This window comes from Streptomyces sp. NPDC048211, assembly GCF_043202315.1.
Taxonomy (GTDB): Bacteria; Actinomycetota; Actinomycetes; order Streptomycetales; family Streptomycetaceae; genus Streptomyces.
Genome location: NZ_JBIDAD010000002.1, coordinates 674416 through 730881, shown reverse-complemented (window position 1 = coordinate 730881; position 56466 = coordinate 674416). Strand labels below are relative to the sequence as shown.

General features: G+C 67.9%; 61 protein-coding genes (2 of these 61 cut by a window edge). 32 read left to right on the top strand and 29 right to left on the bottom strand.

Going from position 1 to position 56466, the window contains the following annotated elements; all coding sequences use genetic code 11:
* The 12 genes from ACGFZA_RS10150 to ACGFZA_RS10095 all read left to right on the top strand — a co-directional run.
* Positions 1-172 carry the final stretch of a hypothetical protein gene (locus ACGFZA_RS10150; RefSeq protein WP_329539189.1) on the top strand. It extends 842 nt beyond the left edge of the window, so 172 of the gene's 1014 nt are visible here — the last part of the coding sequence; its start codon lies off the left edge, out of view; the stop codon is at positions 170-172.
* Between the two features lie 239 nt (positions 173-411).
* The gene (locus ACGFZA_RS10145) at positions 412-2046 is read left to right on the top strand and encodes an ATP-binding protein (RefSeq protein ID WP_393678608.1); all 1635 of its coding nucleotides are present in this window, start codon (positions 412-414) and stop codon (positions 2044-2046) included.
* A 30-nt stretch (positions 2047-2076) separates the two neighbouring features.
* On the top strand, positions 2077-2508 hold the full coding sequence (locus ACGFZA_RS10140; protein WP_329539191.1) for a roadblock/LC7 domain-containing protein: 432 nt from the start codon (positions 2077-2079) through the stop codon (positions 2506-2508).
* 46 nt (positions 2509-2554) lie between these two features.
* Positions 2555-2878 carry a DUF742 domain-containing protein gene (locus ACGFZA_RS10135; RefSeq protein ID WP_330830051.1) on the top strand — a complete coding sequence of 108 codons (324 nt, stop codon included), beginning with the start codon at positions 2555-2557 and terminating at the stop codon, positions 2876-2878.
* Complete coding sequence (locus tag ACGFZA_RS10130) at positions 2856-3449, top strand: ATP/GTP-binding protein (RefSeq protein WP_329539193.1); 594 nt, start codon at positions 2856-2858, stop codon at positions 3447-3449. The genes ACGFZA_RS10135 and ACGFZA_RS10130 overlap by 23 nt, the downstream gene beginning before the upstream one ends.
* Before the next feature lie 33 nt (positions 3450-3482).
* Complete coding sequence (locus tag ACGFZA_RS10125) at positions 3483-4088, top strand: GAF domain-containing protein (protein WP_329539194.1); 606 nt, start codon at positions 3483-3485, stop codon at positions 4086-4088.
* Between the two features lie 51 nt (positions 4089-4139).
* Positions 4140-5405, top strand: coding sequence for an acyl-CoA dehydrogenase family protein (locus ACGFZA_RS10120; protein WP_330830050.1), 1266 nt, complete (start codon positions 4140-4142; stop codon positions 5403-5405).
* Positions 5406-5586: 181 nt separating this feature from the next.
* Positions 5587-6243 carry a response regulator transcription factor gene (locus tag ACGFZA_RS10115; protein WP_330830049.1) on the top strand — a complete coding sequence of 219 codons (657 nt, stop codon included), beginning with the start codon at positions 5587-5589 and terminating at the stop codon, positions 6241-6243.
* Positions 6244-6858: 615 nt separating this feature from the next.
* Positions 6859-7995: a hypothetical protein gene (locus ACGFZA_RS10110; protein WP_393678607.1), complete on the top strand. Its 1137-nt coding sequence runs from the start codon at positions 6859-6861 to the stop codon at positions 7993-7995.
* A 119-nt stretch (positions 7996-8114) separates the two neighbouring features.
* The gene (locus ACGFZA_RS10105) at positions 8115-8252 is read left to right on the top strand and encodes a hypothetical protein (protein WP_329539199.1); all 138 of its coding nucleotides are present in this window, start codon (positions 8115-8117) and stop codon (positions 8250-8252) included.
* Between the two features lie 9 nt (positions 8253-8261).
* The gene (locus ACGFZA_RS10100; RefSeq protein ID WP_393678606.1) at positions 8262-8711 is read left to right on the top strand and encodes a hypothetical protein; all 450 of its coding nucleotides are present in this window, start codon (positions 8262-8264) and stop codon (positions 8709-8711) included.
* Between the two features lie 109 nt (positions 8712-8820).
* The gene (locus ACGFZA_RS10095; protein WP_393678605.1) at positions 8821-9561 is read left to right on the top strand and encodes a coenzyme F420-0:L-glutamate ligase; all 741 of its coding nucleotides are present in this window, start codon (positions 8821-8823) and stop codon (positions 9559-9561) included.
* A 183-nt stretch (positions 9562-9744) separates the two neighbouring features.
* Here ACGFZA_RS10095 and ACGFZA_RS10090 read toward each other — a convergent pair whose 3' ends face one another.
* From ACGFZA_RS10090 to ACGFZA_RS10070, 5 genes are all read right to left on the bottom strand, one after another.
* Positions 9745-11763, bottom strand: coding sequence for a Shedu anti-phage system protein SduA domain-containing protein (locus tag ACGFZA_RS10090; RefSeq protein ID WP_393678604.1), 2019 nt, complete (start codon positions 11761-11763; stop codon positions 9745-9747).
* A 396-nt stretch (positions 11764-12159) separates the two neighbouring features.
* Positions 12160-13176: a carbon-nitrogen hydrolase family protein gene (locus ACGFZA_RS10085; protein ID WP_393678603.1), complete on the bottom strand. Its 1017-nt coding sequence runs from the start codon at positions 13174-13176 to the stop codon at positions 12160-12162.
* Positions 13177-13915: 739 nt separating this feature from the next.
* Positions 13916-14572, bottom strand: a complete 657-nt coding sequence (locus tag ACGFZA_RS10080; protein WP_393678602.1) for a dTMP kinase — start codon at positions 14570-14572, stop codon at positions 13916-13918.
* Positions 14573-14576: 4 nt separating this feature from the next.
* Positions 14577-15320 carry a hypothetical protein gene (locus ACGFZA_RS10075; protein ID WP_393678601.1) on the bottom strand — a complete coding sequence of 248 codons (744 nt, stop codon included), beginning with the start codon at positions 15318-15320 and terminating at the stop codon, positions 14577-14579.
* A gap of 213 nt (positions 15321-15533) precedes the next feature.
* On the bottom strand, positions 15534-16844 hold the full coding sequence (locus ACGFZA_RS10070) for an XRE family transcriptional regulator (protein ID WP_393678600.1): 1311 nt from the start codon (positions 16842-16844) through the stop codon (positions 15534-15536).
* A 162-nt stretch (positions 16845-17006) separates the two neighbouring features.
* On the opposite strand from ACGFZA_RS10070, the gene ACGFZA_RS10065 reads away from it, so the two are divergent.
* The 9 genes from ACGFZA_RS10065 to ACGFZA_RS10025 all read left to right on the top strand — a co-directional run bounded on the left by ACGFZA_RS10065 (position 17007) and on the right by ACGFZA_RS10025 (position 26163).
* Positions 17007-17135: a hypothetical protein gene (locus tag ACGFZA_RS10065; RefSeq protein WP_329539207.1), complete on the top strand. Its 129-nt coding sequence runs from the start codon at positions 17007-17009 to the stop codon at positions 17133-17135.
* 99 nt (positions 17136-17234) lie between these two features.
* Positions 17235-18731, top strand: coding sequence for an MBL fold metallo-hydrolase (locus ACGFZA_RS10060; RefSeq protein WP_393678599.1), 1497 nt, complete (start codon positions 17235-17237; stop codon positions 18729-18731).
* Positions 18728-19600: a hypothetical protein gene (locus tag ACGFZA_RS10055; protein WP_393678598.1), complete on the top strand. Its 873-nt coding sequence runs from the start codon at positions 18728-18730 to the stop codon at positions 19598-19600. Before ACGFZA_RS10060 ends, ACGFZA_RS10055 begins: the two co-directional genes overlap by 4 nt.
* A 15-nt stretch (positions 19601-19615) precedes the next feature.
* Complete coding sequence (locus ACGFZA_RS10050) at positions 19616-19978, top strand: VOC family protein (protein WP_393678597.1); 363 nt, start codon at positions 19616-19618, stop codon at positions 19976-19978.
* An 18-nt stretch (positions 19979-19996) separates the two neighbouring features.
* Entirely contained in the window at positions 19997-20671 is a 675-nt protein-coding gene (locus tag ACGFZA_RS10045) for a GNAT family N-acetyltransferase (RefSeq protein WP_393678596.1), read from the top strand.
* A gap of 263 nt (positions 20672-20934) precedes the next feature.
* Positions 20935-21540, top strand: a complete 606-nt coding sequence (locus tag ACGFZA_RS10040) for a hypothetical protein (RefSeq protein ID WP_393678595.1) — start codon at positions 20935-20937, stop codon at positions 21538-21540.
* Between the two features lie 1935 nt (positions 21541-23475).
* Positions 23476-23937, top strand: a complete 462-nt coding sequence (locus ACGFZA_RS10035; protein WP_393678594.1) for a hypothetical protein — start codon at positions 23476-23478, stop codon at positions 23935-23937.
* 531 nt (positions 23938-24468) lie between these two features.
* On the top strand, positions 24469-24885 hold the full coding sequence (locus ACGFZA_RS10030; protein WP_393678593.1) for a hypothetical protein: 417 nt from the start codon (positions 24469-24471) through the stop codon (positions 24883-24885).
* A gap of 9 nt (positions 24886-24894) precedes the next feature.
* On the top strand, positions 24895-26163 hold the full coding sequence (locus ACGFZA_RS10025; RefSeq protein ID WP_393678592.1) for an MAB_1171c family putative transporter: 1269 nt from the start codon (positions 24895-24897) through the stop codon (positions 26161-26163).
* A gap of 1 nt (position 26164) precedes the next feature.
* Here the strand turns inward: ACGFZA_RS10025 and ACGFZA_RS10020 are convergent, their stop codons facing one another.
* Positions 26165-26923, bottom strand: coding sequence for a helix-turn-helix domain-containing protein (locus ACGFZA_RS10020; RefSeq protein ID WP_393678591.1), 759 nt, complete (start codon positions 26921-26923; stop codon positions 26165-26167).
* 898 nt (positions 26924-27821) lie between these two features.
* On the opposite strand from ACGFZA_RS10020, the gene ACGFZA_RS10015 reads away from it, so the two are divergent.
* The 8 genes from ACGFZA_RS10015 to ACGFZA_RS09980 all read left to right on the top strand — a co-directional run bounded on the left by ACGFZA_RS10015 (position 27822) and on the right by ACGFZA_RS09980 (position 34897).
* The gene (locus tag ACGFZA_RS10015; RefSeq protein ID WP_393678590.1) at positions 27822-28727 is read left to right on the top strand and encodes a helix-turn-helix domain-containing protein; all 906 of its coding nucleotides are present in this window, start codon (positions 27822-27824) and stop codon (positions 28725-28727) included.
* A gap of 5 nt (positions 28728-28732) precedes the next feature.
* The gene (locus tag ACGFZA_RS10010; protein WP_393678589.1) at positions 28733-29422 is read left to right on the top strand and encodes a hypothetical protein; all 690 of its coding nucleotides are present in this window, start codon (positions 28733-28735) and stop codon (positions 29420-29422) included.
* A gap of 229 nt (positions 29423-29651) precedes the next feature.
* On the top strand, positions 29652-30278 hold the full coding sequence (locus ACGFZA_RS10005) for a WhiB family transcriptional regulator (RefSeq protein WP_393678588.1): 627 nt from the start codon (positions 29652-29654) through the stop codon (positions 30276-30278).
* The gene (locus ACGFZA_RS10000; protein WP_393678587.1) at positions 30275-31957 is read left to right on the top strand and encodes a hypothetical protein; all 1683 of its coding nucleotides are present in this window, start codon (positions 30275-30277) and stop codon (positions 31955-31957) included. Before ACGFZA_RS10005 ends, ACGFZA_RS10000 begins: the two co-directional genes overlap by 4 nt.
* Positions 31954-32145 carry a hypothetical protein gene (locus ACGFZA_RS09995; RefSeq protein WP_330830036.1) on the top strand — a complete coding sequence of 64 codons (192 nt, stop codon included), beginning with the start codon at positions 31954-31956 and terminating at the stop codon, positions 32143-32145. The genes ACGFZA_RS10000 and ACGFZA_RS09995 overlap by 4 nt, the downstream gene beginning before the upstream one ends.
* Before the next feature lie 159 nt (positions 32146-32304).
* Complete coding sequence (locus tag ACGFZA_RS09990) at positions 32305-32478, top strand: hypothetical protein (RefSeq protein ID WP_321188649.1); 174 nt, start codon at positions 32305-32307, stop codon at positions 32476-32478.
* Positions 32475-33152 (top strand): plasmid mobilization protein, encoded by a 678-nt coding sequence (locus tag ACGFZA_RS09985; RefSeq protein ID WP_393678586.1) that lies wholly within the window; start codon positions 32475-32477, stop codon positions 33150-33152. Before ACGFZA_RS09990 ends, ACGFZA_RS09985 begins: the two co-directional genes overlap by 4 nt.
* Positions 33149-34897, top strand: coding sequence for a relaxase/mobilization nuclease domain-containing protein (locus tag ACGFZA_RS09980; RefSeq protein ID WP_393678585.1), 1749 nt, complete (start codon positions 33149-33151; stop codon positions 34895-34897). The genes ACGFZA_RS09985 and ACGFZA_RS09980 overlap by 4 nt, the downstream gene beginning before the upstream one ends.
* A 9-nt stretch (positions 34898-34906) precedes the next feature.
* Here the strand turns inward: ACGFZA_RS09980 and ACGFZA_RS09975 are convergent, their stop codons facing one another.
* A complete protein-coding gene (locus ACGFZA_RS09975; protein WP_393678584.1) occupies positions 34907-35122 on the bottom strand; it encodes a hypothetical protein in 216 nt (71 codons plus the stop codon).
* A gap of 200 nt (positions 35123-35322) precedes the next feature.
* Between ACGFZA_RS09975 and ACGFZA_RS09970 the strand changes: the two genes are divergently transcribed.
* Entirely contained in the window at positions 35323-35766 is a 444-nt protein-coding gene (locus tag ACGFZA_RS09970) for a hypothetical protein (RefSeq protein WP_393678583.1), read from the top strand.
* A gap of 94 nt (positions 35767-35860) precedes the next feature.
* Positions 35861-36547, top strand: a complete 687-nt coding sequence (locus ACGFZA_RS09965; protein WP_393678582.1) for a hypothetical protein — start codon at positions 35861-35863, stop codon at positions 36545-36547.
* 82 nt (positions 36548-36629) lie between these two features.
* Here the strand turns inward: ACGFZA_RS09965 and ACGFZA_RS09960 are convergent, their stop codons facing one another.
* The 6 genes from ACGFZA_RS09960 to ACGFZA_RS09935 form a co-directional block, all read right to left on the bottom strand.
* Positions 36630-37703 carry a hypothetical protein gene (locus tag ACGFZA_RS09960; RefSeq protein ID WP_393678581.1) on the bottom strand — a complete coding sequence of 358 codons (1074 nt, stop codon included), beginning with the start codon at positions 37701-37703 and terminating at the stop codon, positions 36630-36632.
* A 170-nt stretch (positions 37704-37873) separates the two neighbouring features.
* Positions 37874-38560 (bottom strand): DUF317 domain-containing protein, encoded by a 687-nt coding sequence (locus ACGFZA_RS09955; RefSeq protein WP_393678890.1) that lies wholly within the window; start codon positions 38558-38560, stop codon positions 37874-37876.
* A 78-nt stretch (positions 38561-38638) separates the two neighbouring features.
* Positions 38639-38920 (bottom strand): hypothetical protein, encoded by a 282-nt coding sequence (locus ACGFZA_RS09950; RefSeq protein WP_097921556.1) that lies wholly within the window; start codon positions 38918-38920, stop codon positions 38639-38641.
* A 100-nt stretch (positions 38921-39020) separates the two neighbouring features.
* The gene (locus ACGFZA_RS09945) at positions 39021-39392 is read right to left on the bottom strand and encodes a DUF317 domain-containing protein (RefSeq protein WP_393678580.1); all 372 of its coding nucleotides are present in this window, start codon (positions 39390-39392) and stop codon (positions 39021-39023) included.
* Positions 39393-39730: 338 nt separating this feature from the next.
* Positions 39731-41650 carry an ATP-dependent helicase gene (locus ACGFZA_RS09940; RefSeq protein ID WP_393678889.1) on the bottom strand — a complete coding sequence of 640 codons (1920 nt, stop codon included), beginning with the start codon at positions 41648-41650 and terminating at the stop codon, positions 39731-39733.
* A 71-nt stretch (positions 41651-41721) separates the two neighbouring features.
* Positions 41722-43725, bottom strand: coding sequence for an ATP-dependent endonuclease (locus ACGFZA_RS09935; protein ID WP_393678579.1), 2004 nt, complete (start codon positions 43723-43725; stop codon positions 41722-41724).
* Positions 43726-44463: 738 nt separating this feature from the next.
* Between ACGFZA_RS09935 and ACGFZA_RS09930 the strand changes: the two genes are divergently transcribed.
* Positions 44464-45291, top strand: coding sequence for an SDR family oxidoreductase (locus tag ACGFZA_RS09930; protein WP_393678578.1), 828 nt, complete (start codon positions 44464-44466; stop codon positions 45289-45291).
* A gap of 46 nt (positions 45292-45337) precedes the next feature.
* Here the strand turns inward: ACGFZA_RS09930 and ACGFZA_RS09925 are convergent, their stop codons facing one another.
* The 16 genes from ACGFZA_RS09925 to ACGFZA_RS09850 form a co-directional block, all read right to left on the bottom strand.
* Positions 45338-45778 carry a GFA family protein gene (locus ACGFZA_RS09925; RefSeq protein ID WP_393678577.1) on the bottom strand — a complete coding sequence of 147 codons (441 nt, stop codon included), beginning with the start codon at positions 45776-45778 and terminating at the stop codon, positions 45338-45340.
* Between the two features lie 400 nt (positions 45779-46178).
* Complete coding sequence (locus ACGFZA_RS09920) at positions 46179-47099, bottom strand: hypothetical protein (RefSeq protein WP_393678576.1); 921 nt, start codon at positions 47097-47099, stop codon at positions 46179-46181.
* Between the two features lie 484 nt (positions 47100-47583).
* The gene (locus tag ACGFZA_RS09915; RefSeq protein WP_393678575.1) at positions 47584-48612 is read right to left on the bottom strand and encodes a SpaA isopeptide-forming pilin-related protein; all 1029 of its coding nucleotides are present in this window, start codon (positions 48610-48612) and stop codon (positions 47584-47586) included.
* Positions 48613-48662: 50 nt separating this feature from the next.
* Positions 48663-49160, bottom strand: a complete 498-nt coding sequence (locus tag ACGFZA_RS09910) for a hypothetical protein (protein WP_393678574.1) — start codon at positions 49158-49160, stop codon at positions 48663-48665.
* A gap of 26 nt (positions 49161-49186) precedes the next feature.
* Positions 49187-49663: a hypothetical protein gene (locus tag ACGFZA_RS09905; RefSeq protein ID WP_393678573.1), complete on the bottom strand. Its 477-nt coding sequence runs from the start codon at positions 49661-49663 to the stop codon at positions 49187-49189.
* A gap of 33 nt (positions 49664-49696) precedes the next feature.
* Positions 49697-50053 carry a hypothetical protein gene (locus ACGFZA_RS09900; protein ID WP_393678572.1) on the bottom strand — a complete coding sequence of 119 codons (357 nt, stop codon included), beginning with the start codon at positions 50051-50053 and terminating at the stop codon, positions 49697-49699.
* A 40-nt stretch (positions 50054-50093) separates the two neighbouring features.
* Positions 50094-51317 (bottom strand): ATP-grasp domain-containing protein, encoded by a 1224-nt coding sequence (locus ACGFZA_RS09895; protein ID WP_393678571.1) that lies wholly within the window; start codon positions 51315-51317, stop codon positions 50094-50096.
* A 54-nt stretch (positions 51318-51371) separates the two neighbouring features.
* The gene (locus ACGFZA_RS09890; protein WP_329539243.1) at positions 51372-51710 is read right to left on the bottom strand and encodes a hypothetical protein; all 339 of its coding nucleotides are present in this window, start codon (positions 51708-51710) and stop codon (positions 51372-51374) included.
* Positions 51711-51750: 40 nt separating this feature from the next.
* Positions 51751-52992 (bottom strand): MFS transporter, encoded by a 1242-nt coding sequence (locus tag ACGFZA_RS09885; RefSeq protein WP_393678570.1) that lies wholly within the window; start codon positions 52990-52992, stop codon positions 51751-51753.
* On the bottom strand, positions 52989-53504 hold the full coding sequence (locus tag ACGFZA_RS09880; protein WP_393678569.1) for a hypothetical protein: 516 nt from the start codon (positions 53502-53504) through the stop codon (positions 52989-52991). The genes ACGFZA_RS09885 and ACGFZA_RS09880 overlap by 4 nt, the downstream gene beginning before the upstream one ends.
* A complete protein-coding gene (locus ACGFZA_RS09875) occupies positions 53501-54394 on the bottom strand; it encodes a winged helix-turn-helix transcriptional regulator (RefSeq protein ID WP_393678568.1) in 894 nt (297 codons plus the stop codon). Before ACGFZA_RS09875 ends, ACGFZA_RS09880 begins: the two co-directional genes overlap by 4 nt.
* Positions 54395-54424: 30 nt before the next feature.
* Complete coding sequence (locus ACGFZA_RS09870; RefSeq protein WP_330830012.1) at positions 54425-54844, bottom strand: hypothetical protein; 420 nt, start codon at positions 54842-54844, stop codon at positions 54425-54427.
* 12 nt (positions 54845-54856) lie between these two features.
* On the bottom strand, positions 54857-55285 hold the full coding sequence (locus tag ACGFZA_RS09865) for a hypothetical protein (protein ID WP_393678567.1): 429 nt from the start codon (positions 55283-55285) through the stop codon (positions 54857-54859).
* The gene (locus tag ACGFZA_RS09860; protein ID WP_393678566.1) at positions 55282-55740 is read right to left on the bottom strand and encodes a hypothetical protein; all 459 of its coding nucleotides are present in this window, start codon (positions 55738-55740) and stop codon (positions 55282-55284) included. The genes ACGFZA_RS09865 and ACGFZA_RS09860 overlap by 4 nt, the downstream gene beginning before the upstream one ends.
* Before the next feature lie 61 nt (positions 55741-55801).
* Positions 55802-56149 carry an SH3 domain-containing protein gene (locus tag ACGFZA_RS09855; protein WP_393678565.1) on the bottom strand — a complete coding sequence of 116 codons (348 nt, stop codon included), beginning with the start codon at positions 56147-56149 and terminating at the stop codon, positions 55802-55804.
* A gap of 198 nt (positions 56150-56347) precedes the next feature.
* Positions 56348-56466: the end of a hypothetical protein gene (locus tag ACGFZA_RS09850; protein ID WP_330830008.1), read on the bottom strand. It continues 601 nt past the right edge of the window; the window shows 119 of its 720 coding nt (coding positions 602-720); its start codon lies beyond the right edge, outside the window — the gene reads right to left on this strand; the stop codon is at positions 56348-56350.

Genomic DNA, 56466 nt, shown 5'->3' with positions numbered 1-56466 from the left:
ATCCGCGTGCCCCCGCATCGCGCTGCTGGAGCTGTTGTGCGCGCCGCTGCCTACCGCCGTACTGGAGGCGTGGGAGCTGCGCTCCGCAGCGGTGCGGCAGCTGCTGGAAGCACTGCCGGTGTTGGACGAGGCTCTTGCCCGACTCGGCGCGCAGCCCCGGAGGCAAGTGTGAACCGGCGGGTTCCTGGGCTCCCCGACGCCCGGTTCGCGGTGCGGCCCGGGCGCTCGGAGCGCTGTGCGCCTCGCCGCCGGCCTCCCAGCGCCTTCCCCTGAGCCGGTCACCGGGGCTGGTCTGTACGTCTCTCCCCCGTGGCGAGCAGCCCGCCCCGGTGACCCTTTTCTGTCCTCCTTGTCCCTGTGCCCGCACTCGGCGTCGTTCTTCGTCGGCAGTGCCCTCTTCGAGGAATCTCCATGTCTGTCACTCAGCCTGTTCCGCGTGCTGCACGCCGCCGACAGATCAAGTCGCGGGCACACCGACTGGGTACTGCCCGCGGGCTGCGCACCCATCTGCGGCTGATCGCCCTCGCGCCCTCGGTCGTCGTACTCCCCACCCTGCTCGGCTGCGCGTACCTGCTGCGTGACCAGCCCAACTGGTCCGCGTGGCTAAGTCTGCTCTGGATGGTCGTTATTTCGGGAGCTGCTGGTGCTGTCGCCTGGGTGCTGGGAGGTTGGACGGCCCGCGTGGTGCACCAGCAGCGGGAGGCTGAGCGGGGCGCAGCTGAGCAGCAGCAGTCTGACGAGCGAACGGCCGTCAAAGCGTGGATTGAGCGCCTTCAGACACTGCTCACCGAAGGCGCCGGTGGTGTCATGAGCGCGGTCGAACAGGCGCAACGGGGCGAACGTGTGCGCGAGCCGTCGCCTCCGTACGTGGATCCCGGTGCCCACCACCCGCTCGCTGCCCTGGAGCGGTCGCTGCATGAGTTTGTGTGCTTCGTACAGTCGACGGTCGCTGCAGGCTCGGCCCAGCAGGAGAGGACCGCGCTGCTGACTATCGGCCGCCGCATGCTGAGCCTGCTCAATCAGTCCCTTCGGGAGTTCGACGCTCTGGAACGCGACACAGAGGACCCCGATGTGCTGGAGCCCGTGTTCCGCCTGGACCATCTTGTGACGCGCGCCCGTCGACTCGCAGAGTCCTTCGCACTGGTGGGCGGGGCTGCCCCACGGCGCGCGACGCCGCCGACGCCGCTCGTGGAAGTGCTTACTCATGCCGTCGCGGAAGTCGAGCAGTACAGGCGGGTGCAGCGGACGTCGGCCGTGTCCGGTGTCCTCCGGGGAGAGTCAGTCGCGGGCTTGGCCCATCTGCTCGCCGAGCTCATCGAGAATGCGGCGAACTATTCGTCTCCCACCACGCAGGTCGAGGTGCGGGTCACTCCCGTGAACGCCGGCGTGTCCATCGAGATCGACGACCGCGGCAGCCTCATGCCGCCGGAATTGATGGACCGGCTGAACCGACTGCTCGCCGAGCCCGACGAGCACCGCCTCGGCGAGTACCTGAGGGACGGCCGCCTGGGCATGTGGGTGGTCGCTGAATACGCTCGACGCCTTGGCCTGACCGTGCGGCTCAAGAGCAACATCTACGGGTCAAACCAGGCCGTCGTCATCGTGCCCGCGACCCTGTTCCACCAAGAGGAGCCGCCCGCACCACAGCGGACAGGTCCCGGCGACCGCCCGGTACCCAGGGGACCGCATCCGCTTGCTCATGGCGCCGTCAGTACCCCGGCTCCCGCATCCGAGCCAACTCCTTCAGAGCTGACTCCGGCCCGGCATGGCAAAGAACGACTGCCACAACGCGGGGCCAGCCACGCTCCGCACCCCGCCGCCATGGCAGTCCCCGGCGGGACAGACGCGGGGCAGGGCCCTCCTTTGCCGGTGCGCGACAGCACCCGCTCCTACCTCGCGCCACAACTCCGCGGTGACACCGGCCATGCCCAACCCGGCCCGATCTCCAGCGGACCCGACCTCACTGGTCTGGGGCAATTCTCGGCCGGCGTACGCCGTGCCGAGACCCAGGCGCAGACACGCCCCGACAGCGCACCCCCGAACTGATCCACTGGCCCCACTCCTTGGAGACCCGGTATGACCGCGACCCGTGCACCTGACGAGCTGACCCAACTGCTGGCCGGCTTCGTCAAGAACACCTCCGGTGCCATCGGCGCACTCGTGACCAGCACCGACGGCATGCTCATCGCCCACCACATCGATCACATCGACCCGGACGCGCCGCACACCCTGAGCGCCGTCACCAGCGGTCTGTACTCGCTGAGCACCGGAGCAAACAGCCTGCTCAGCCGCGCAGGCGGCGTGCAGTACATCATGATCATGATGGACAAGGGGCAGCTGGTCGCCATGGCGGCTGGAACGGGCGCACTCTTCACCCTGCTGACCGACGAGCATGCCGACACCGAGCAAGTCGCCTACGAGGCCAGCCTGCTGGTCAAACGTATCCCCGCGATCCTGTCGGTGGCGCCACGCACCCCAACGGGCGCCACCAGCGGACCGGTCACGTGAGATGGCCGGCCATGACACGGACTGGCAAACGGAAGGGCTCGGCACCGTGCGGCCTTACGTCCTCGTTCACGGCCGTGTCAGACCCTCACGCGACCTCGATCGGAGCTGCCTGCTCCTGGCCAGCGCCAACCCGCCGGCCGCTGCTCTGCAACCGCACCATGCCCAGGTCCTCAAGGTGTGCAGTGCGGGACCGCGCTCGGTCGCAGAGATCGCCGGCACCATCGACAGCCCCGTCCAGGTCATCAAGATCATCCTGTCCGACCTCATCGACGACGGATACGTGGTGAGCCCCACACCCGCCGCGTTCACCGACGCGGCCACCGATGAATCGCTCCTGAGGGGTGTCCTTGCGGGCCTACGCAACCTCTGACGCCGTCATCCCACTGAAGATCGTCATTTCCGGCGGCTTCGGCGTCGGGAAGACCACTTTTGTGGGCGCCGTAAGCGAGATCCGTCCGCTGCGCACGGAGGAGACCCTGACCGCCGCAGGCATAGGAACCGACCACCTGGTCGGCATCGAGCGGAAGACCACCACCACGGTCGCTATGGACTTCGGCCGCATCACCCTCGACATTCCCGTCGCCGGTCACCGCGTGCAGTTACAGATGTTCGGCACACCCGGACAGGAACGCTTCTGGTTTATGTGGGACGACCTCGCCAAGGGCGCCGTCGGTGCGATCGTCCTCGCCGACACACGACGGCTGGAGGACTGCTTCGCCGCCGTCGAATTCTACGAACAGCGCGCGAAGCCCTTCGTCGTCGCCATCAACCGCTTCGACCGCGCCCACCACCACACCGAGCAGGAGGTACGCGCCGCTCTTCGCCTCAGCCCGCATGTCCCGGTGATCTCATGCGATGCCCGAACCGACGCCTCGGCCCGCCAGGTCCTCATCGCCCTCGTCGAGCACGCCCTCGACCACGCCACCCCACGACCCGCCTGAACCAGCCTCCCGGCCCACTCTCAGGAGCTCCGCATGCCCACCTTCAATGCCGAATCCGGCCGCCACGACCCCCTCGTCGACCACGAGCTCGACGCCCGGCTTGAGCTGTTGCACCGGCTTGGTCTGGATCTGAAACGCCCGATCCCAGGGCTCGACGCGCTGGCAGACAGCCTTGCCGAGGACTCCGGCCGGCTGACCGGACATCCCGACGGCGCCGATGGCTACTTCTCCATGGTCAACATCATCACGCGGGATCAGCACTTCGTCGGCCTGCACGTCCCCTCCCCCACACGCGGCCAGAGCCAGACCAGCGCTCCCCCCGCCTCCGCGGACAGCCGGTCGATGCCGCTGAACGAGGGCTGGTGCGTGTACACCCTCGACCGCCGCAAAGCTCTGCCGCTGCCCAACGTTCTCGACTACCCGAGGTGGGCAGGAAACCCCGCCATCAACAAGCTGGGGGTCGAGTCGTACCTGGGTGCTCCCCTCGTCCACAAAGGGACCGGCATCACGCTGGGAACCGTCTGCGTCGTCGGCAGGGAAGAGACCCAGTGGGGTCTCAAGGGCGTCGAGCTGGTCAAGAGCTACGCCGAGCGGGCCGGCGACTTCATCGACGAACTGTCACGCCTCACTCAGCAGTAGGCCACCTCGATCACGCTCGCCGCCGACGCTGCCCCAGGGAGGAACGGACCGATGACAGCCGCCGAATCGGATCTGCCAGAACAGCACCGCAGCCTGCGCGAAGAGGTGCGCGAGTTCACCCGCGACACCGTCATCCCCCGGATCAAGCGTATGGAAGCCAGTGGGACGCACGCCGACCGAAAGCTCCCCCAACAGATGGCCGCCAGGGGCTGGGCCGGCATCCTGATCCCCACTGAATTCGGCGGAATGGAAGCCGGGCACGTGGCCAAAACGATCCTCCTCACCGAGCTTTCGTACGCCAGTGGAGCCGCAGGCGGCATTCTGCAGGCTTCACTGATCCCCACCTTTGCCATCCAGCACCTGGGCAGTCCCGAGCAGCAGAATCTGTGGCTGCCTCAGATCGCGAAGGGCCTCTGGACCACCATCGCGGTCACCGAACCGGATCACGGCAGCGACGTCCTGGGCATGACTGCAACCGCACACCGCAATACCGATGGCTCCTACACGCTCAACGCCCACAAGACCTTCATTGGGAACTCAGGTATCGCCCGCCTCCATGTGGTCATCGCGCGCACCGGAGAGCCCGGCAGCCGCAGCTCCAGGAGCCTGTCAGCCTTCCTCGTGGAAGCCGGCCGCCGAGGCGTCTCCGTAACGCAGCCGCCGTTCACCGGCATGCACGGCTTCACCACCGGTGACCTCCGCCTCTCCAACGTACGCGTGCCGGCCGCCAACCTCCTCGGCCAGGAAGGAGACGGCCTCGCCGCCGCGTATGGCGCATCGTTCGTGTGTGGACGCCTCAACCTCGCGGCCGTTGCTCTGGGACTGCATCGCCGGGTCCTGGACGCAACCACGACCTTCCTGCATGGTCGCCCACGCAAGGACGGACGCCTCATCGACCTCCCCGTCGTTCAGCACCGCCTCGCCCACATTCAGTCCGGGCTGATGACCGCCGAGCTGGTGGCACTCCACGCCGCTACCCAGCTCGACCTGGGCGAACCGTGTGACCCGAGCCTGGTCAACGCAAAGCTCACGGCCAACCAGTCGGCCGTCACCGCTGCCCAGACCGCCTCCGACCTCTTCGGTGGATACGCAGTCCGCGCCGATTTCCCCCTCGCGCGTCTGGCCCGCGACATACAGCACATCGCTGCGCCCGCCGGCCCGGACGACCTGCAACTGCTACGACTCGGAGAGAGCGTCATTGATGGCGCCCGCCCGCAGTGGTCCGCCCGCTTCGCCCGCCCCCTTATGAGCAAGGAAACGTTCAACGCGGTATCTCTCAGACCGATCCGTGAGGTACCCGAAGATCAACCGGCATGAATGAGCCTGCACCAGCACCCGAGAATCGAGAGCGCACACTCGAAATGGCACAGCCCCGCCCAATGACCTCCCCACAGTGGCACCGACTGCAACAGCGTTGCCGTGACGCTCGATCAACGCGAACACCTCTCTCCACGGTCTTCTTTCCGCCCACCCACGGCCACGTCGGCCAGGTCATCCGTTGAAGACGCAAGGTGGGCAGATCAGCGATCGCATTCTGGTGGCCGTGGAAGCAGGCAGAGACCCCATCTCCCACACGGGCCTCGTCGGGCAGCTGACCAAGTGCCCATCGCTCAAGGTCGCCAAGTTCGACTGCGAGCCGGACACACCCGCCCCGCAAGTGGCCCTCGTCGTCGCGCCGGCCATCGACGAACAACACCTGCGCGTCCTGCGACGCATCCAACGCACTACCAGCGCCCAAAGCATCCTCGTCGTAGCCTCGATCACCGAGCAGGCCCTGATTCGCGCCCTCGCAGCCGGAGCCGTCGGCGTCATCCTGCGCGAGCAGGCAACTCCCGACCACCTGGAGAGCGTGATCAACGTGGTCGCCCATCAGGGAGGGCACCTGCCCCCCACACTCCTCGGCACCTTCCTGTCCACGATCGGCCGGGTGGAGGCCAATGCCCCGGGGAGAGGTCTGGCATTCGCAGGGCTGCAGAAACGAGAAGTAGACGTGCTGCGGCTACTCGCCGAGGGACTCGACACAGCCGAAATAGCAACGAAGCTGGGCTGGTCCGACCGCACAATCAAGAACATCATCTTAAACGTCAGAACCCGGCTGCAGCTGCGCAACCGAACCCATGCCGTGGCGTACGCGATGCGTGAAGGGCTCATCTGAAGCCGACACGCCACGCGCGGACCAGCCCCGGCCACCATCTGGCCCCTGGCCTTAGCCCCGTCTTCCATCCGTGATGGTCTTGTGGTCATCAACCCCGTCGACGTCCTGGCCCGCCCGTTCGCCACCACCGCAGGCGAGGCCGCTCAGGTCTACGGCACCGGCTCGAGCACCGACTCCGCGCGCTACCGCATCGTCCTGGCCTCCCACCACCGGGTTCCGCCCAGCGTCGTACACGGATGGGTGATCGGGGAGCACGGCGACGGCGCCGGGATCTGCACCTCGACCACCACCGTCAACGGCCGCCGTGCCGATGTCCCGCTGACGTACGTACGCCTTCAATTGGCCGACCGCCCCCGGCAGATCAACGCCGGGATCAGCCCTACCCAGTGGGGCCCGGTGGCGCCGTCCTCGGCGCGCTACGCAAGACCCTCGGCATCAACGACGGAACCGAGGTGCTGTCCGTCAACCACGACGGCGTCTGGCTCGGATTCCCGTTGCGGTTCTCGGCCGGCCGCGCCACCGTTTGCCGGCCCGACCTCGCCCCTGACGGCGCCTCGCCGCCTCCCGCTCCAAGCTCGACTCCGCCATCCAACAAATCCTTAAAGGAGAACACGCGTGCTGAGCGCCACCCGCATTCACGCCGATGCCGCGACCGTCACGGTCGTCAGCGACACCAAGGACATCACCGACTGGGCCCTGCGCTACTTCGGCGGCTGGTGGAACGCCACCACCGTGCCCGTCCCAGCCGACCACAGCGACAGCCTCGCCGAGGGCGGCGCCCTGCTGCTGGCCGACGTCGACGACACTCGTCTCGCCGGAATCGAGACCCTCGTCGGTGACTACGACCACAACGAGATCGAGTACGCGAACGCTCGCACCCTCGTGGCCCGGCACGAGGACGGCGCGGTCTACGCAACTCAGCCCGCTGAGCGGCTCGCCTACCACTACGACCCGGCCACTAACCGTCTCGTCATCGCCGGCGCCCACGCGCAGTCAGTCGCGGTCGCCGCCTCCCGACTGGCTCGCGAGCTCATCCGCGGCCAGCTGCTGCGTGCGGGATTCCACATCCTGCACGCCTCCTGCGTCGTCCGTAACGGAGGCTCGCTCCTCACCTTCGGCCCCAAGGGAGCGGGCAAGACCACGACCGCACTGCTACTGGCCCGCGAGGGCTTCGAGCTCTTGGCCAACGACCGCGTCTTCATCCGCCCCGAGGGCGGCGGACTGCGGATCCTGCCCTGGCCGTCGGCCGCCGCGATCGGCTTCGGCCTGCTCAAGTCGACCGGTCTGTACGAACCGCTGCGCGCCCGCATCCTGGAGGGCGAGCAGATGCACCCCACCCAGGACCAGCGCGTCACCGATGCCCTGCACGCCGGCAGCACCGAGCCGATCTGGAACGCCAAGGGCAAGGAACTCAAGCCCCAGTTCTTCCCCGACCAACTCTCCTCCCTGCTGGGCATGACGCTCGCCCCCCAGGCGCATGCCGCGGCCCTTCTCTTCCCTCAGGTCGACAAGGACGCCGAACCGCGCGTTCTCGACACGCCCCGCGTCTTGGGCGAGGAGGACTTCTTCACCGGCAAGACCGAGGACCGCTACCCCGACATTTTTAGTCTCGCCCCCACGAAGGCCGCCCCTCCCACCGACCTGGCCGACCGGCTCGCGCAACTACCGCGCCGCGCCCTCGTCCTCAACCACGACAGCCGTACATCCGCCGAGATGCTGGCCAAGACCGCCAACGACCTCCTTTCCGCGTAGGGGCAAGAGCTTGCTGGTGAGCCGATTACGCAGACCGCACGATCCGGCCAGTCCCGTCGACTGGCCACGCCAGCACCCGCGCGGTGCCACGATGGTCAGGCAGGCAACGAGACCGTGACGTGGGGGAGAAAACTGTGCCGCAGTGGGAACCGTGGGTGGTCCGCCGCCTCTACAGCGTGATCGAGCCTGACCCCCGGTTCCCCCGGTACCTGAGCGTGATGAAGGACAAGCTGGACTGCGCCAAGGAAGCCGAGTAGATCTCCACCGTGTACGACCGACCGATCCGCACCAAGGACGACATCGCTGCCGCGCTCAAGGACTCCGAGCCCGGCGAGATGATCATCATCGATCTCCACGGTTCAGCGACCGGAGATGGAGCGTGGCTCGGGCCGCATGCCGATCAACCGTTCCTGGACCTGCGCGAACTGGCCGACGGCGTCCTGGGGGCCGCCGCGGTCGTACTGACCAACTGCGAGGGTGCCAAGGATGCCTTCGTCGACGAGGTGAGACGCCTAACCGGACACCCGGTCGCGCTGGTCGGCCACTTCAACACCGCCCCGATGTGGGACACCACCCCGGTCGACGTCGTCAACGACATGCCCAATTGGGCCGACGGCGGCCACGAGGCAGACGCCTACCGAGCCGCCCACGAACTCCTGGTGGCGAAGCTCGCGCGCAGCCGCGAGTGGTGGCTCGCAACGTGGATCAGAACCTGACGGCCGCCATCTCGCGCAGCACCACCAAATGAAAAGGCGGCGCAACTCGCCGCCGCCCACACCCGGCTGTTCGGTGTCCTGACCGCCCACCCACCCGGAGCCGCATCTCATGAGCACCGCCACCGGCGCCTTCCGCGCGTTCGCCCTGGAGCCTTTCCCCGCCATCACCTGCGGCGATGATCTGTCTGGCGTGATTACGGATGTCCTGTCCGCTCAGGTCACGGATTTACAGGACGGCGATGTGATCGTTGTCGCCTCGAAGGCCGTCTCGATCGCCGAGGGGCGGTTTGTCGATCTCGCGGGTGTGACGCCCAGCCCGGCTGCCCTCGACCTGTCCGCGCGCTCCGGCAAACCGGCCGAGATCGTGGAACTGATCCTCGGAGAATCTAGCGACCACTTCGTGGTCGGCGAGCGCGGCCCGATCATCGCCCGACACCACCTCGGATATCAGCTGACGTCGGCCGGCATCGACCGCGCCGGGCCCGACGGTGCGTGGCTGCTGCCCAAGGACCCCGACGCATCTGCCCGCGCGCTGCGCGACGCAATCACCGCGTACAGCGGCGCCACCGTCGCCGTGGTGATCGCAGACTCCGACGGACGCGCAGACCGGCGGGGCGCCACCGTCATCAGCATCGGGGCCGCAGGCATCGCACCGCTGCGTGTGACCGAGCACGCCGAGCCCGGCGGGAAGACGAAGCGGCAGGAGGAGGCCCTGACTGACCTGGTGGCCGCGGCGGCCGGCCTAATCCTCGGACAACGAGGCCGCGGCGCCCCCGTCGCCGTACTGCGGGGTATCGCCTACGAGCACAGCGACGAAGGAGTGGCCGCGATGCTCCACCAAGCGCTGTGACACGGCTCGCCCTACTCGGGTCCCCGTCGACAGCGCGCTGTCACCTGTTCTGCACCGGGCGGCCTACGCGGCAGATGGGCTTGCCCCGACGGTTTCCGTGCAGCCGGGATGTGCCCCCGTGCGCCGGAAACACTTCCTCACGGGTAGCGGCAGTGTCGGCGAGCGCCCTGTCAGCGGTCCGCCTCAGTGATCCTCGACGATGAAGCAGGTCCGCTCGTAGAGTTCGTCGAACGTGATTACCTCGACGTCCTGGATGGATGTCCGGTACAGCTCGAAGGAGCTCATCTTCTCCGGGTTCACGGCGCCGTTGTGGGTGAACTCGCGCAGGCTCCCGATCACCACGACCTGTCGCGGGCGGGTGGTGGACAGTTCGGTGTCTGTCGGGGTGCCGTCTTCCTCGTAGATCCGGGTGAGGAACCGGCTGGAGATGAGCTGTTGGGCCTTGCTGGCCGTCTTTTGCACCTGCGCCACACCGCCGCCGAGTTCCTTGGACGCCTGGTAGACGCCCGCACGGTACGGGGTCTTGGAGAGTAGTTCGGTGTCGTGGGTCTTGATCTCGCAGAAGAGCATGCTGCTGATCAGGCCCTTGGACCGCATGATGGCGTCGATGCGTTTCCCGGCTCCGCCGAAGATGTTGGCGCCGGTGGTGATGCGTTCCAGTTTGCCGTCGTTGATGGATTCGCAGGCAATCAGGTTGAGGCCATACCCGAATATCCACTGATTCGCCTCGAAGAAAGCCTGCCAGACCGCCTCCGCCCCGCGTGTCGTTGCCAGGCTCTCCTCCTGCCGGAAGTACTCCGGATCGGTCAGCAGTCGCTCGAACCTCTGGAGCTGTTCCTTGCGGTTGCTGATCAGCCGGATGTCCTCCTCTGTGAGCCCGCCACCGATGGCTGTCCTGACCGCACCGAGAACCGTCATCCGGTCCTGGCCGGTCAGCAACTGGGCCAGTTGGGCCTCGTCGCCGGCCACGAGCTGGAGGGAACTGCCGGGCGTGCTCAGGCCGGTGCAGCCCTGGAGGAAGTGGATGACTTTCCAGAAGTTCTCGTGGACGTCCCCGGTGTCGACGAGCGCCTTGACGGCCCGAGTGGTCCCGGTCTCAGACACTGTCTGCGTGGCGGAGATTTCCCCAGCCCTCTTCTTGTCCTTCTTCCAGAGCTTGACCCTCGGCGTGAAGGTGTCGCCCTTCTTAATGATGGTGACGCTGCACAAGGTCGCCACCTGCGGCCGGTCGTCGAGGACGAAGTCGGTGATCATCCGGCGGGCGCGGGTGTCATAGAGGTAGTGAAAACCGCTGCTGTCCTGCGAACCGCGGATCTCTAGGTCGGTGAAGTCCCTGCGGGTGACATCGAAGTCGGTGGTGGACAAGGGGAGTCGGAAGCCTCGAACGATGGGGGTAGCGGGCGCTGCGGCTTGGGTCCGCCAGTCCGGTGGGATGTTGGGCAGCGGCCGGGTGTCGCCTTCGACCACGAGGTCCTGGACGTCGAAGCGCCCGAGCTGGATGAGCACGGACTGCAGCGTCCGCCAGACCACCTCGTTCGCCTCCGGGGTGCAGGTGGGCAGTAGCTCGCGCTCCACGGTCAGGACCGCCTCGTAGGTGGCATCCGTCCAGTTGTCGCCAGGTGTGGGATGGAAGAAGCCGCCGTCACGGCGGAGGGTCAGGACCGCAGTGCGGAGCAGGTCGCGTGCGCTCTCCTCGCCAGCGCAGTCCAGGAGGCTGAAGGTTTGGCCGAGGACCAGGTCGAGCTTGCCCGTGTCCTCGTCCTCCAGCGGCAGCGGGACCAACGGGCCACTAGGCGCAACTCGTACCGGCTCGTACAGGGGGCGGCCCGAGAGGAACTCGTACGGACGCAGACCCCATCCGTCCGGCGCCAGAAGCAAGTTCAGTTCCTCGACGTGCTGTATAGCCGCCTCGACGTCAGCCGCCACTTCAGGATGGACCATCCGTGCCAGAAAGGTGAGCAGTACCTCATCCGGTCCGTGGGAGAGCTCCAAGCGGGAGTCCTCGAAGACCCAGTCGTCGGGCAGGTCTTGGTTGTTGAACCGGTGCTGCTGGATATCGGCGCGGACAGTCGGAAGCTGGCTGTTGTCGACTGGAGGCCGGTCCAGGTCGTAGAGGCCCTCCAGGAACGTGACCTCGTCCATTTCCCCCCACCAGGGGCGGGATATCCCGCGCAGGTACGTGAAGATGTCACGTCGCGTCACCGCCGTGATTGTCGGCGGCTCGTTCGCTCTGGCTGGATCGGTGGAAGTCATGCGTCCAGGATGGACGGTTAGGCAGTAGGGCGCCGGACAATTGAGACTTTCACCTCGTCGAAAACGCGGCCACTCACACTCGCTCCACCCGCACCGCCTCTAGGTGCGGGGACACAATCCGTACGAGGTCGTCGCGCACCCGTCGAGGGTCCCGCTACCCGTGACGGAGCGTTACCGGCGCACGGTGTCGCATCCCTGCTTCACGATGTTCTTGGCCACCGGGCGACGCCCTCCGCGGTCGCGGCCACCGACGATGATCCGACTGCCCCAACGACTCGGAATCCAAGGTGTTCGCGGCGTGGGGGCCAACCCGTACCCGCGAACCCCTCGGATTCTGTTTCTCCGCTAGATGGTTGCAGTTCGGTCTTCGCTTCGTGGATCGGTCACGTGGTATCCGGTGTAGACGCCCGAGCGCGCTTCGCGACGCCAGGGACGTGCGTAGGTCAATGATTCGGCGGCGGCCTCGGAATCGTTGTCGAGGTCTACTACCGCCACCGACGGGGATCCGTCCGTAGGACACCGCTCAAGCCAGTCGCCGTTGGGGGCGATGACTCCGGACGACGCGGTGGCGCTGTGCTGCGTCGGCACCGAGAAGCTGACCCAGTAGCTGTTGGCCGCGGCGTGGCCTTGAGCTTGGGCGGCGGCGTTTCCTGGGGAGACGCCGGTCGTAGAGAACAGGACGCAGTCGACGTCCAGCTTCTCGTACTCGGCGAACAACTCCGGGTAGTGGATCTCGATTCCGAGGAGGCAGCCGAAGCGCACACCGTCGACGTCGAAGGTCACCGACGAGATGCCCGGTGAGTACATGTACGACACCTTCGTACTCGACAGCAGACGCTCGTCGTAGCGCGTGACAACCTCGCCGCGATCGGAGACGACATAGAGGCTGTTGTGCGGGCGGTTCGGCTCGGTCAAGCGGTGCACCGAAGCGATCACCGTCCAGAGCTGCAACTCCCGTGCCAATTTGAGGATCGCAGCCAACTCTGCTTGCAAAACCGACCACTGGCACCGATCCCAGTCCGCCGGGCCGACCGCGTCCGGGCCGTCGACGGACATGACGAGCTTGTGGGGAAAGCAGATCGCACCTTCCGGGAAGTGCACGATCCTCGCGCCCCGAGCACTCGCCTCGCGCATCAGAGCACGGACCTGGCGACCGCTTTCGTGCAGCGCGTCAACATCTCGGGGGTCCTCGCGAACGGGGGTCTGCGCGACGGCTAGCCGCACGCTCTTGGAGTTCCTTGCTTCCGACATGACTTCTCCAGATGGAGTCGGACGGAAGTGCCGGAGGGCAGATGTGTAGGACTCTCCGGTCTTGGCGGCGCGGGCGCGCACCTGGCGCTTGAAGTTCCTGTGTGCTGTCATCGCGGCCTTCCACGCCTTGGGCGACGGCTCCCCAGCAACCTCGCCCGAGGCGATCGGGCTGTGACAGCAACCTGAGACGCTAGTCCCTTTGCCTCCGATGGGAGACCGTGCTGGGGACGGTCGCGGGAGGTTCGGCGTAGGCCACGCAGTCCGTCATCATGCCGCCGCCTACGGGCTCCGTCAACCTCCTTGAACCCGATGGCGCGTCGTCGAATGGCCCGGCTGGAAGCACCTCAGTGCAACACCCTGAACTTGGCAGGGAATGGGACGACAAGGTGCTCACCAACTTGGAGATCACCCCATCGCGTGCCGGGCGGCGTGTGTATCGGGGCTTCCCAGTCAGCTCCCGCCACACCGCTCGTTAGAGGAAAGGAACAGCATCTGCCTGGGTTTCGAAGTAATCGGGAGTTCCGATACCTGACTGCACAATGCGTCAGGACTTTCACGCCCTGTGCCGCAACTAAGGGCTGTCCCGCAATTCCTGGTGGATCAGCGCGCGGCGTCAGATGCGGTGCATCGCAAGGCGGAGGGACGCCCGAATACTGGATGTATTCGGGCGTTCCGACAACGCCGCGAGGTGCCGTAGCTGTCGTCGCGCGCCCGCCAGGAATTGCGGGACAGCCCTTAGGCACTGCGCGCTGCGGCCCCGCGGCTGGACATCACGATCGACCGCGTCCACCTTTTGTCATCCGGTGGCGCTGTCGGTGAGCGGGACGCGGGCGTCACTTCGGCGCAGGAATCAACCGTCGCTGTGTCGCAGCAGGCCGTGCTGGTCGAGGGCCTGCCAGGCGGTGTGCAGGACTGCGGCGCGATCCTGGGCAGCGTTGATGCGGACCACCGGCCCCAAGGCCGCAAAAGCGCCGGGCTCCTCGGCAACCGCTTGGTACACCTCGCGTACGCGGGCCTGGATGTCGAGGACGTCCCAGTCGGCACGGGTGGCGTCGCCGGAGCGGGCGGCGGCCCGCCCCATCGCGGTCTCGGGAGTGATGTCGAGTACCAGGGTGAGGTCGGGGACGACACGCAGGCTCTCGGTCAGTACGGCGAGCGTTTCCTTCGGTGTCCGGTCGTGCTTGACCGCGAAGAAGGCGAGCTCGGACAGCAGCCACCGATCGGCGATCACCGGCCGTGCCGGCAATGACGGGGCGATCAGGCGGCTGGCGGTGGCCTGCTTGTCCGCAGCAAGCGCGGCCAGGTAGCGGCGCTGGTTGTCGTCGGTGGGCTGGTACTTGCCCTCGACCAGGTCGCCCGCGACGGTCGCGTCGAGGAAGTTGGTGGTCAGTGCCGCGAGCGGGGTGACGCCGTGCAGGCCCTCAAAGAGCCGGAAGAGACCCTTGCGCAGGGTGGTCTTCCCAGTGCCATCCAGGCCCTCGACGACGATGAAGGGGTATTGGCCCATCGGCTTACTCCACCTGCCCGGCGCCGGTGCCTCCGGCGTACTTCATGAACCGTCCGCGCCACGGGATCGACGTGGCCACCAAGTCCACGAGCCGCAGCTCGCCCAGCTCCTCCAGGAGCGCCGGCAGCGTTGGCTCGACCACGATGCTCTCGGTGACGGCCCGGCAGTACGCGACACAGACCGCCTCATCGGTGGAGTCGTGGCGCAGGTGGTGAGCCAGGATCCGCTGGGCAGTGCCGAGGCTGACGACGCGGACGGCCTCGCGCAGCGTGTCCAGGGTGACCGTGTCGTCGATCGGAGTGAGACGGGCGTGATGCACGCCGAGATGCCGGATCGCGGCGAAGGCGCCCACCCACCACGCCGAGGCGGCACCGACCGCCCACACCGCTGCGCGTAGCGCACCGTCCGCCGTGCCGTCGAGAAGCAGGGACTCGATGCCCTCGGCGGCGTCGGCCAGAGGGCTGACCCTGGAGTCGTCAATGCCGTGCTCAACGGGCAGGCGCACCCAGCCGTTCAGGCCCGCACCGTGGATCAGTGCCTGAGCCTGAGCATCGTGAAGTTCGGCCGGGCGCGCGGTCAGCGCGCTGGCCGTCATGCCGCCCGCCACGCCTGTCATGGCGGCAGTCGTGCTGATCTGATCGCGCAGCTGCGGCAGGTGCAGGGCGAGGCGCTGAGTGTGCAGGCCATCGGCGAGCGCCTCCCACGACTCGTAGAGCGTCGGCGCGCCGCGCGGTGGTGAGGGTGGCACGAGGTCTCCTTCAAACACGAGGGATTTCGAGATGTACGGGCTTCGAGGCCACGGGGCGTGGCCGGCTACGGCTGCTTGGAGCTGTTTTGCGCCGGTGACGCGCTCATGCTGCGCAAGCTCGCCACCGACGGTTCCCGAAATGCCCGGTGCGGCACCGCCGGAGCTGTGCTGCGCGCGGGGCGGAGTGCGGGTTCAGGCGAGAGGAATGCTGGCTCAGCTTGCGCGGATGTGTTCCAGAAGGTCGTTGACGCCGTCGGCTCCGGCGTGCTTTTTGAATCCGGGCGCAAGGTCGCGCACGAGGGCTACGCACCGCGGGGCGCCGATCTTCGTGGCCAAGGTAAGTGACTGCATCGCGGCAGCTGCGGCCTGGTCGGCTTCGCCTGCCCGAAGGAAGCTGCCCGCCTCGTAGCTGAGGAACACCGCCCGCGTTTTGTCACGGGCACCGGGAAGCAGAGCCGTGCCCTCCTCGAGCAACCCTTGGGCGCGCTCCCGTTCGCCGAGGTCAAGCAGGCATTGCCCAGAGTCCACCAACAGATCGGCGGGAGACATCCACGAGCACCATTCCGGCGGGGCGCCCGTAGTTCTCGCCAGTTCCTGTTCGGCGGTGGCCAGTGAGCGGCGACAAGTATATGCCTCACCGAGCGCAGCCTGGGCACGTGCTAGGCGCAGGTACAGCAGCGAGCGGGCGGTGGGGTGTTCAGTCCGCAGGACTGCGCTATCGAGGATCTGCGTCGCTGTCTTCGGATCCTTCAGCCAGGTGGCCTGGTAGGCGAGATCCGACATGATGCCGGCGCCGAGGTCACGGTCGCCGGAGGCGTGGGCGCTGTGCAGGGCTCCGTGCCAAAATCGGCCGGCCGCGGCGTGCTTGCCCTGGTCGAAGCGGTGCCATCCGACGGTGGAGGACATGCGTGCGGCCAGGGCGTGCAGGCGCCGGCCGACATGCTGGGTGTAGTTGGCGTTCTCGATCAGGTCTGTGACGGTCGTCAGGTGGGCGTCGAGGAGCGTGCTCGTGTGCTGGCGTTGCTCGGTGACGAAGCTGGTGAGCTTTTGCCCCGTGGTTTCCAGCAAGTCGACGATTTCGGCATCAACTGGTTTACCGTCCAGGGCGGCGGCCAGCGCCTGCGGCTCGGTGGCGGCCCACTGGTGAGCGAGGCCGACGAGGGCGGCTGAGCCGTAGGTCAGGAATGTGCGGCGGTCCATAGAGGATTGCAGAGCCTCTCGAAGAGCGGGAACGGTGCTGTCGGGCCCGAGAGGTATGGAGCTGTCACGGCCAGGCAGCCAGTGCGGCCAGCTGAGGGCGGCAACGAGGTAATGGTCGATCTCGAACACGTCGGCGAGGAGCATCTGGGAGTCGGCGTCGGGGGTGGCCCGGTTGTTTTCCCAGTTCCAGATCCGTTGCCGGTCCACTCCGGACCGAAGCCCACGCCGCAAGGCGGCCCGCCGTACCCGGCGGGCGAGTTCAGGCTGGGTCCATCCGCGCTCGATCCGAGCGTGGGCGAGCGGGTGGCGGATCAGGTCGTCCACGGAGCCATCCCATCATCCTGCGTGACTGGAAGCGTACTGCGCGTGGCCCGGGACTACACCAGAACTACACCCAACTCCTGTCCAGAGTCGAACAGTTGAGCTGTACTCGCAGTAGATCCCCGCTGCCGGGGCGGGGCCAAGACCAGGGAGAGGAGGTGCGCGATGAGCGAGTCGAAGAAGAGCGCGACGCCGAAGGTGACCGCCGAGGCGGTGCGGACCCTGCAGCGCCGAGTGACGGCGTTTGCCGCGACCGGCGCCACCAGCCACGCGCCGACCACGTACCACCGGTGACGCGCCACAGCTGATGAGAAGACCGCAGCTGGGGGCGCCGAAATCGTCCCCAGCCGCGGCCTGCCCGCCCGTTCCACGACCTTGCAGAGGAGAACCGACATGGCCACTTCCACCGGGCTGGAACTGACGTTCCTAGGCCACCAGACCTGGCACATCACCGATGGTCTGTCCACGGTACTGCTCGATCCGATCCTCACGGAAGCCTTCGGCGCCGGGGGCCTTGAGTTCCCGATATGGCCGCCGCGACACATCGACGTCGCGACGATGTCGCTGCCGGGCGCGGTGATCCTCAGCCACGAGCACCTGGACCACTTCCATCTGCCCTCGCTGAACATGCTGCCGAAGGCAGTCCCGGTCTATACCGGCATGACCACCCCGGCCGCCGTCACCGACGCCATTGAGGTCCTCGGCTTCACCGTGCACCGCCTCGACCACACCACGCCCCTGGTCATCGGCGAAATCGAGATCATCCTCTACCCGGCCGGTGCCCGAACCTTGTTCTGGGAACAGCGCGTCGCCCAGCCGCTGATCCGACTCGCCGGCACTACCGGCAACGACGTGTTCATCGGTGTCGACGCCGACGTCTCCGACCTCTACATCGAGCAGCTCGCCGACGGCGCGCTGGCGCCGCCGCGACTGGCAGTGGTGTCCAACAACGCACAGACCGTCCCGTACGGGGCGCTCGGCGCGGACAACAACCTGCTGCCCGGCATGGACGGCCCTCGCACCCGCAAGAGCGGCATCGAGATTTTGAACGGCCTGCTGATCGACTACTGCAAGCCGTTCGACGGCGCAACGGACGTCGCACTGTGCGGCAACGGGTTCACCGCCCCCCGCAGCCCGCACGGCCCCTTTCTCTACGCCAACCACGCCGCGCTCGCCGAAACCTCCAACGCCCTCCAGCACCTTTTCCGCGTGCACGGCCCGCGCCCGGGCGACCGGCTCACCGTTCCGCACGGCACGGGCCCCGTCACCGCTTCCCGCGCCCCGTGGGTACACCTCGACGAGACCGCTGAGGCCCGCGCCCTGGAGGAGCAGCGCGCCTTCCTCGCTAACCCGAAGGAGGTGGAGCCCACCCCGATCACCGCGCCTCTGCCGCAGGAGCAATGGGAGCCGGCGCGGGCCCTGCTCTCCGAGGAATTGCCGCGGATGGCCCGCGAGTTGATCGCGACCCGGATGGGCGCCCTGGCCTCCGGCATCCATGACTACCTTCACGGCCCGGTCGGCTCCCGTCGCGCCGTGCTGCGGCTGCTCGACCCGCCCGGCGCCGAGGGCAGCATCGAGTCCTACGCCTGGAACATCACCGGGCCCGCCTGGGAGCTGGTTGAGGCGACCAGCCGTGAAGAGGCGATGGCGGCCTACCCGTTCGGTGTCGAGATCTACTACCAGGACCTGATCGCGGTCTTCGAGGGGCGCGCTCAGATCTGGGACGTCGTCGGCGGCTCGTACCAGGGCTGGCACATCGGCGAACCGCTCGACTCCCCGGTCTACGCCCTGTTCGCGGTCTACGGCGAGCACCAGCGTCCCGACCTGGCCGCCCGTTGCTACGAGCACAGCCTCACCGCACTCGGCTACACCCAGGGCATCGCGGCATGAGCACCACCCTGGCCGGGCCACTCGTTGGCGCCACCCGTGTGCGGCCCGACGGGTGGCTCGCCACCCCGCTCACCACTGACCCGTCCCAGGCGGAGGCCCAGGCCCGCTCCCTGGTTCATCGTCACCACCCGGTCGCGCCCGGACCGGTGCGCTGCCTGACCACCCGCTACCGCACTGCCACCTTCACGCTCGGCGCCCCGCCCCGGCGGCTCCTCAAGCGGCACGGCGACGAGGCCGCCTACCTCGGCGAGGTCCTCGCCTACCAGCTTCTGGAGGGCGAACGGGTCCTGCCGGAGCTGCACAGTGCCAGCGACATCAGCCGCACCCTGATGGTCGATTTCCTTCACGAGCCTGCGGCCATCGAGCACGAGGACGGATTTGAGGAACTGATCGCCGCCGTCGCGGCCATCCACACCGCGTCCGCCCGGTGGCCCCAGCACGTCACCGAAACCATGAGCCCGTGGCGCCTGGCCACCACGTCCGACGCGCCTGCGCCAGCGTGGGTCCGGGATCCCGTCGCATGGCGCGAGCTGCTACGGCTGACTGCCGACGCGCACGGTGATGACCACGTTCCTCTCGGCCATCTCGACCTCAAGGCCGACCACTGCAGACGCCGCTCCGACGGACGCTTTGCGCTCATCGATGCCGAGACCTTGCGCCCGGACCTGACCGGACTACCCGACCTGATAACCCTCGCCTACCTCGGACAAGTGGAAGGGCGCGCTCTGCGCCCGCGCTGGGTCCGCCAGGCATACCGTCGTCACAACAACGATCTCGGCGCCCAGTGGAGCGACGACGGCCTTGTGCGTGCGCTGACCGCATTCGCCACGGCCACCGGCCTCACCTCGCTTCACGGCGTCGCCCAGTGACCATCGGAGGCACCAGTGTTCAACGGCATTCGCGCCATCATGATCTTCGCCGAGAGCCCAGAGAAGTCCGCTCGTTGGTGGGGCGGCGTCCTTCAGGCCGAGGTCCACCTCGACATCGATGGCGACGCCGTCTACGCATGGCTCAACGTCGCCGGCGTCGAGTTCGGCTTCCACCCCCTGGACGAGAATCGCAACCGGCGCGGCGGCAGCCCCGTGCCGTACTGGGCCGTCGACGACGTCGCCGCCGTGCGCCAGCGCCTCCTGGACGCCGGCTGCACCCACCATCGCGGCCCACTCGACGTCGGCGACGGCGCAGGCCGCAAGATCGCACAGCTCACCGACCCGTTCGGCAACGTGATTGGCATCGACGGGTTCTGACTCCCACGGAAGGCACCCATGCGCCACTGGCCGCTCACCCAGCTCACGCTCACCACCCCCGACCTGGTCCTGCGCGTCCCTGACGACAGCCAGATCGACGAGCTCGCGCAGGTGGCGGCCAACGGCATTGTTCCGCCCGGCGCCGTGTACTTCCCGCAGCCCTGGGCCTCGGGCACCGCCGAGCAGGCCGCCCGCAACGTCGTCCAGAACCATTGGTGGGCCCGCGGCGACTGGCACGAGGACAACTGGCGCCTCCTCCTGGTCGTCCTCCACGACGGCCAGGTCATCGGGCAGCAGAACCTCTCCGCCCACGACTTCCGCGTCACCCACGAGGCCCGCACCGGCTTTTGGCTCGGCCGCCGCCTCCAAGGCCACGGGTTCGGCACCCAGATGCGCGCCGCCGCACTCCACCTCGCCTTCGCTAGCCTCGGCGCCGAGCGGGTCATCTCCACCGCCTTCGCGGACAACACCGCATCCCGCCGTGTCTCAGAGAAGTTCGGATACGAGTCCAATGGGGTGCGGCGCCTGGCTGTTGACCAGCACCTCGTTGAAGCCCACGACGCCACCCTTACCGCCGAACGGTGGCGCGGGCAGGCCCGACAGCCCACCCTGGTCGAAGGCTTCGACGAGTGCCGGCACATGTTCGGCGTACCCGCAGCACCGGAACCCATAGACGTCGTCCGGCACGCGTAGGCCGCGATGCCCAGCACGGACCTGATCTGTCGAATTCTTGTAGAAACCCATCAAACAGGAGGTCTCGTCACAGAAACTCATTCCCGGTTCAACAGCATGCATGATGACTATGGTCGGCATGTGCGGCCCTGACTGCGCTCCACTCCGTGCGCACTATCAGGGCCGGATTACGTCACCGGCGGACCGGAACGTCACGCATCAAGGAGGTACCACAGGTGGAGAGATTCACTCCGAAATTCCAAGGGCGGCCTTGGGTTGACGGAATGGAAGTCACCCACGCATACGTGTTGCCCCGAGCCGGGGTCGACGACGAGCTGATCGCTCTTGCCCACGCCTGCCGACCCGCACTGCTCGATTACCCGATCGACCTGGCCTGCCCACCCGCGGCGGGCGATCCCGGAACGCTACACCTGACCATCGAAATGGTCGCCGATGCCCCCACCGCCGAAATCAGCGGCAGCGAGCGTACCGACCTGGTCAACGCACTCCACAAGGAGCTGGCGGATACGGCCCCGTTCGTGACCGAGGTCGGGCCCCCCATCGGCAACATCGCCGGAGGCGTGCTCGACGTATGGCCCGAGGACCAGGCCGTCGCCCTGCAAAAGCGTGTACAGGCCGCGATCCACACAACTCGGGGGGATGCCGCACTGCAGCACAATGGCGGCAGGATCCACTGTTCACTGGGCTACAGCTACGACACGGCGAACTCCGACCGGCTCAACGGTGCGTTGCGCGCCCTCACTCCACGCCGGGCGCCCCTGCACGTCGACACCCTCCACCTGCTCAACGTCCGTTACGACATCGCGGCTGATCACGGCGGCTGGCGCATGTCCTGGGAGCCGATCGCTGAAATCCCTCTCGGAGGCTGAGCCAGCCCCTGGGCCCGGACCTGTCACCGCGGGGCGTAGGCCGGCACCGCGCCAAAGGGCCGGTTCAGCGGCTCGACTCCAGCAGAGTGCGGGCTGCGTGCCAGGCGCCCCAGACCTCGCTGCGGAGTCGGCCTCGCGCAGGCACGTCCATACCCCGGTCGCGGCTCCACTGGCGTACCTCTGCCACAGGCGGTGCAGTGGCCGCGGCGGTCGCGGGTGGGGGCCTGTGCCGAGGGGCGGGGAGGGTTACCCGGAGCGGGGAGTGCGGTAGCCCGTCGAGGGCGGCGACGGTGAAGCCGCAGCATTCGAGGGTGCGGGGATGCTGTGACGCATGCGCTCCAGCTGCTTTCCTTGATCTTCATCAACTGCACCCGGGTAGCGGACTACAGCGTCGGCGATGGCGGGCCGAACTTCGTGTGATGACGGGCTAACTCGCGGGGCCATGAACAGCCAAGGCGCCGTAAGGGGAATCCTCCGTGCACGCCGCAATCCCGGCATCTGGGCCGCTCCGGGGTCGCTCGCGAAGCTCGCGGCGCTCCTGCTCCGACGCCCCTCCCTGGGCTTGTCGTTCAGTTCCGTCTGGAGCACCAACCGGCGAGGAATCAGCTCGACATGATCCTCTCGGCGGCCAGCCTGTTGAGCAGCTGGCCGCCGAAAAGATACGACTCGAATGCCCCATCTCCGGTTGCAGGCGGCCATCTTGCTTGCCACCTCGGCGTACGTGTTCTCCGCATGCTTGATGGGGCACTTCAACGAACCACGCTCCGCGCACGGCATCCCGCAGTACACAGGCGATGCCGACGGCGGCCCCTGCATGTGACGAACCAGCAGCCAAGCGGCTCTTCCGCAGGCCCACCAGCTCACTGCCCGCCGATATCACGATGCCCGTCTTCCCGGCCAGCGCTGCCGTCTGCTGTACGACCTCCCCACGCATGTGTGACAAGGACATAGGGGCTGGCACTCATCACCGAACCTCTGGTGCACACCCGAACCCGGCTGCTCCACCACCGATTCTCGAATCGCCGATCCCCCGGCAACCTTGCACGCACGGGGGGAATTTGACAGGACTATCGCGCGCATCGCTAAGCAAAGACACGGGCGACTGAGGTCCGCCAGGCGCCCTACGACCAGCTACGCACCATGTAGCAGCGTTACTGAATCCATAATTTGGGCCGTCTACCTACAGCCCGTCAGTTCGCCAGGGCGCAATGCTAGATGCACAACCCATCGGCAACCTCCACCGCCAGATGGTGACTGCATTTCGTACCCTGACAGCAGGCGAGCCACACCCGCACCTCACCAACGGCGCCACAGCATTCGATGCGCAATACTCGCCATGCCGGCGAGGACGAAAGCTGCCGCCGGCACCGTCACAACCGCCTTAAGCCAACTTCACCTAGAGAGTCAAATCAGCATGCAGCGCACCGAGAGGCTGAATGGTCACCATTGCGTTCTACGTCACACGGTATTTATCCGCGCACGCATTTGCGGCATGGTTGCACCATGAACACAGTCGCGACGACTGAGCCATCAGTTTCGGATCTGGCTCACCGCCTACTGCACGGACCGACGGGGGAGGATTTTCGGAGGGCACCCATCCAAGTGGGCCGACGCTGGGGCACGGTCTCGTCGGAGACCCCCCAGAATGGCCCGGTGCGGGAGGTGCTGGACGACCTTGTCGAGCGACTGGGTGCGCCATCGCAGTACGGGGGCGGCGCCCACGGACCAGACGTACGATGGCGCACCCCGTCACATACAGTGATATTGAACGCGCAGCGTGACGGCGGGTTGCTACTCTCCGTGCGCAGGACCATTGCTCTTGAGGACTCTGACTCCGAGCGATTCTTGATGCGCGCTGGCCGCGGACCAGGAGGCGGCGGGGATCTTCCCTATCTCTGGCGCCATCAGCGATGCGCCTCGGCCCAGCCCTCTCCGGTGAACCCTGTTGCGCGCGACTGGACACAACTACAGGACGCCTTGGGGACGCTTCTACGTGCCTGGAGCCAGTATCTGGAAGCCCTCGTCGGCGAGGACGACGCTGGGTTCAACATCGATCACGGCGACGGCCAGCTCGCCATAATGGTCAGCCCCCGCGATGATGTTTCCGTTTTCGCGGACCGTCGGGACGGAACAGACCGGGACGTCGATCACCGCTATGCGATGACCGCCAGGGGGTGGCACTCATTCACGCCCGGGCTTTGTTGGTGGGACGCCCGCTTCGACCGCACTCCGGCCGGCGCTGCCGCCGCCGCTCAACTCGTTGTCGCTGAGCTGCGGGCCCGCGGCGTCCGCGCGCCCAGCGAGCTTCGACTGATCCGGGCCAGCCTTGGAGCCGAAGGCGGGATTCTGGACGTCCCGGGTTCAGGCATTGCCGCCGACCCCTTTCCTCGACGCTGAGGTCGATCGAACGCCACCTCTAACGACCTCGAAGCCGCGATGGACTAGGCCCACACGCACGCACAGAACAAGACGCTGCACTGCCCCCAGGACCTTCACGAATCCCAAGAACACATCCGAGGCTCACGAATCACACTGCCCAGCGAGTGGGATTCACTGCATGCAGTCGGCGGCGCAAGCGCCCTATCACCCTTCGGTCAAATCAGACGAAGCGGAATGAGAGCGCCCCCGATGAGATGGCCATGGGACGATACACATATCGTCACCAGACACGATTCTCACCCGCCTTGGTTACCTCTTGGTTTCGTGCAGGAACTCCATGGGTCCGAGATCGATGCTAACGCTGACTGAACGTGGGTACGGAAGATGAGACTGCGAATATCGACCCTCCGGAGAGGGGGCGAAATACGTGGACTCCTGAAGGAGTGCGACGCGAGGATCGCCAGCCTTTCTCTGCCCGAGCCATTCAGCATTCAAGCCTTGGTGACTTCACTAGAGGCAGCCCAAGACCGGAGCATTCAGTTGGTGCCGGTGGATGACCTCGATGGCGACCTGCGAGCTGCGTGCGGGTTGCGCATGAGGGTCAGCACCGTCACGTACGTCCTCTACCGCCCCAGGCCCACGCCGCATCAGACCGAGCACACGATCTTGCACGAGCTTGCCCACGAGTGGCTGGATCATGGGGTAGGGAAGTCGATGGACTCGGTTGCGGTGGGCCTGCCTGAGTCGTTGCGGCGGACCATCGGTATTGACAGATTTGGGCGTCAGGTCGTACAGGCGCGGTCCCGTTACGAGAGCAGTGACGAGCGCGAGGCGGAGCTCTCGGCCTATCTGATCAAGCATCGCGCGCAGACCGCGGCGGCGGGGACGGATCTTGTCAGCCGACTGGAGTCCAGCCTGTCGCGTCCTCTCGGGCTACAGCGGCGTCGGCCGTTCCGGGACCGGTGAGCACTAGTCATGCTGAATGATCTTCTCTGGGCTGTGCCGGTCGCGATGACCGCAACCACGTTGTGGCGGCTTCCCTCTCTCTGGCACGGAGATCCGCTGCAACGGGCGCTGTGGATGTGCTGCGCCGGCTTCGCTGCTGCCCTTTGGTGTCGTGTTCCGCAGGTGAAGTTCGCGCTGGACCATTCGCCGGTTACTGATCTGTCGGCGCTGCTGAAGTACGTGGCGTCCCTGGCTGCGATCCTGGCGGGCCTGAAGTACATCGTCGGCGTCTATGAGGGGCCGCCGAGCAAAGCGGGGCAGTCCAAGCATGTGGCCGTCAGCCGCTGGGTGAGCCGCATCGCCCACGGCTTCGCGTTCGCGTGGCTGGTGCTCCTGGTCGTTCTTTTCTTCACGGCGGTGGATCGGACTGAACCAAGTGCTGACTTTGCCGCGGATCATGCAGGGCAGTGGGGTGCCGGGCTCTTCCTGACCATTGCGTATGTCTATCTCGGTGCCGCTGCGGGGACCGCCTGCTTCCAGTGGGCCAGGGCAAGCCGGAGGGCCGATCACCGATCGCTTCGTGTCGGACTCACCCTCATGTCGGCAGCTACCTTGATCTACACCGTTTACCCGGCGATGCGCATCATCACGGTGTGGGCACCCACGGGTGCGAGCGTGGTCACCATGCGGACTATCGCCGACTCCGTAACCCTCACGGTGGCCCTTCTGTGGGCCACCGGCGCCGCCATCCCCTCGACGGCCGTCCTCTTCGAACGCTGGGCCACCTGGAGGACGCTACGGAAGCTCCACCCTCTGTGGTCGGACCTCCTCCAGCAGTTCCCGCATCTCGCGTTCCAGCCTGCAGGATCGCGGATCACGGAGGTGGTCCGCCTTTGGCTACCTCTGAACATGCGCTTGGACAGGCGGACACAGGAGATTGCTGACGCGGTAGAGCAACTGCGCCACTACGCCACACCCGATCTTTTGCCATGCGCCCAGTACCTGGCCGAGAACCACGAAGACCCTGAACCAGCTGCGGAAGCGTACTGGATCAAGAGCGCGCTGACGAGTGCGGAGGCTGGGCGCCGATCCCCCGCGCCGGCTGGAATGCTCCCGAAGAAGCCGCTGACCAGCAGCCACGCCGAGGCGTACTGGTTGGCCTCGGTCGTCGACGTATACGTACGCATCACCCCGGAGATCGTGCGCATCCTGCACGAACGGGCAGGCCGGCCAGATGTGGTCGAGTCCGAACCGGAACTATGCCCCACGACTGGGCGCACTGTCCCGACTGGAGTCTGAATCACGCCGGCGGAGCCCCAGGGTAGGGTGCCTGGCTTTCCGCGATCAGGTCGTTGAGAACGGTGAGCATCTCCCCCGACACTCCCCCCTCCCCTCCGCGCGCAGCCAAGGCGATGTTGTGCTGGGCAGCAAGGAACTGGAGGTCGGCCAGGACACGGTGCCGCGCGGTGGTGTCGTCGCACAACACCAATTCCGATACGCCGAAGAAGCTGGCCATTGCGGCCACCGCCACTGCCTGCGCTCCGCCCTTGAACACGACAGCCGCTGGCTCCCCAGCCAGAAGAGCCGCAACTTGCCCGGCGCCGACGATACTGGCACCGGCCTTCGCGTTAATGGCGGCCGCAATTGCCTCCGGCGACGGATCGGCGTCCTGAAACGCCTCCTTCGCTAGACCACGGAGTCTCTCCGCGGTGTTAGTGGGACGTTCGTACTTAGCCGATGACGCCGGCTCGCCGAAGCTCTGGCCCTGCGCTGCCATCAGGTCTTCGGGGCTGACTCCGTACAGGTGCGCCAAGGGGTCGACCCATCCGTCATTCAGACGCCGCCGCCCTCCCTCAGCGGCCCCCAGGGTGAATCGGGTGAGGCCATCGATCTTCTCGGCAGCAGCGGCCTGCGTATATCCCGCGTCGCATCGCAGGTCGGCGAGGTCGCACGGCCCCTCGCGGGGAAACAGGACATCGACGTCTACGTTGACGAGGGCAGCGATGGCGACCAGCTTCTCGGCCGGCGGAAAGCGTTTTTCCCGCTCCCACTGCGCCACGGGCACGTGCGACGTCAGCCCCAGGCCGTTCGCCAGCTGAACTTGGAGCAAGTCAGCGGCCCGGCGTGCGGCTCGGAGCGTGGGGCCCTTAAAGCTGCGTGGGGGCAAGGTCGGCACTCCCGAAATCACTGGTCAGTGGTGGTGAGGATCGTCGGATGCGGTCTTGCTTCAAGACGTTACATCACGTAGCTTCTCGTGAAGCAGGTGGAGGCAACCCTTCCGCCTATCCACACGATTTCTCCCCACCGGGTAGGGCACCGCGATGCCTCCCCCAGCCAGGGAGGCGCGCTGGCCACGACGGGAGCATCGCTGCGACCATCCGGTTCAACCAACCGTGGCCGCGCGAGACCCGAGGAGGCACCGTGAACATCATCTCCGATTACGCCGGAGCGATCACGTGTCGCCCACCGCCTCCGCCCACAGGCGCAGCTACCCCCCTCGCCACTTGTAGAGAGTCCTTTAGCAAGGTCTGGATCTTGACGCAAGGGCTGCATATGTTCGTCGTCCCGCCCGGAGCGAACCGCCCCGGCCGCAGATGACACGAGGAGCCATGTGCGAAACGCAAGGCCCATCCCGATGACATAACCCCCAGAAAACAGCGACGGCGCCAGGGAGCGGTAACTCCCGGACGCCGAACGCCAAATGGCACTCCTGCCCCGGCAAGGGCAGAGATTTACCCACCTTCACCGCACCGGCCCTTTCCACGGGCACACCGGCGCGGGCTTCGCTACGGAGGAGAGTCTTACATGCCGCCTGCCCTGCGCAAAAGGTCGGCGCCCCCAGCCCACGTGGTAGCGGTCCTCGGCTTCCCGCCCGGCGTCCCATCCACGCGACAGCTGCTCGGCACCTTCGCGCCGCAACCAGCCCTCGGCGCTCGCCGCAATGCGGCGGTGACCCGATGAGCATAGAGACCCGCGAGTGGGCCTGGGAGTACAGCACCAGCCGCGGAAACGCCCGCCTCGTCCTGCTATCGATCGCCGACCGGGTCCCCGACGAGCAGTGCGTCGCCTGGGCGTCCCTCACCTCGCTGATGAAGCGCACGAACGCCAGCCGCAACGCCATACGCGGTGCCTTGGTCGCGCTGGCCGAGAGCGGCGAGCTGGAGATGCTCAACGACCTCGACGGCCCGCAGCACAGCACGGTCTACCGACTGTCTCGCGCTGCCGCCTGGCTCGCAAAGGTCGCGGCAGCCCGCCAGGAAGACCCCGACGCGTACGTCGAGCCACTGGCAAACGACGACCCGGTTCCGGAACTGAACATCGAACGGCTGCGCAAGCACGGAATCCGGCCCCGGGCACGGTCTGAATCCGACCCCCGTCGTCAGAACCTGACCGGGTCAGAATCCGACCCCGCTGGTCAGAACCTGACCCCGCCCCGGGTCAGAATCCGACCCCCCACCGGGTCAGAACCTGACCCCCAGAACCGTAGTGAACCGAAGGTGAACCGTAGGTACAGCAGCAGCGGTGCTGCCGCCCTCGCCTCTGCCGCGGACTGGGAGGTCGACGAAGCGAGCCACTCCTGGGCCCAGGAACAGGGCCACCTGACGCGCCTCGGCGAGCAGGGTCTGCAGGCCGCCGACGCGAAATGGCGCACCCACCGGACGGCCTGGAGCCCGCGCTCCGCCGCCGCGTGGGCAGCCGACTGGCGCACCTGGATCGCCCGCGAACACAACCCCACACCCGGACACCCGAACCTTTATGCCCTGCCCGGCGGCGCCCCTGCTGCCAAGGCCGGCATGACCCGAGCCGAGGCGCACACCGCCGCCCTGCTCGCCGCCCTTGACGAGCCGACTGGAACGGAGTAACTGACTTGAACCCACGTGAAGTTGCTGCCGTCCTCGCTTACCTCGGCCGCCTCGACCCGCGCACGATGCGCACCGACACGGGCGAGGCCCGTGACCAGATAGCCCAGTGGCACGAGCTGCTCGGCGACGTGCCCTTCACCACGGAGCACGGCTGGGACGTCCGCGAGTCAATCAAGGCCCACGTGCTCGCCTCCCCGTACCCGATCCTGCCCGTCGACGTCGCCCGCCAGTGGCGCACCTACCGCCGCGACCGCCTGGCCCGGCACACCGACCCCACCCCGGCCGCCAACCCGGACGACACCGCCGCTTGGCGAGCCGAGCTGCTCGGCACTCGGCGCGCGGTCGCCGCAGGGGCCACCGCCCCCGCCACCCACCGTCCGCTGGCCAGCGGTGGCCCGCACCCCGACATCGAGGAGCGCCTGGCCGCCATCGGCTCGTGCATACCGCCCGCAGTGCGCGCCGAGCTGGCCGAATACCGGCCTGCCCAAGCCGCCCGCGAGGCGGCCATCGCCGCCGGAGGCCCCGACGTACTCAGCGTGCGATGCGCGTGGTGCCACGCCAGCAAGGGAGAGCCCTGCCGCAGCCGACGCATCGGACTCGACGGGAACGCCCGGGGCAATGCCCCGCGTGCCAAACCCCACCCGGGCCGCGTCGACCTCGCCGTGGCCACACACAGCCACCAGGTAGCGGCGTGACTACCCGCCCCTACCCGGCCCAGCTGATTCGGCTCTGCCCTGAAGCCCCGGGGCGCACGGCGATGCGCCCGCTGCCTACGGACCTCTGAGCCGTCCCTCTCGCAACCGATCCGCCTCCGGTGCGGCCCGTTCGCCGTACCTCTGCCCGCCTCGAAGACGCGCTCTGCCGCCCCCAGCCCGTCGCTGGTACCGCGCGACCTACTCGACGAGGCGACCTCCGGAGAGTCCCTTGCGCCACATCACCGCCAACGACACCCTCGCCCCCACCTTGCGGGGCATCGCCGACCACAGTTGGCAGGAACGGGGCTTGTGCCACCGCCTGCCGGCCAAGGACATCGACGAGCTGTTCTTCCACGCGGCTCGCAACCGCGCGGCCATCGCCGAGGCCAAGACGGTCTGCGGTCTCTGCCCGGTGAAGAAGGCGTGTTTCAACTACGCCCTCGACAACGAGATCCGCCACGGCATGTGGGGCGGACTCACCCAGGACGAGCGCCGCCCCTGGCACGCCAGGGTCAACAAGCGCCTGGACTACAGCCGCGTGAAGGCCGCCTTCGAGGGCCGCGACATCCATCTCAGCGACGCCGAACGCGACGCTGTCACCCGCCACGCCTACACGCGCGGCTGGAGCCCTGAACGCCTCGCGTACGCGCTGCGGCTAGACCTCGACTGGGCGCGTGACCTGATGCGCAACGCCGCCCACGATGTCGCCGACCGCGACCGCTACTGGGACCAGGACGACGAGACCGAGCCGGCCGACGACGAAACGGCCGAGGACGAGGACGCCACCTCGCCGGTGCAGGTGCCCCGCCAGGTTCAGACTCACTCCCTGATCGCCGCTCTTCGAAAGGCCGCATGACTCACCCCATCGCCATGCCCCTCGGCATTGATCTCGTCTACGCGGTCGCAGCTGTCGGGGTGCTCGCCCTGGTGCGGGCCGGATGGTCGATCCGACGCAACCGGACACGGGCAGGCGCCCCGCGCGCCGGCACCCCCACGGTCTGGGTCGCGGCCCTCGCGGCGCTGGGCTGCACGGCCTACAGCGCGGAGACCAGCTGGTTCTTCGCCGCTGACTACCTCGGCATGACCGACACGGTGCAACGGGCTGCCTTCTTCTCCACGGCCGAGCTGGCGCTGTTCGCGAACGCTCTGCTGGCCCGCCAGAACCTGCGCAATCAAGGCGCACCCGGCGTTCCGGGCATCCTGGTCTGGGTACTAACCGGGGTGCAGATCATCCCGGCGTACGCCGAATCAGGGCCGATCGGCGGCACGGTGCGAGCGATCGTCGGTCCGGTCATGGCAGCCATGCTCTGGCATCTGGCCATGGGTATCGAGCTGCGGCTGCACAAGCCGGACGCCTCCTCGCAGGGGCTGCTGGCGACGCTCGGGCGCGAAGTGCGGGAACGTCTCCTCTCCCGCCTGGGTGTCGCCGCGCGGAACCGCGATGCCGCCCAGATCACCAGGGAGCGCGCCACTGAGCGGGCGGGGGCCCTCGCGTCCCGACTGGCCAAGATGCCGGAGAAGGATCGCACGAATCGTCACGGGCGCCGGATCGAACGGCGGCTCGAGACGGCCCTTTCACGATCCGGGGTCGGTACCGATCCTGATCAGCGTCGTGCGCTTCTGGAGCAGTTGGCCGCACGCCGGCACGCAGCGGCCCTCGCCTCTGTCGCCCTGCCGTCCCCTTGGGCTCAGCCCTCGTGGGAGCAGGACGACCACCGTGGGGACCAGTCCCCTCGCGCTGCGGCCCCGGGGACTCGGATGACCCCCGAGGAACACGTGAGCCCGACGGGGACGGTCCCCGAGGCCGGTCACCGAATCACGGCCTCGATCGGGGACCGCACTGTCGGGGACGCGGCCGAGGCGGGGACGGCGGCCGAGCCCGTCGAGGACCGTCCCTACGCCGTCCCCAACGATACCGGGGACCGGGAACACCCCGACGCCGAAACGGGGACCGAGCCCGACGGGGACCGTCCCCACACCGTCCCCAACGACAACGGGGACCGCATCGGTGAGCGCGACTCCCGTCTGTCCAGCCAAGGCGAAGAGGCGAGGACGGAGGGCCACGTCATGGTCCCGGGGACCGGTGAGAGTGACGATGGCGCGGGCGGCAACATCCACGAAGTCGCAGCGCAGACGGGCGGTGGCCCGTCCCCGGCGGCCGTCCCCAATGACGACGAGGGCCGGGAGCACACCGTCGCCGAAACGGGGACCGAGCCCGACGGGGACCGTCCCCACACCGTCCCCCTGCGGCGCAAGCAGCCGCAGAAGGGCTCCCGAAACCGTCCGGGCGCCGGGAAGGCCAAGCGTCCGCGGAACGGGCCCCGGCTGACCGTCGAGCAGATGGTCGAGCGGGTTCGTCCGCACGTGCCCGCGCTGCTGGAGCGGGACGGCAACGCGTCGGTCAACCGTCCCCAGCTGCGGGAGATCCTCCGCGCCCAGAACATCCAGGGCGGCCGGAACGACCGTCTGACACCGGTCCTGCAGCGGCTGCGCGACGAGGCGGCCACCACCACGACAAGGAGCACGGCCCGATGAAGACCTGCCATCGGTTCGCCACCATCAAGTCCGGCTTTGAGCAGGACATACGGTTCCTGCGCGGTCACTCCGAGCGTCACCAGGGGTCGACGTCGGCGAAGACGAGCGCGAAGAACGCCCTCTCGGTGAAGCGGAACATGGCGCGGGCCTTGAACCGGCACCTCGACCGCTGTCCCGAGTGCGGCTGACACCTGCAAAGGAGCGGGTCACGTGCCTGCCTCCGTATTCCGTCGGGTGGTCCGGCCTCGGTCGGGCCACCCGCCCCCTGTGATGGAGGGACCGCCATTCCTGCCCGCAATCCGTGTACGCGCACCCCGTCGACCGCCGAGGCCGGCGCCTGGGCGGAAGTGCTCGTACGGCACCAGCTCCTGCACGCAGCCGTGCTGGCCCCCAACGGCCAGTGGCTCGCCCAGGACCGCCCCGAGTCCCCAGTCCGCGTTCTCGACGGCCCGGCCGCCATGGTCGAACTCGCCGCCGAGATCCAGCACCGCATCCGCACCACGAGGAACCGCACCCGATGACGAACCCGACGACACCCCCCACTCACGCGCACGGTGAGCCGGACAGTAACTCGACCTCACCGCGAGCAAGTTGGTGCGAGAGTAGTACTCCCGTTGGGAGTACTACTCTCGCGTCCTCCGCCCCGGGGGCGGCGGAGGCAGTCCAGCGCCGGGGAGCGCCGGACCAAGGGGATGCGACCGAGGGCGGCCGGCATCCCCAGGAGGAGCAGACAGCCATCCACCCGTGCCACAACCCGCACTGCACGTACCACGCGAGCGCGCCGTCGAGCCAGCCGCCCGCGCGCAACCGCACGCCGAAGACCAAGTCGAGCAAGCGCAAGCACCTGATCACCAGCCGCTTCAACGACGACGAGAGGCAGTCCGTCCTCGACGCCGCAGCCGCGTGCGCCATGACGCCGTCCGGCTTCCTCGCCCGCGCAGCCCTCAGCGCCGCGCGCGATCTGACGCGCACTGCAGCCGAGATCGCCGGCGAACGCGAAATGCTCGCCGAGCTGTTCAGCCTCCGGCGCCACCTCGGGCAGATCGGCAACAACGTCAACCAGGTTGCCAAAACGCTCAATTCGGGCGGTGACGCCCCGCACGCCGAAGCGGTCCTCTCCGCCGTAAACCGTGCCGCTCGACGCGTGGACACCTTCACCCAGCACTACCTGGACAGCGAGCGCCCGGCTGCATGATTCCCAAAGTTCACGACATGGGCGATGACACCCGTGGCCTGGTGGCCTACCTGTACGGTCCCGGCAGGGCCGAGGAGCACATCGACCCGCACCTCGTCGCCGCGTGGGACAGCCAGGCCCCCGACCCCGGCCGCGATCCGAAGTCCACGTACGGCGACCTGCAGCGCCTGCTCGACCAGCCCGTCATGGCGCTGCCCGAGAGCGCCAGGCCCGCGGAGTACGTATGGCATCTGTCCGTACGCGCCGCGCCCGAGGATCCGATCCTCACCGACGAGCAGTGGGCCGACATCGCCCGCCGTATGGTCGCCGCCACCGGCATCGCCCACACAGGCGACGACGCCGCCTGCCGCTGGGCAGCCGTCCGTCACGCCGCCGATCACATCCACATCGTCGCCACCGTCGTACGCGAGGACGGCCGCCAGGCCCGCATCCGCCAGGACGGCGCCCGCTCCCAGACCGAAGCCCGAAAGGTCGAAATCGACTACGGGCTACGCCGGTTGAACGTCGGCGACGGAACCGCCGCCAAGCACCCCACCAGCGCCGAACGCCACAAGGCAAACCGCCAGGGCAAGGAACGCACCCCACGCGAGGAGCTGCGCGAGACCGTGCGCCGCGCCGCAGCCGGAGTCGCCAGCGAGGAGGAGTTCTTCGACCGCCTGGCCGCCGCCGGCCTCCTGATCCGCCAGCGCACCGCACCCTCCGGCGACCTGCTCGGCTACAAGGTCGCATTGCCGGACGACCGCAACGAGGACCAGGAGCCGATCTACTATTCCGGCTCCACCCTCGCGCCCGACCTCTCCCTTCCCCGTATCCGCAAGCGGTGGGCTGCCGACGCCTCCGGTCACCGCAGCGACGCCACCACGGACCGCTCCTCCGGCTCGCCCCATATCAGCCCGTCGGCCGCTCGGCGGCAGGCGACGACAGCGGTCTGGCAGGCCGTGCTGATCCTCGACCAGGGCGACGACGGGCAGATCGCCGCGCACCTCGCTGCAGCCGGCGAGGTCCTCGACGCGCTCGCCAAGACCTCGGCCGCGCACACCCGCCCTGAACTGCGGGATGCCGCCTGGGCGTTCGAGCGGGCGACCCGCTCCCACGTCCAGGCCGAGCGAGGCCACGACCGTGCCCTTCGTCAGGCTGCTCGCGATCTCGTCTACGGCGGTCCCGCCCTCGGCCGCGGGGAGGACGGTGCCACCACCGCCATGCTCATCGACATGGCGTTCTTCCTGGTCACGGCTGCCGCCCACTGGCACGGGAAGAAGGAGCACGCCCAGCAGGCCGCTGCTGCCCGCCAGGCCGCCGACCACCTGCGTGCCGCCTACCAGGCCGCCGCGCCGCTGCACCTCGGCGTGATGCACCAGCGCGGTCGCCGCCTGTCCCAGCCCCTCCAGCGCAAGCAGGCCGCCTATCTCCGACAGGCGGTGCCGGAGCTGGCCGGGCAGGTCCTCGCCGAGCCCGGCTGGTATGCCCTGGCCGCCACCCTCGTCGACGTCGAGAACGCCGGCCACGACCCCGCCGCGCTCCTGGCGGAAGCCGTGGAGCGACGCGAGCTGGAGACCGCAGAATCGATCAGTGACGTGCTGGTATGGCGGCTGCGGCGGATGGCGGATCTGCCCGCGGACGCCTCGACTGGGCCGGAGAGCGGTACGGCAAAGGCCGCATCGAAGGGGCAGACCCGGAAGAAGTCGACGCCGCCGTCGCAGAACGCCTCGGCCAAGCGGAGCGGTACGAGAGAACCCCGGCGCTGAGCGCCGCGCTTACAGCACCGAGGCGCACACCGCGATGACCACGGTGGTGCCTGCGATACACAGCATGATGGTGCGTGCCTCCGGCACCCGGCGATCCCGCAGTTCAGGCTGCGGATCGCGGGTGCCGGAGCACCGGCAGCCGGTCGCGTGCTCCATCACCAGCGACTCCAGCCAGTACGCGCCGCTCAGCTGCTTCGGGAACGTTGAAGAACCTGTGCCTCGCATGCTCGGGGCAACGCCCATCCACCCAATACGGCACGTGCCGCAACCGATCCGGAATGAAGACAGGGGCCCACGCCTCGCCCGCAGGTGCCGTGCCGAAGTCCTCCGGCAAGTCGTCCGCATTCAACATTTCTAGAGTTGCAGCAGGTCAGGGGATTGCGGCACTCTCCTCGTGCAGGCGAGACGAGAGAGATGGAGACGGCATGTTCCGACGCAACCGTGCGGACCGAGAATTCCGTGAAGCCCAGCGGGCCGGCCAGGCAGTGCTTGGGATGCACACCGAGCTGCCGCTGCCGGACTTCCCCGGCCCCGACGCAGCGCCGGCCCATGCCACGCCGGAGTCCACGGTGGTGCCCGACTTCCTGCCGGCGGACTTCCGGGCACCGTCCCGCCAGGACGTCTCGGGGTTCATGATGCGCTGGGACCTGCCGCTCGTCATCGACGGCGAAGTCCACCAGTGCCACTGCGACGCGTACCGGAACTGGATCGTCTTCAACATGCGTGACGACTCGGTGTGGCTGCGCTGCGAGGCCGGCCACGAGGCCAAGGAGTCCCGCCTGGACACCGCCTGGTACAACCGCAACTCCGGTCCGGTCGACCACTTCCACCTCACCCTCGACGAGGGCCTGCGCCACCTCGGCCGCTGAAGTCGCGAACCCCCTTCCCCCACCCCTGCGTTCGTCGGCCCCCGGAGGGCCGACCTGGTCAGACCATCTATCTCGCATCACAAGGGGTTTTCGCATGCGCCGTTCCACCACGACCGCCCTCGCTCTGAGCGCCCTCACCGTCCTCGCCCTGACGGGCTGCTCGCGCAGTGCCGAGCCAGCCGACACCTCGGCCGCGTCCTCCGCCCCCGCACACCGGGGCGGCAACAGCGCCACCGCGTCCGCGCCGCTCTCGTCGGCCAAGCTGAACGAGCGGCTGCTGAACGAGAGCGACCTGGGCGAGGGCTACACCCGCAAGCCCCAGGCCGCTGACCAGCACGACGACGTCACCGTCATCGGCTGCCCGGCGCTGGACAAGCTCGGCAGCGACGCGGCCACCCTCGACTTCACCCGCACGGCGAAGGCATCCTTCACCTACGCTGGCAGCACCAACTCCGAGGTGAGCGAGGAGCTGTACAGCGACAGCGCGACGAAGCTGTCCAACGGGATCGGGAAGGTCTTCAACGCGATGGTCTCCTGCCCGTCCTACCAGGTGGCGTCGGGCAGCACCGTCATCGACATGGGCACGCAGAAGACGGCCGCGCCGGACCTCGGCGACGAGCAGTGGAGCCAGCTGCTCACCTACTCCGCCGGCGGGCAGCGCAGCGTCGTCAAGCAGACGGCGATCCGCTCCGGCAACGTCCTGGTGATCGTCTCCGGCTCGCCGGGCCTCGTGGACGCCCACCTGGACCAGGCCCTCGCCAAGGCCCGCACCGCACGCTGACCCGCTCCACCGTCCGAAACCCCGGTGTCCGGGCCTGTCCGTCCGACAGGCCCGGACACCGGGGTTTCGGCTTATGAGCCGATCAGCCCGCCAGGCGCAGTTCGCCGGGCTCGTAGCGCAGTTGGAATGTCTGCGCGTGCTCCCCGTCCATCCAGTACAGGGTCATGGTCGAGAGCATGCTTCTTTTCACATACCGGGTTCGTGAGGGCATTCCTTCGTCCTGTTCGACGATCCAGGATTCCACCCGTTCCGGCAGGCTGAACCTCAACGCGTATACGTCCGGGTGCTCGGCCGAGCGCAGTTCCCAGACGGGATGCGAAGCCGACTGAGGCAGTCGCCGCACGCGCACGGCGTGCGTGGGGTGTTCTCTCGCGTAATTCACGAACCCGTACAGGTCATTCGACGCCAGCCCCAGAACGAACGGTGCTGCGGGAAAGGCCAGCACAAGACCCAACGTGGACCGGCTGTGCAGCGCCTGGGCGAGTTCATCGAGCGGCTCGCGGAATTGATCGGGCAGGTATGCGTCCTCGGCGTATATATCCAGCAGTGGGCCACGAAGGTACGCGCGTAGCTGGTGCACCTTCGGCCGCTCGCCCGCGGGCGCGGCTTCGAGCGCTGCGTGAATCGTGTCGGCCGCGATCCGGACAAGGTTCCGCAGTACGGCGGAGTCCGGAGCGGAGAGGTCGATCAGGGATATCTGATGGGCCAGCGCGTAGTCCTGGGCTTCCTTGCTGAAGCCCGAAGTGGAGAAGATCGCGTAGTTGTAGCGGTACCGCGTCCTCGGCCGGCCCGCACCCGCAGCGGTGAGCGTCGTGGTCTCGCCTTCGTTCACGTCGTGAATCACGCCGTGACCGTTGCGCACGGTCGGCAGACCAACTGGCACTGTGGTCAGGTATTTCGCCTCGACGAACAGGCGGACGGGCAGCGAGAACGGCGGGACGTACCTGAACTGCCCGAGCGCGTCGACCTGATGCCACGCCCCGCGCCCACGGACCAGCAAGCCATTCTTGTCCTCTTTAAGGACCTTCCAAGGCTCTTTGTCCTTATCGTCGTTGGCCGTGAGCACTTCGAAGCCGCTGGATCGCAGCAACCAGGCCAGCACCTCCTCCAGGAGGTAGCCGCGCAGTGGTCCTTTGCCTATCAGTTTGACTGCCACGGGAGCGATCCTATTCAGGGCCCGGATCCTGGATTCACGGCGCCGCCTCCCCGACACGGGTACGGCGAAGGCCCGGCGGTTCCACCCCCCGAGGGGAGAGTGGAACCACTGGGCCTGGAGGGGCGGGCATCACCCCATGTTTCCCGTTCTTCGACCGCCCGCGACCGTCGTCAACTGCGGTGGACGACCGTGAGGCGGTCCTCCGCGCCTTCGGGCAGCCGCCGGCGCGGCACCGGGCCGGGTGCCGCGAGCGAGGAGGCGAAGGCGGCGACCAGCTCGTGCGGGGCGCTCGCGCTGAAGCTCGCACACCACAGGTACGGAGCTCCCAATACGGGTTCCGCCCATGCCTGCCACCCCAGAAGGTCGTCCCGGGGGTCGGCGTCGTGGATCAGCGGCGGAAGCATCTCAAGCGAGACGCTGGCGGAGAAGCCGGGGTCCGTCGCGGTCGTGCGGGGGCGGTCCATGTCTCGCAGCCAGCCCCGCGCGCTGAGCGCGGTGAGCACCGACTCGGCGCCCTCGAACCCGGTATCGGGTGTGGCGCAGGCGTCGAGTGCGAGCAGGAGGTCGGCGAGGGTCTCGTGCGGGACGCCGGCAGTGAAGTAGGCGTTCCACTCGGTCATCGCCGAGGCGGCGTGGGGACGGGCCGACAGCTGCCAGGCCACCGGGAGGCCGCCCAGCTCGAACGGGTAGGCGGCGAGGATCCACTCGGCGCCGCGCAGTCCGTCCGGGCTCACGTAGAGCAGGGTGTTGCGGGAGGTCGGCCACATGCGCCAGCCAAGGGCGGTCAGGGTGTCGCCGATCCGCTCGGCAAGGGCTCCGTCATCGCCGGCCAGGTGGCGCGGGGTGACCCAGTACAGCGGGTCCGGCGAATCGGGGTGGGAGGGCTCGATGGGGTGGTGCGGGTGCAGGGGCGCCTCCGTAAGTTCGGGGATGAATCACTGGCCGGTGTTCGGCCCGGTCGCGCCGCGTCGGCGGCGCCGGGGTGCCTCGACCGGCTCCTGCCAGGTCAGAGCCACAGCCACCGCAGGCGGCAGGGGGCCGAACTGCTCGGCCTCCTCGGACTCGGCGATGTAGACCATCGGCCGGCCGCGCTCGTCGACCGTGTTGTGCACAGCGCCCAGGCGGTGGGCCATGGGGAAGAAAGGGTTGATGGCGAGCCGGACAGGCGTGTCACGGTCGCAGGCGGACAGCAGATCGAGGATGTCGCCGACGGTCATCTCGGGCGAGTGCGGGTCCAAGGCGTTCTCCTAGCGGTGGCGGACAGGGCCGCGAGAGCAGAGGCAGCGTACGCGTCACGTACGGAGGGAAGGGGGCAGGTCACAGGGGCCGGGAGGTGGCCATGATCCGGGCCACGACAGCGGCGACGATCTCCGCCGGCGTGTCCGTACGGAAGGCCATCCGGTACCCCGGCACATCCGCGGTACCGGTGACGGCAATCACCCAGCCCTCGCCCGTCACCCAGTCCTCGTCGGCGCCGCCGGGCCGGCCGTCGGGGAAGTAGCCGAGATAGAACCGGCCGTCGCGCGAGCTGACGTGCACGTCGGCCCGGTCATCCACGATGTGAGTGAAGTCGGTGTCCGTGAACTGGTCGATCACGTCCGTCGGCTGGCCGGCGCCCAACTTCCAGGAGCGGAGCCGCAGGGCACCGACCGTCGTGGCGAATTCAGGTTGCGCCGCGTTCAATGCCACAGCATCACCTCTCTGACCTGGGGTTTTACGGGAAGGTCGTTTAGGTTGACATGCCGGAGCGGCGTCCACCAGTCTTTTGGGTGATCTTCCTCGTCTGCCACGGGCGAACTTGTCCTTTGTCATCCCATCAAGGCGATTGACAGCGAACATAGTCATCTGCAAGTGAGTCGAGCCGGCTCAAGGCTGGACGGGGGCGGGGCCACGTCCGTCATCAGCACCCACGCGACGAGTCACTGGCGCCACGGATGTCTATCTTGACCGCCCGCTGGTTCCAGCCCGCGCAGTGCCTAGGCGTCTGCATCAGACTGACCTGGCGGCTGCCTGGCCGAGCATGGAGTTCAGGCCGAAGCCGATGCCTGGCTGAGGATGTCGTCGACGAACCCGGATCGTCCTTCGGTTCGTGGACCGTGGTACGGGTCGGTGAAGCGGTCACCGGCAATGAGTACGACTTCATCCTTGGCCCGGGTGACTGCGACATAGAAGTTGCGGCGTTGCTCCATGTGGGCTCTTGTCGTCAGGTTCTGATTCGCGAAGTAGAAGGGTATGAGGCCGTCGACCAGGCCGGGAAGGATCACGACCGAGAATTCACGCCCCTTGGCGCTGTGGTAAGTAGTCAGCACAATGCGGCCGGGGGCGCGTTCGCCGGCAAGCTCCGCCATTGTCAGGCCACTTGCTGCCGCAGTTCGGAGAGCGCTTGGTGCTTGCTGGTCTCGAAGATCGGGAGTGAGGCTGGCTAGCTGGTCGACGCTGAGGCGTGCGAGCAGGAGGTCGAGGAAGGCCGTCGTGTCATCCTCTGGGGCTTCGCGGTCGGGGGCGTCGAGCAGTTTCAGGAGATCCCGGGCGAGGCTGCGGGGTGATTCCTCCTCCAGGGTGATACCCGCGGCCTGTCGGCGGTGATGCCATGTGGAAGCTAGTTCTCGGACAGTTTTGGCCTGTTGTGCCGACGCCCGGCGCCGTGCGGGCACCGACGGTGAACCCGTGGTACCTCCAACCTCACCATCGGGAGCATGCGGCAGCAGGTCCTCATGACCGGGTACAGGGCCGGCCAGTCGGCGAGCGGTGCAGGCGGAGACGAAGTCGGCGAGAGGTCCGCTGGGGATCTTGCGGGTGCGCTCCATGTCGCAGGGCAGGTCGGCAGTTTGAAGGGCTTGGGTGATGTGCTTTAGGAGGTTCTTGTTGCCCGGATAGAGCACGGCAATATCTTCGGGCAAGGCGCCTGCTGCGATTCGCTGACGGATGACGTCGACGGTGCGTTGCGCGTGGTCGACGAGATCGCTTTCGTCTTCAGCAGGGAATTCTTCGAGGGTGACGGTTCCGGGTGCTTCCTGATCCGGATTGGCTCTGTAGCCGGGGTCTCTGCCCAGCACGCCGCGGCCTGCGGCCACCAGATCACTGCCGCTACGGAAGTTCACCAGTAGCTGGATAGTGGTGAAGTCGTCTCGCTCGTGGAGTTCCTTGAAGAACCGGATGTCAGCGCCCTGAAACGCGTACATGGTCTGGTCGGGGTCGCCGACAGCGGTCACCTGGACTCCGGCCATGAGGAGTTCGGTGACCACGGAGTGCAGCACGGGATTGAGATCTTGGTATTCGTCGACGACGAGGTGGGGAAAGCGGGCTGAGAGCATGTCGCGGGCGGGCTCGCTGGCCCGGAGTACAGCCAGCGCTCGGCCTGGCATGGCGTCGAAATCCCAGCAGCCACGGTCGATCAGAGATTGCTCGTAGAGGCGGACGGCATTCACGTATTGGTGCTGGTAGCCCTGCAGGTTGTGTCCTGCGGCCATGAGACGCCGGATCTTGGTCAACAGAGCTTCTGGCTTGTCCTTCACCGGCAGGCCAGCCGTGTAGGTGGCCTGGGCCCAGAGTTTGTTGGCTTCGGTGTCGCTGAGGACAGGCAGGTCGTCGGCGTACGGCACGGTAGTGAATCGTGCGTACGGCCGCAGAATGTGGTGTAGGCAGAAGGCGTGCACGGTGCGGCTGGCCAGCCGTCGGCCGGGGCGCATGCCCAGGATTCGCAGTCGAGTGGCGACTTCGGCGGCTGCTGCATCGGTGTAGGTGATCGCGGCGATTCCGCGGTGAGGGCTGGTAGTCGCCAGGAGTTGGCCGACGCGGGCCACGAGGGTGCGTGTCTTTCCCGCTCCCGGACCAGCCACGAGAACCAGGTTGCCTTGATGATGTACAGCCTGACGTTGTCGCGGATGCAAGTCGGCGATCTCCTGGGCCAAGGCCGGAGGCAGCCGGAGTGACGCCGGGTCCGGCATCAGCTGCACGGTGTGTTCCGGCGGCGGAGTAGATCGGTCTGCTGCAGACTCACGGACGGGCGGGGCAGAGGTCATGTACTCGTCCCCTGTTTGCCGGGAGATGCTCCACTGGTCTCTTCAAGGGTGGGGGCCAGTGGCAGGTTCTCGTAGCGGCGGCGCAGATCGTCCAGGAGCGCCAGCAGAGGTCCGCAGCCAGGCAGACCCAGCAGGTCTGCCTGGCTCACGGGTTGCTCGGGGGAGACATTGAGCAATTCCCTGATCCGAGTGGGTAGATCGAGTTGCTCGACGTGGGCTGCAAGCCGCTGGGCGAAGCGGCCCTTGCTGACAGGATCGCGCTCGACACGGGAGACGAGGGCGTCACGCTGGATGGCGGTAGAAGGCCCAGCGGAGATCTGGTCCACGGCTTTGGCGAAGTTCTCGCGGCGTATCCGCCCGTTAGCGAGTTCATTGAAGGTGGCTTTCATCTCCTTGCCCAACAGCGGTGCAAGGTCGGTCTCCAGGGTGTCCGGGCCGACGAAGACGCCGAAGCCCGCGGCGGCGGTGACGAGATCCCAGCGCCCCGTCCGCGAACCTCCGGTGTCCGGAAGGTTCTGTTCCTGTAGAACGCCCAACGCCTCCTCATACAGATCTGCCGTGGCTGCATCGGTGAGGACTTTCAACAGGCCGAGGGCACGCTTCAGGCCCAGTTCGCGTCGATACTTCTCCTTGTCCTCGGTGTCGACGGCGTCGCCGTCGGTCAGGACGCTGAAGGGGCGGTTGAATCCGGAGGGGCCCAGAAGTTTTGCGTAGGGAGCAAAATCCGTTCCGTCAATGCTGGCGACGACGATGCCGTGAGCGTCAAGGTTGAACCCGGCGGATCGGGCAAGTGCAGGCAAGACGTAGGTCTCAGCGATCCCTTCAACGAGAACGACGCCTTGTGCGAAGAGCAGTTCTGCCCGGTTGACGTTGAGGTACCGCTGCAGGTCCGCTCGCTCGGGCGCCGTGAGTAGGTCGGGGGACATGACGCGCGCCTCGGACCCAGCAACGCCATCCAACAAGAGCACCAGGCTGGGCAGCGGGGTTACGGCGGCGATATGCGGGCTGTGGGTAGTCAGCAGCAGGCGGTTGGGCTGGGCGAGGAGGTGGGCAAACAGGTGCCGCTGCAAGGTGGGGTGGAGATGGGCTTCTGGTTCCTCGACCGCCAGCAGGGTGTCCTCGCCATTTGCGGCGCCCCGGCGTAGGCCCAGCCACTCCAGCAGGAGCCCCAGGTAGAGCACGTTGGCGGTGCCCGTCGAGGTCCGATCAACGCCCCTAGTGGCGGATGAGTCGATGAACAACCGGATGCTGCGCAGCAGATCTTCATCGCGCCCGATGAAAGCCAGTGACGGATCGAGATTCAGCCGGGGCCCGGCCATGGTGGTGACGCGCGCCCGAATCAGGTCGGCGACACGCTGGACGTTGGCATCGCGGCCGAGATCCTCTCGTGCGTTGCGCATCGCCTCCAGCGTCTTGTCGATACTGCTCTGTGATGGGGGAAGCTCGCGCAGCAGTCTCGTAAGAGGACTGCGCTCTGGGCGCACGAAGTCGCTCTCGGCATCCCGCAGTGCTGGCAGAACCGACAGCGCGGCATACTTCTTCGCGCCGAGCATGCTGTTGCTCGGATCCGTGCCGCCGAAGATGGTCCATTCGTAGTCGTTCGGTGTCAGCAGTTCGGCCTCCTCCTCGCCCAACAGGAGTGCCGCCGATTGCTTGGGTCGAAACAGGTATGTGAGCCGGGCGGCAAGCGGATCCACGCTCACGATGGCCCCGTCGAGTTCGCTCCGCGCATCGGGATCATCCTCAAAGCCGCAGAGTTCGATTTCCACAGTGACCTCCGCCCCCTCCGCCAAGGTGGGAGAGCCGTCGTGGAGGTCCTCCGGTAGCAGATGCCGGCGCCGGTCTGGCAGATCTGGATCAAGAACCAGTCGCAGGGCGTGCAGCAAGTTGCTCTTGCCTGCACCGTTCTCGCCGACGATCACGGCCGGCGTTGGGAACGGATCTATGACCAGGTCCTTAAAGTTACGGAAACTCCGGATACGAAGGCGACGAAGCTGCATCGTTCTCCTGGTTCATCGGCGAAAAACGTCCTGGCAGTGACGCTCAGCCCACGCCTCGGCGACCTGCCAAACGGGCGGCACCATGCTACGGCGGAGATGCCCTCTTGAGGCCCGGTTCCCTCCCCCGCCCTCCGACGAATCGACAGCCCGCGAGCGCGGACGGACCAGTGCGCTGCCGGGGCGCCGCCGCGCGGTATCGCCCGATGCCCTGCAAGCAGCGCGCACCCCTCGACCACGGAAGGATTCCTACAGGAACCGCGTCCTCGAAGTTGGACGTCGCGCAGTCCAGCAGGGGACGTCGCCGACGCTCGCGTACGGCCCTCCCGGCACCTCGATGCATGGCATGCCCCGGTTGCTCCTGCTGGTACGTCCGTACCGCATCCGCAGTGCGCTCACCCCGTACGACTGGGTTCGCTGTCGAACGCCTCGATTCGATGACAACGGACAGAACTTGTCCGCTGTCACCTGTGGGATCTCGGAGGCGTGCCCAAATTCCGCGGCCGATGCCCACCCATGGCCGATTGGTCACGGATCTGAGGCTTTCTGGCCGCTCTGTGCGCTCTGGGGGATGAGGGCGAGGTGGCGCAGACCTCCTCTGGACAGTCGTTCGACAGTCCGGACTCCCGGCTGCTCCCGGTGAGCGCCTACCTCGGTGCCAGGCTGCTGCCCCATGAACACGTCGGGTTGGGGATCTATACCACCACCGTCGCGTTGGAGACGCGTCTAGGGTGTCGCCTCATGACGCTGCTGATCGTGGGTGGATCCGGATTCCTGGGCACCGAGCTCGTCCGGCAAGCTGTATCGGCGGGGCACCCGACGGCCGCGACCTATACGACCAGGCCCGGCAGCGCTCCGGGGGTTACTTGGCGCTCCCTCGACCTGCGAGATCCAGGAAGCGCGGAAGCCGTCGTGGCCGAGGTGAACCCCCGCGTCATCGTTAATGCATCGAGTGGCGGGGCCGACTGGGCAGTCACAGCCGAGGGACCCGTCCGCCTCGCGATCGCCGCGGCGAAGGCCGGATGCAGAATGATCCACGTATCCAGCGACGCCGTCTTCTCCGGCAAGAGCCATGTTCCCTACGACGAACACTGCAGGCCCGACCCCATCACCCCGTACGGAGCGGCGAAGGCTGCCGCGGAGACGGTGCTTCTGCTCCATCCGGACGCCGCCGTGGCCCGCACCTCGCTGATCATCGGCGACGGACAGTCCGAGCACGAACGCACCGTCCATGCCCTGGCCGCCGGCACCCGCGAAGGTGTCCTCTTCACAGACGACGTCCGATGCCCGGTCCACGCGAGCGATCTGGCCGCAGCGCTTCTCGAACTCGCATTGGGCGACACGACCGGCGTCCACCACCTTGGTGGGAGCCGGGCTCTCAGCCGACACGAGCTGGGCGTGCTCATCGCCCGACGCGACGGCCTCGACGCATCGCGACTGCCCACCGGCCTACGGGCCGACAGCGCCCTTCCCGGGCCCCTCGACATCCGCCTCGACAGCCGCTCGACACAGCGCAAGCTGCGCACCACACTGCGTGGTGCGCACCAGTTCCTCGCCCCCACGGCCTGAACGCCGCAGCCGGAGCAGATGACGCTGCCGACCGGTGAACGGTTGGTCAACCGGCCGTGCTGTGCTCGGTCTGCGGCACCGGGGGCAGCCAGTGAACAGCGTTATCTCGGAAGGATACGTGGACCGGCACGAGGTCTGGGCCGCAGGTGTCGTCGAGAGCGGTGACGTTGATGCCAATCTCCGGGATATCGCTATCGATCGCCGCGAGGCGGCTGCCGCAGGTCGGGCAGAAGCCGCGCTTCGCCTCACCGGGGAAGGTCTCGTACCAGGTCGGCTCGCCACCCTCGCCGATCCAGGTGATCGTCTTGAAGCCCACCCACCACATCACGGGGGTGCCGCCGAGTTTCTGGCAATGCCTGCATGCACATGTGTGAGGGAACGTTGTGGGACCTTCGGTGCTGAAGCGGATGCGGCCGCACAAGCAGCCGCCGGTGCGTACCTCGGCTGGTTCGGATCGCTGGGCGTCGGCGGTGCGGGTGGCGTTCATAAGGTGGTCTCCCGGGATTTCAGCAAGTTGGGCCCTCAGCGTGCCATCGCTTCTATGGTCACCAGGGCGCTCTTAGTACGGCCCTGGGACTGGTGGGCTCGCATGTTCGGTGCCGCGTGTCTATTCATATGGACGAACGGCCGCCCCTCGTGGGCGGGGATGCGGGGCAGCAGGGCGGGCCGGGGACCTGAAGGCACCGCCCACCGTCCACCAAGCCGATTCCGACAACTTCCACCCGAAGGCACCATGAAGCCCCTGCCCAACAGCCCGGGAATCTGTCAACGAGACCATCCCTCCTATGCTCCGGTCGTGCTCTATCAACGGTCGCCGAGACGCCCAGGTGGGGGGCGTAGGACAGCCGGGCGACGGCGATTGCGGTGGAGCGCGGCCTCGGGGACCGTCAGTGCGCCAGCCTGAGACGTGCCGATTCTGTGGCATGGGAGGCGGCTTCGATCAGTCCGAGTTCTCCGGCGAGAGTTCCCACGAAGGCATCGACCGCCTCGATCGCGTGACCTTCCATCGTGTCGGGCTCTGCGAAGTACGCCGCGAACTCTCCTGCGCCGATGGTTGCCATGGCGGGCCGGCTGGCCTGGTAGTCGGCCCAACTCGGCCTGCATACGGTGCGTACTCGGTCGAGTTCGGCTTCGTCGATCTCCTCATGCCGGAGGCTGCGGAAGGTTTGCTGGCGGGCCTTCCACGTGGCGATGTAGTGCTGGACAGATATCGGCCCGAATGGGCCAGGAAGCGCTCGTTCGATCCTCGGCATACCCGGCTGAGTCGACCAGGGCGAGTTCAGCTCCGTGAGGACCGAGGTCAGTCTGTTGACGTCGATCCGCCCGGTCCGCTCGCCCTCCTCGATGACGAGCTGGGCGGCGCGCCGTTGCTTATGGGTGGCTGAGGGGTGGGCAAGTTGCTCGACCAGGGTACGAACGTTCTGGCCTCGTCGGACGGCGGTCGTCTGCCCGGCGGCGCGTGCATGGGTACGCCAGGCTCGGCGCGCCTGCGGGGTGGGCACGATCGCGTCGTCGATCAGCCACAGGAACAACACGACGCGGATCAGAGCGCGCTGCGGGATGCGCCCCAAGGGGGAGCGCTCCCGGGCCTCAAGAAGTCTGGTGAACAGCTCGCGTTGCTCGGGCGGGAAGATCCGCGGATCGCTGCCGTGCGCGCTGGTCTTGCGCGGTTCGGGGTTGGCGAGCATGCCGTCCTCGACCCAGGAGGTCACCATTCTGGGACTGGCTTTCACACCCATCGCGAGCGCGTCGGCGACCAGGTCGGCCGACGTTCCCTCGGTCCACGTGGTGGTCTGATCGCCTTTCATGGGGCCGAACTTACATCGAGATTCGAACCCTGAAAGCTGCGTTCAGCACACGTCACCCGTAAGGCTTGGGTCCAGCAGAAACTGCGCCCCGCACCGTATCCCTGCCAGGAACACGCGGTGCGGGGCCAGCCGACACATCCCCTGAACGGAGACCGTCATGTCCCACCGTACGCACCGCCCCGCCCCGAAGCGGCGACGCGCCCGCCACCGTCTTGTCATGGGCCTTGGGCAAGCAGCGCTCTACGCCGCTACCGCCACGTTGGCTGGCGGGCTGGTCCGCGAACTCCTTCACCTGGTCCACATGTCTGTCTCCTCGTGCTGACCTGAGCAACAGGGAGATGTCGCATCCGCGCCAGCCGTGCGCGGCATCTCAGCAGCGTCCGGCTACGGGAACCGACTCGATCGGGCTGTCCACCGCACGCGCCCACGCAAAAGCCCCCGGAATCATGGAATCCGGGGGCCTTCAGCGATGTTGGCGGGCAGGTTAGTTTTCGTCGGTGGAGTCGTCCGTACGACGTCGGCGGGCCGCGTAGAGTGCGCCTCCGCCGGCGCAGATCAGTACTCCGGCGCCGCCGATCATCCACGGGGTGGCGTCCGCGCCGGTGTGCGCGAGCGAGCCCGCGGGGGCGGGGGCAGCGGTGCTCGACGCGATCTCGTCGGTGGTCGGGGTGTCCGTGGCCGAGGCCGACGGAGTCGGGATGTCCTCGTCCTTGCCGGGCTTGTCCGGGGTGGGCCGGTCGCTGGGCTCGTCGCTCGGCTTGTCGGTGGGCTTGTCGGTGGGCTTCTCCGTGGGCAGCGGGGTGGTGGCGGTCTTGACGTTGGTGACGGTCACCGTCACGGGATCGCCCGGCTTGGCCTTGAACGCCTTCGACGGCTTGTAGATCTCGTAGCCGTCGGGCGCCTTGACTTGCTTGACCCAGAAGTCGCTGCTGGTACGGGAATTGAGGGGCAGCTTGCCGCTTGCCGTGCCGTCGGAGCCGGTGGTCAGCGTCAGGAGGGTCTTGTCGCCGCTGCCGATGTTGACCGTGGACCCGGCCAGCAGCTTGCCGGTCTTGTCGTCCTTGGCCTTCAGCAGGAGCAAGGCGTCCTTGAACGGATCCACGATCGTCAGGGGCGTGTCGGCGCCGGGAGTGATGATCACGTCCTGGTCGTCGACAGTGTCGTGCAACGGGCTGCCGCTGGAGGTCTCCTTGAGACGGTAGACCCCGGGAGCGAGGTCCTGCAGGGCGAGCTGTCCCTGGGCGTTGGTCTTGCCGCTGGCGGCCTCCTTCCCCGCGGAGTCAAAGAGAGTGAAGGCCGCCCCGGCGAGGACGTCGCCACCGGGGTCCTTCTTCAGGATGGCCACACCGCCGGACTCCGTCTCGCCGGCGCTCTTCGGAGCCGAGGACGCGGAAGTGGACAGGGTGGAATCGGGGCTCTGGGCCGAGGCAGTCGGCGCCCAGGAAAGGCTGCCGGTCACCGTGGCGGCGACGGCCACAGCAGCTGGAAGGGTGCGAACGGAGCGGATGCGCAAGAAAGGACTCTCCAAGGGAGCATGTGCGGTTTGTGGAGCGGGGTGGTGATTCAGCGGGAGCGGCCAGGCGCCGGACGCGGAGGTGCTGTCGCCGGGGCGGCCGGCGAACGGGAAGGTGCGGTGATCGCGTATCTGCGGGCTGCGGCACGGACGAGCTGCTGTTGCTGCTGTACGGGCAGCTGCTCGATGCCGGACAGGCCCTGCGCGATGGCTAGACCGAAGGGGGAGCCGGCGTCGAGGCCGGCGGCCTGCACGATCTGCGCTGCGGCCTCGGCTTCGACCAGGATGCCGTAGGTGCTGGGGACGCCGAGCATGTGCTCGGCGTGGTCGCGGGCACCGCCGAGGACTTCGGTAAGCGGGACGTCGTCATCGTTCAGACAGTCCTCGACGATGTCGAGGAGGGTCAGCGTCGCGCTGTGCAGCCGGTCACGGAACGCAGGGTCGGTGATCCAGAAGCCGTTCGGGCCCGACGGCGGTGGCGGGCCCGAGACCGCAGCGGTCGGCGGCGGTGGCTGTCGGTGCGAGGGGAACCATCGGGGCGGGGACATCCGGAACTCCGTGGCGAGGTGGGTGGTCAGCGGCTGCGGGGCGAAGACGCGGTGGCGGGTGTGGGCTGGGTGACCGGCCGGGCCGGCGGTCGGGACAAGGCAGGCTCCGGAAACCAGACGTGGGCGTACTGCTCAATCGCGGTGCGCAGCCCCGTGCCGTCCGCGCCGTGCCACGGCGGCTGGCTGCTGTTTGCGTGCCAGTCCCGGATGACGGCGTAGCCGTCGCGGCCGGCCACGAGCCCGCGGGCGGGGTCGCGGCGTTCAAAGGTGCCATGGTCGGCGAAGCGAAGGATCGCGGTGTCGAGGACACCCTGCTCGGGGTGGACGACACGCAGGCGCAGTCCGTCGTACTCGCCGTGGCGGATGGTCGGGGCGAAGTCGATCCGTAGCCGCAGCACCGAGTTCGGCTGCGGGGCTGCGTACAGGGCGTCGCCGACGATGGCGTACTGCTTGAAGGGCATTTCGAGGACGTCATCGAAGAACTGCTGTGCGTGAAGGGGCACATGACCTCACAGGCAAAGGGGGGATCTGGCAGGTCAGCGGCGTGGGCTGGAGGGACCCGCGGGCAAGACCGCCGAAGGAGGCGTCGTGGTGCTCCAGCGCGGGACACTGCGCGTGGTCAGCGCGGGACGCCGTCTCGGCGCGGTGCGGTGGACGTCGAGGGGTGTGGGCACCTGGGGCGGCGGCGGTGTGACGGGCACGAACTGGGCGAAGCCGAGACGGACCTTGTGGTCGGGGGCGTTGAGGTAGGCGTTGCCGAGGTCGTCGTGGGTCAGCTCCCAGCCGAGCTGCATCAAGGGCTCAAGGGCGGGGTCGCCGATGCCGGTGGTGGCGGCCAGGTAGTGGGGGAAGACGTAGACATCGCCGTCGATGCCGAGGTCAGGATCGGTCAATTGGACATCCGGGAGGTCGGGGCGGGCGCTCGGCGCGGCTCTAGGCGGGGGTAACCTGGACGGCCAGGTGCCGGTACGCCTCGGTGGAGCGGGCTTGCGCGTCTGCGGCGCTGGCTCCGGTGGTGATCAGGTAGCCGAGGCGTGCGGTGAACATGTCGCCGCCGTCCTGTGGCAGGACGAGGCGGTCGCCGACTTCGCGCTGGAAGCTGACGCGCTCGACCCAGGGGAAGTCGTAGTCGAGGCGGCGTTCGGTAAGGGTGCCGGAGTAGGCGGGGTAGATCAGCCGGATCGCCGCTGCCCGACTGCATGTCGGAGTGAGGTCGGGAGTCAGTCCGCAGGCGACGTCGGCGGCGGCGCGGGGCAGGTCAACGCCGGTGGCCAGGCTCACGAGGTGGCCGATCATGTCGCCGCCGATACGTGCGTTGACCTCGACCAGGCGCGGGCGTCCGTCCACCAGGCGCATCTCGACGTGCTGGACGCCGTCGGTGATGCCGAGCGCCTTGACGGCTGCCGCGGCGACGGGGGCGACCTGGGCGAGCAGTGGGTCGGCCGCGTCGACGCAGTGGGCGACCTCTTCGAAGAACGGGGGGTCGCCGAGGGTCTTGCGGGTCACGGCGACCGCGGTGGTGTGGCCGCGGTGCGTGACGCACTCGACGCTCACTTCCGGGCCGTCGAGGTACTCCTCCACCAGGACGTGGGTGCTTTCGATGCCCTCGCGCGCTCCCGCCGAGGCGAACTCGAAGCCGGCGGGCAGTTCCTCCGCGCGGTTCACACGGATGACGCCGATGCTGGCGGCGCGGGCAGCGGGCTTGAGGACGATGGGATAGCCGATGGTCTCGGCGGCAAGCGCCGCTTCCAGCAGTGTGCGTGCGGTCATGGAGGAGGCGGAGGGGACTCCGTGGCGGGCGAACAAGGTGCGGGCGGTGGCCTTGTTGCGTGCCGTCTCCATCACCTCCGGGCTGTTTGTGGGCAGGCCGAGCCGGCGTGCGAGGCGGGCGGTCTGGGTGAGGTACCACTCGGTCCACGTCGCCACGCCGGTCAACTGGTGGCGGTCGGCCAGGGCCAGACCGGCCTGGGCGAGCGCCTCGGCGTCGTTGGGGTCGGCGATCTCGAAGTCACTGATGAATTCCCTTTCCCACGTGGGCTCGCCGGGGGTGATCAGCACGATGTTGTAGGAGTCAGCGACGCTTTCGAGACAGTAGCCGCGGTATGCCTGCGCCTCCGGACCGGAGGTCGTCACGACGAGGATGGTGCGAGAGGGCAAGAGAACTCCAAGGTGGTCTGGTTGAGACGTAGTTGTGAGATGGCGCGCGGGAGTTCAGGGGGTGCGGCGGCGGCGCAGCTCGAAGGCGGGGGCCCAGTGGGGGTGGTCCTCGATCAACTTGCGCGCGTACAAAGCGGTGTAGTTGTTGTTGAGGCCGCGCACGCCCTGGGGCAGCCGCCACCGCAGTTCTTCGAAGAGGCCCTTGAGCCCGATACGGGTGACCCCGGCTGCTATCCGCTCGGCAGTCAGCCGCTCCAAGGCCCGGTAGACGTAGGGGTGCTCGGAGTCGTAGGCCAGGAACTGGTCGGTGAGCGTGGGCCGGGAGCCGGCGCGGAACGAGGGGCGAAACACCGGCAGTGCGGCCTGGGTCGCCGTGGCGTCGGTCGTGGGCATCGGATGGATCTCCAAGGTGAACGGTGGGGCGGCCGGCAGGTCAGGCGAGGGAGGTGCGCAAGCCGGGGAGGGTGCGCAGACGCGCGAAGGCGATGAAGAGGCCGAGGGCCTGCAGAACGGCGCAGCCGGTGATCACGTGGCCGAGCAGGGTGGGCGGCACAGCGGCAGTAAGGACTCCGGCCACCGGAAAGGGCAGCAGGAGGACGAGGATCGTCACAGAGAGGGTGCTGCCGAATACCTCGGCCGGGATGAGGTGGGAGCGCAGGGTGCGCAGCACGACGGTCATGCCACCCTCGCTGGCCATGAGCACCGCGATCAGCACGAGGTACGCCGTGTAGGTGTGGGTCAGCGAGACGGCCACGCAGGCGCTGGCGGCGATTGCGGCGCAGAGAGCGCCGACCGGCCACAAACCCCACCGGTCGATGGCGCGACGGCAGACGGCGACCGCTACCAGTGTTGCTGCGGCGGCGACGGACCAGATCACCCCCACGTCCGCGCTGGAGTGTCCGAGCTGTTTGACCACGATCACCGGGGCCGCGGCCTGGAGCAGGCCCGCAGCCAGGTTCGACAAAGTCAGCCCGGTGATCAGCCAGGCCAGCGCGGGAAGGGACTTCAGCGTGATCCAGCCGGTGTGCAGCCCCTTGAGAATGGGCTCCGGAGCGGCAGTCCGCTGCCGCGCGTACTGCCGGGGGGCGAACGCGCAGGCGAGGAGGGAGAAGGCGGCGATCGTGGTCAGCATTCCGGATGCCCCGGCCCGCTCCAGGAGCAGCCCGGCGAGTGCGGGGCCGGCCAAGGTGCCGACCTGGTCGATTCCGAGCAGTACGGACTGCACGCGGTGGGCACGCTCGCCGGCCGCCCGGCTGGCCACACCGCCCGCGGTCTCGGCGGCAATGTAGGAGAACTCAGTGAGCACGCCGGTCAAGGCAGCGAGCGCCATGACGGTGATCGTGGTGCTGAGACCGCCCTGCAGCTCGGGCAGGGCAAGCGAGGCGGCCAGGACGACGACTGCTCGCGTCGCCGAGGCGAGACGGAAGACTCGGGTGGTGCCGTAACGGTCGGTCATCGCCCCGGCGAGGGCGAAAGCGCCGAGGCGCGGGATCCACTCCAGCGCGAACGCAAGGCCGGTCAGCGCAGCGGAGTTCGTGGTCGCGAGCACCAGCAGAGGGATGCCATACGTGGTCATGGCCAGCGCACCGGCATCCATGCTGCGGGGCAGGTAGATGCCGCGCAGCAGGGTGGGGACCGGGCGGCAGGCGTGTCGCGGTCCGATACGGATTCTCACGCAGCGCGCCCGCCTTCCGCCCGCTCCTGGGAGGAGCGGGCGTCGACGTGGTCCAGGGCGCGGGGGTTGGACTGCAACCAGTCGGTCAGGGCTTTCCGCGGCGCCGACGGCTCCGTCGCCGACCCGCTCGGGTGCGGGTCACGGCTGTGCCATTGGAGTGTGTGCTGAACCCGCGTGACGAAGTCGACGGTGGCGGCGGGGAAATGGCGGGCGCGGGCCCAGCGGGCCGCGGTGTCGTAGACCTCGGCGAGGGCCTCGCCGCTTTCGGTGAGCCGGTAGCGGTCGGGGGTCGTTTCGTCGGAGTAGACCAGGTGGAGGGCGCGGGCGGTGTCGATGGCGTGCCGCAGTTGCCCGGGAGTGAGGTCGCCGAAGGCACCTTGCAGGCTGCCGCGCCGGTGGCTGATGGGCCCGTTGTCGTCGATCTCGGTGATCAGGCGTATCAGGCCCGGCAGGGTGAGCGTCCGAATGGCGCGGCGTTCGTGCAGGAGGCTGTCGGGCAGGGCGCGGGTCATCGGCGCGGGCCTCCTGTCGGGGAGACCGGACGGGCGGGTATCTGGTGGGAGAAGAGGTCGCCTGTCTTCCACGCCGGGCTGTCCGGGGCCGTGGTGGTCAGGGCGGGGCCGGCGGACCGTACTGCGGTAGCTGCGGGTGTCGTACGCCGCGACGGGGTGGTCGCCCAGGGGCCGGAACGGTTCTGCGACGGGGCCGGGCCCTGCCCGCGAGGCCGACGGGCATCGGTCTCGGCGGGCGGGCCGGCGGCCCAGGCGGAGATCGCCTGGAAGACGGGGGAAAGTGCCCGACCGCTGGCGGACAGCTGGTAGTAGCCGGAGCCGCCGGCCGTGATGAGGCCGTCGGCGGCCAGGCGCTCCAGCGGCTTGTAGACGGCGGTCAGTCCGTAGCCGGGCATGGCTTCGGTGGCCAGGGTCTTGGCGGTCGCGCTGCCCCTGACCTGCAGGGACCACAGGATCGGGGTGGCGTGCCGCGGCGCGATCAGGGCGAGCGCGTCGTCGATGTTCTGGGCCGGCGGGATCCGCTCGGGCTCCATCTCACCGGTGGTCTTGTTGGAGACCAGGTTCTTCTCCAGATACGTGTCGCCCCAGGACGCGATCGTGGCTAGGACAGGCATCAGCGCAGCACCGCGGCTGGTGAGGCCGTAGGTGACGTGGCGCGGGGCGTACTCCGTGCGCTCGACCACGCCGGCGCTGGTGAGGTGGCGCAGCCGGGGGTGGAGCTGGCCGTCCGCGAGCCACGGGAGCCGGGGCTTGATCTCGGCGTAGCGCAGTGTCTGCGAGGAGAGGGTCATCAGCACCCACACGCTCCAGCGCGGAGCGAGGAGATCCAGGGTCTTGGTGACGCCGGAGAGGTCGTGCGATGCGGAGGGGGGCGGCGCGGTGGTGGCCAAGGAAGGGGCTCCTCAAGCGGGACGAGTGGATCAGCGGGTGCGGGAGGCGGCGGCTGTCGGGGCCGCGGGCACGGGCGGAGCCGGGGGTTGGGTGTCCGGGGCCGTGGCGCGGCGCAGGCCGCCCAGGACGGCGCCGGTGCTCTTGGCGTAGGCGTCGCGGGTGGCGACGGACTCCGCGATGCGGCGGGCGCAGTCGAGGATGTGGCCGGCGTCGAACTGGCCGATCTCCCTGTCGGGGGAGGTGAGTTCGCGCAGGCGTTCCAGCTGGAACGCGATGTTGCGTTCGGCGAAGGCCAGGGCGCTGTGGTTGCCGGTCAGGGCTGCGAGCAGGGTGCTCTCGGGGGCGTCGGTGAGGGCTTCGAGTTCAGCGAGCGGCTGTCCGTACAGCGCCTCGATGCGCTGGGCGATGATCTGGGAATCGGCGTGGGCGGGGTCGTCTGGCTGGGGCAATCGGTGTGGCTTTCAGAGGCGGCGGGCCTGCACCGCCCCGGCTCGGGGTCCGGCCGGGGCGGGTAGCGCTGTGGCGGTGACCTTGGGTCGCGGCCGGGCGCGCGGAACGTTCGGGTGGCTCGGCGGCGGCATGGTGAGGAGCAGCTCGTCGAGGGCGGATCCGTAGAGGTCGCAATTGGTCTCAGCGGCCTCAATCCACTGGTCGTGACGGTGCAAGTCGTCGCTGGACAGCTCGCCCATCTGGCAGTCGGACTCGGCGATGTTGTGCACCCGTTCCAGGTGCTTCTCGGCGACGGCTAGGAAGCTCCGCAGCTCCAGTGCGCACTGGAGTGCGGCATTCGCCTCACCGCAGGCTGACTGCGCGTACAGCGCGTCCACTTCGGCGCCGAACGCTTCCTGCAGTGCCGCATCGCGGCTGGTCGATTTGTCGATGACGCTCACCGTGCTGCCCCTCGCGCTGTCGTGTTCCGCGCGCTGGGCAGCGTGGGCGGGGAGGTGGGCAAGGCCGGTGCAGGGCGGACTGCGGGGGACGCGCCGCGCCACGTACCGGGGCCTCGCTTGCCGGGTGCGTTGGGGTCGAGGAGGTAGTTCACGACCATGGCGCGGCCGTCGCGGGAGGCGACAGCGGAGTTGACCTGGTGGGCCAGCTCCATGACGGGATCGTCGAGTACGTCGGCCGGCTGGGTGCCCAGCGCCTCGACGAGCGCGTCTTCCGCGGTGTCGAGTGCCTGCTGCGTTTCGGCGAGCAGGCCGTGCCAGTGCACGAGGGTGGTGGCCTCGGGGTTGGCCTGCGGTGCCTTCTCAACCGCCCGGCGCAGGTCGGCGAGCGGCATCTGGAATCGGTCCTCGATGCGCTCGGTGAGGACGCTCATCACGTCTTCGCTGGTGTCGGGCACAGCGTGGCTCCCTTCATTTCGAGGATTCCGGTGCAGGAATGGGAAATTGGGCCGCGGCTGATTAGTCCAGGCACATGTAGACGGTCTGGTAGACGTACGTGCCGGACACCCAGCCCGTGACGCCGGTCTTCTTGTCCGTGATGTAGACCCACGAGCAGGTCTTGGTCTTCTTGTGGACGGTGAACTTGTGGGTCCGGTAGAGGACTCCGACGGCGGTCGACTTCGACGACGCCTTCGAGCGGATGGTGACCGCGCTGGTCCCGTGCACCTTGTACGGGTCTGCCTTGTGGCACGAGGCGGAGGCAGCGACGGCGCCCGGAGCTGCGGCGTTGGCGGCCGTAGCGGTAACGGCGGGCAGCGCGAGTGCCGCACAGACCGCTGTGGCAGCGGCAACGCGAGTAATGCGCACGGAGTTTGTCCTAACTGGCGATGGAGAGGGAATGAGGAAATAGCCCCAGGCGGATGCCGCACGGGCTGATAACAAGAGTCCGCAGAATCCCCGGTTTCGGTAACCGGGGATTGCGTGCTATGTTCCGCGCCGCCTCACACGCACCGTGCGGCATTCCGTCGGTTTCGAAGAGAGAAAGGCGGGTGTGCTGAGGGGAGTTCAGCGGCTCGGTCCGCGCGGCGGCGCGGGGCGGGCCCGCACGCCGGTAGCCGCAACAGTGGTGTGCCGGGCCGCAGGTGAGGCTGCGGGCAGCGGCGGCTTGTCGCCCCTCCAGTGCG

What these genes read in the sequence shown, in the direction of transcription:
- ACGFZA_RS10145 (WP_393678608.1), top strand. Translation starts at nt 412, where the DNA reads ATGTCTGTCACTCAGCCTGTTCCGCGTGCTGCACGCCGCCGACAGATC.
- ACGFZA_RS10140 (WP_329539191.1), top strand. Translation starts at nt 2,077, where the DNA reads ATGACCGCGACCCGTGCACCTGACGAGCTGACCCAACTGCTGGCCGGC.
- ACGFZA_RS10125 (WP_329539194.1), top strand. Translation starts at nt 3,483, where the DNA reads ATGCCCACCTTCAATGCCGAATCCGGCCGCCACGACCCCCTCGTCGAC.
- ACGFZA_RS10120 (WP_330830050.1), top strand. Translation starts at nt 4,140, where the DNA reads ATGACAGCCGCCGAATCGGATCTGCCAGAACAGCACCGCAGCCTGCGC.
- ACGFZA_RS10095 (WP_393678605.1), top strand. Translation starts at nt 8,821, where the DNA reads ATGAGCACCGCCACCGGCGCCTTCCGCGCGTTCGCCCTGGAGCCTTTC.
- ACGFZA_RS10085 (WP_393678603.1), bottom strand. Translation starts at nt 13,176, where the DNA reads ATGACAGCACACAGGAACTTCAAGCGCCAGGTGCGCGCCCGCGCCGCC.
- ACGFZA_RS10080 (WP_393678602.1), bottom strand. Translation starts at nt 14,572, where the DNA reads ATGGGCCAATACCCCTTCATCGTCGTCGAGGGCCTGGATGGCACTGGG.
- ACGFZA_RS10065 (WP_329539207.1), top strand. Translation starts at nt 17,007, where the DNA reads ATGAGCGAGTCGAAGAAGAGCGCGACGCCGAAGGTGACCGCCGAGGCG.
- ACGFZA_RS10060 (WP_393678599.1), top strand. Translation starts at nt 17,235, where the DNA reads ATGGCCACTTCCACCGGGCTGGAACTGACGTTCCTAGGCCACCAGACC.
- ACGFZA_RS10055 (WP_393678598.1), top strand. Translation starts at nt 18,728, where the DNA reads ATGAGCACCACCCTGGCCGGGCCACTCGTTGGCGCCACCCGTGTGCGG.
- ACGFZA_RS10045 (WP_393678596.1), top strand. Translation starts at nt 19,997, where the DNA reads ATGCGCCACTGGCCGCTCACCCAGCTCACGCTCACCACCCCCGACCTG.
- ACGFZA_RS10040 (WP_393678595.1), top strand. Translation starts at nt 20,935, where the DNA reads ATGGAAGTCACCCACGCATACGTGTTGCCCCGAGCCGGGGTCGACGAC.
- ACGFZA_RS10025 (WP_393678592.1), top strand. Translation starts at nt 24,895, where the DNA reads ATGCTGAATGATCTTCTCTGGGCTGTGCCGGTCGCGATGACCGCAACC.
- ACGFZA_RS10015 (WP_393678590.1), top strand. Translation starts at nt 27,822, where the DNA reads ATGAGCATAGAGACCCGCGAGTGGGCCTGGGAGTACAGCACCAGCCGC.
- ACGFZA_RS10000 (WP_393678587.1), top strand. Translation starts at nt 30,275, where the DNA reads ATGACTCACCCCATCGCCATGCCCCTCGGCATTGATCTCGTCTACGCG.
- ACGFZA_RS09995 (WP_330830036.1), top strand. Translation starts at nt 31,954, where the DNA reads ATGAAGACCTGCCATCGGTTCGCCACCATCAAGTCCGGCTTTGAGCAG.
- ACGFZA_RS09985 (WP_393678586.1), top strand. Translation starts at nt 32,475, where the DNA reads ATGACGAACCCGACGACACCCCCCACTCACGCGCACGGTGAGCCGGAC.
- ACGFZA_RS09980 (WP_393678585.1), top strand. Translation starts at nt 33,149, where the DNA reads ATGATTCCCAAAGTTCACGACATGGGCGATGACACCCGTGGCCTGGTG.
- ACGFZA_RS09975 (WP_393678584.1), bottom strand. Translation starts at nt 35,122, where the DNA reads ATGCGAGGCACAGGTTCTTCAACGTTCCCGAAGCAGCTGAGCGGCGCG.
- ACGFZA_RS09970 (WP_393678583.1), top strand. Translation starts at nt 35,323, where the DNA reads ATGTTCCGACGCAACCGTGCGGACCGAGAATTCCGTGAAGCCCAGCGG.
- ACGFZA_RS09965 (WP_393678582.1), top strand. Translation starts at nt 35,861, where the DNA reads ATGCGCCGTTCCACCACGACCGCCCTCGCTCTGAGCGCCCTCACCGTC.
- ACGFZA_RS09950 (WP_097921556.1), bottom strand. Translation starts at nt 38,920, where the DNA reads ATGACCGTCGGCGACATCCTCGATCTGCTGTCCGCCTGCGACCGTGAC.
- ACGFZA_RS09940 (WP_393678889.1), bottom strand. Translation starts at nt 41,650, where the DNA reads ATGCCGGACCCGGCGTCACTCCGGCTGCCTCCGGCCTTGGCCCAGGAG.
- ACGFZA_RS09935 (WP_393678579.1), bottom strand. Translation starts at nt 43,725, where the DNA reads ATGCAGCTTCGTCGCCTTCGTATCCGGAGTTTCCGTAACTTTAAGGAC.
- ACGFZA_RS09930 (WP_393678578.1), top strand. Translation starts at nt 44,464, where the DNA reads ATGACGCTGCTGATCGTGGGTGGATCCGGATTCCTGGGCACCGAGCTC.
- ACGFZA_RS09925 (WP_393678577.1), bottom strand. Translation starts at nt 45,778, where the DNA reads ATGAACGCCACCCGCACCGCCGACGCCCAGCGATCCGAACCAGCCGAG.
- ACGFZA_RS09920 (WP_393678576.1), bottom strand. Translation starts at nt 47,099, where the DNA reads ATGAAAGGCGATCAGACCACCACGTGGACCGAGGGAACGTCGGCCGAC.
- ACGFZA_RS09910 (WP_393678574.1), bottom strand. Translation starts at nt 49,160, where the DNA reads ATGTCCCCGCCCCGATGGTTCCCCTCGCACCGACAGCCACCGCCGCCG.
- ACGFZA_RS09890 (WP_329539243.1), bottom strand. Translation starts at nt 51,710, where the DNA reads ATGCCCACGACCGACGCCACGGCGACCCAGGCCGCACTGCCGGTGTTT.
- ACGFZA_RS09880 (WP_393678569.1), bottom strand. Translation starts at nt 53,504, where the DNA reads ATGACCCGCGCCCTGCCCGACAGCCTCCTGCACGAACGCCGCGCCATT.